This is a genomic window from Synechococcus sp. JA-3-3Ab (genome assembly GCF_000013205.1).
Lineage (GTDB): Bacteria > Cyanobacteriota > Cyanobacteriia > Thermostichales > Thermostichaceae > Thermostichus.
On record NC_007775.1, the window covers coordinates 397,362 to 453,648 of the forward strand.

Annotated in this window: 52 protein-coding genes (1 of these 52 running past the window's edge); 27 read left to right on the top strand and 25 right to left on the bottom strand. The window is 60.6% G+C overall.

What is annotated here, in order from left to right:
- Positions 1-91: 91 nt before the first annotated feature.
- Complete coding sequence (locus CYA_RS01800; RefSeq protein ID WP_011429290.1) at positions 92-919, top strand: DUF1350 family protein; 828 nt, start codon at positions 92-94, stop codon at positions 917-919.
- Here CYA_RS01800 and CYA_RS01805 read toward each other — a convergent pair.
- Complete coding sequence (locus CYA_RS01805) at positions 916-1,155, bottom strand: hypothetical protein (protein ID WP_011429291.1); 240 nt, start codon at positions 1,153-1,155, stop codon at positions 916-918. The two genes, CYA_RS01800 and CYA_RS01805, sit on opposite strands and share 4 nt — an antisense overlap.
- 403 nt (positions 1,156-1,558) lie before the next feature.
- Between CYA_RS01805 and CYA_RS01810 the strand changes: the two genes are divergently transcribed.
- Positions 1,559-1,792 carry a hypothetical protein gene (locus tag CYA_RS01810; RefSeq protein ID WP_011429292.1) on the top strand — a complete coding sequence of 78 codons (234 nt, stop codon included), beginning with the start codon at positions 1,559-1,561 and terminating at the stop codon, positions 1,790-1,792.
- Between the two features lie 202 nt (positions 1,793-1,994).
- Here CYA_RS01810 and CYA_RS01815 read toward each other — a convergent pair whose 3' ends face one another.
- Both CYA_RS01815 and ribD read right to left on the bottom strand, forming a co-directional pair.
- Positions 1,995-3,011: a hypothetical protein gene (locus tag CYA_RS01815; RefSeq protein ID WP_228375406.1), complete on the bottom strand. Its 1,017-nt coding sequence runs from the start codon at positions 3,009-3,011 to the stop codon at positions 1,995-1,997.
- A gap of 443 nt (positions 3,012-3,454) precedes the next feature.
- Positions 3,455-4,564, bottom strand: a complete 1,110-nt coding sequence (gene ribD, locus CYA_RS01820) for a bifunctional diaminohydroxyphosphoribosylaminopyrimidine deaminase/5-amino-6-(5-phosphoribosylamino)uracil reductase RibD (protein WP_148203223.1) — start codon at positions 4,562-4,564, stop codon at positions 3,455-3,457.
- 127 nt (positions 4,565-4,691) lie between these two features.
- On the opposite strand from ribD, the gene CYA_RS01825 reads away from it, so the two are divergent.
- Together CYA_RS01825 and CYA_RS01830 are read left to right on the top strand one after the other, a co-directional pair.
- A complete protein-coding gene (locus tag CYA_RS01825) occupies positions 4,692-6,290 on the top strand; it encodes a glucose-6-phosphate isomerase (protein ID WP_011429295.1) in 1,599 nt (532 codons plus the stop codon).
- Between the two features lie 119 nt (positions 6,291-6,409).
- Positions 6,410-7,561, top strand: a complete 1,152-nt coding sequence (locus CYA_RS01830; RefSeq protein ID WP_011429296.1) for a glucose-6-phosphate dehydrogenase assembly protein OpcA — start codon at positions 6,410-6,412, stop codon at positions 7,559-7,561.
- A 177-nt stretch (positions 7,562-7,738) separates the two neighbouring features.
- On the opposite strand, the gene psb35 is transcribed toward CYA_RS01830, so the two are convergent.
- Both psb35 and CYA_RS01840 read right to left on the bottom strand, forming a co-directional pair.
- Positions 7,739-8,047: a photosystem II assembly protein Psb35 gene (psb35, locus tag CYA_RS01835; RefSeq protein ID WP_011429297.1), complete on the bottom strand. Its 309-nt coding sequence runs from the start codon at positions 8,045-8,047 to the stop codon at positions 7,739-7,741.
- Between the two features lie 110 nt (positions 8,048-8,157).
- On the bottom strand, positions 8,158-8,376 hold the full coding sequence (locus CYA_RS01840; protein ID WP_011429298.1) for a hypothetical protein: 219 nt from the start codon (positions 8,374-8,376) through the stop codon (positions 8,158-8,160).
- A gap of 168 nt (positions 8,377-8,544) precedes the next feature.
- Between CYA_RS01840 and CYA_RS01845 the strand changes: the two genes are divergently transcribed.
- Together CYA_RS01845 and CYA_RS01850 are read left to right on the top strand one after the other, a co-directional pair.
- Positions 8,545-9,834 (top strand): cysteine desulfurase, encoded by a 1,290-nt coding sequence (locus tag CYA_RS01845; protein WP_011429299.1) that lies wholly within the window; start codon positions 8,545-8,547, stop codon positions 9,832-9,834.
- Entirely contained in the window at positions 9,835-10,950 is a 1,116-nt protein-coding gene (locus tag CYA_RS01850; RefSeq protein WP_011429300.1) for an aldo/keto reductase, read from the top strand.
- 92 nt (positions 10,951-11,042) lie between these two features.
- On the opposite strand, the gene CYA_RS01855 is transcribed toward CYA_RS01850, so the two are convergent.
- A complete protein-coding gene (locus CYA_RS01855) occupies positions 11,043-11,426 on the bottom strand; it encodes a hypothetical protein (protein ID WP_011429301.1) in 384 nt (127 codons plus the stop codon).
- Between the two features lie 123 nt (positions 11,427-11,549).
- On the opposite strand from CYA_RS01855, the gene CYA_RS01860 reads away from it, so the two are divergent.
- Positions 11,550-12,227, top strand: coding sequence for a hypothetical protein (locus CYA_RS01860; protein ID WP_011429302.1), 678 nt, complete (start codon positions 11,550-11,552; stop codon positions 12,225-12,227).
- 7 nt (positions 12,228-12,234) lie between these two features.
- On the top strand, positions 12,235-12,978 hold the full coding sequence (locus CYA_RS01865; RefSeq protein ID WP_011429303.1) for a hypothetical protein: 744 nt from the start codon (positions 12,235-12,237) through the stop codon (positions 12,976-12,978).
- On the opposite strand, the gene CYA_RS01870 is transcribed toward CYA_RS01865, so the two are convergent.
- A complete protein-coding gene (locus CYA_RS01870; RefSeq protein WP_148203174.1) occupies positions 12,932-14,179 on the bottom strand; it encodes an RNA-guided endonuclease InsQ/TnpB family protein in 1,248 nt (415 codons plus the stop codon). The two genes, CYA_RS01865 and CYA_RS01870, sit on opposite strands and share 47 nt — an antisense overlap.
- On the bottom strand, positions 14,067-14,660 hold the full coding sequence (locus CYA_RS13925) for an IS607 family transposase (RefSeq protein ID WP_011429305.1): 594 nt from the start codon (positions 14,658-14,660) through the stop codon (positions 14,067-14,069). The genes CYA_RS01870 and CYA_RS13925 overlap by 113 nt, the downstream gene beginning before the upstream one ends.
- A gap of 196 nt (positions 14,661-14,856) precedes the next feature.
- Here CYA_RS13925 and tpiA point away from each other — a divergent pair, with 196 nt between their 5' ends.
- Positions 14,857-15,624: a triose-phosphate isomerase gene (tpiA, locus tag CYA_RS01875; RefSeq protein WP_011429306.1), complete on the top strand. Its 768-nt coding sequence runs from the start codon at positions 14,857-14,859 to the stop codon at positions 15,622-15,624.
- 5 nt (positions 15,625-15,629) lie between these two features.
- Here tpiA and treY read toward each other — a convergent pair whose 3' ends face one another.
- Positions 15,630-18,431, bottom strand: a complete 2,802-nt coding sequence (treY, locus tag CYA_RS01880) for a malto-oligosyltrehalose synthase (RefSeq protein WP_011429307.1) — start codon at positions 18,429-18,431, stop codon at positions 15,630-15,632.
- A gap of 192 nt (positions 18,432-18,623) precedes the next feature.
- Here treY and CYA_RS01885 point away from each other — a divergent pair, with 192 nt between their 5' ends.
- From CYA_RS01885 to CYA_RS01895, 3 genes are all read left to right on the top strand, one after another.
- A complete protein-coding gene (locus CYA_RS01885; RefSeq protein ID WP_143596993.1) occupies positions 18,624-18,995 on the top strand; it encodes a hypothetical protein in 372 nt (123 codons plus the stop codon).
- Between the two features lie 198 nt (positions 18,996-19,193).
- On the top strand, positions 19,194-20,057 hold the full coding sequence (locus CYA_RS01890; protein WP_011429309.1) for a M48 family metallopeptidase: 864 nt from the start codon (positions 19,194-19,196) through the stop codon (positions 20,055-20,057).
- A gap of 9 nt (positions 20,058-20,066) precedes the next feature.
- A complete protein-coding gene (locus tag CYA_RS01895) occupies positions 20,067-20,978 on the top strand; it encodes a PfkB family carbohydrate kinase (protein ID WP_041438075.1) in 912 nt (303 codons plus the stop codon).
- A gap of 3 nt (positions 20,979-20,981) precedes the next feature.
- Here CYA_RS01895 and CYA_RS01900 read toward each other — a convergent pair whose 3' ends face one another.
- The 4 genes from CYA_RS01900 to pyrR form a co-directional block, all read right to left on the bottom strand.
- Positions 20,982-22,706 carry an ABC transporter ATP-binding protein gene (locus tag CYA_RS01900; protein ID WP_011429311.1) on the bottom strand — a complete coding sequence of 575 codons (1,725 nt, stop codon included), beginning with the start codon at positions 22,704-22,706 and terminating at the stop codon, positions 20,982-20,984.
- Positions 22,707-22,810: 104 nt separating this feature from the next.
- Positions 22,811-23,365: a metal-binding protein gene (locus CYA_RS01905; protein WP_011429312.1), complete on the bottom strand. Its 555-nt coding sequence runs from the start codon at positions 23,363-23,365 to the stop codon at positions 22,811-22,813.
- 62 nt (positions 23,366-23,427) lie between these two features.
- Complete coding sequence (locus CYA_RS01910; protein WP_011429313.1) at positions 23,428-24,387, bottom strand: putative 2-dehydropantoate 2-reductase; 960 nt, start codon at positions 24,385-24,387, stop codon at positions 23,428-23,430.
- 57 nt (positions 24,388-24,444) lie between these two features.
- Positions 24,445-24,999, bottom strand: coding sequence for a bifunctional pyr operon transcriptional regulator/uracil phosphoribosyltransferase PyrR (gene pyrR, locus CYA_RS01915; RefSeq protein WP_011429314.1), 555 nt, complete (start codon positions 24,997-24,999; stop codon positions 24,445-24,447).
- A 140-nt stretch (positions 25,000-25,139) separates the two neighbouring features.
- On the opposite strand from pyrR, the gene CYA_RS01920 reads away from it, so the two are divergent.
- On the top strand, positions 25,140-25,670 hold the full coding sequence (locus CYA_RS01920; RefSeq protein ID WP_011429315.1) for a pentapeptide repeat-containing protein: 531 nt from the start codon (positions 25,140-25,142) through the stop codon (positions 25,668-25,670).
- Between the two features lie 84 nt (positions 25,671-25,754).
- Here CYA_RS01920 and CYA_RS01925 read toward each other — a convergent pair whose 3' ends face one another.
- Positions 25,755-26,468, bottom strand: coding sequence for a heme oxygenase (biliverdin-producing) (locus CYA_RS01925; protein WP_011429316.1), 714 nt, complete (start codon positions 26,466-26,468; stop codon positions 25,755-25,757).
- A 593-nt stretch (positions 26,469-27,061) separates the two neighbouring features.
- Here CYA_RS01925 and rpoB point away from each other — a divergent pair.
- From rpoB to CYA_RS01945, 4 genes are all read left to right on the top strand, one after another.
- Positions 27,062-30,463, top strand: coding sequence for a DNA-directed RNA polymerase subunit beta (rpoB, locus tag CYA_RS01930; RefSeq protein WP_011429317.1), 3,402 nt, complete (start codon positions 27,062-27,064; stop codon positions 30,461-30,463).
- Positions 30,464-30,562: 99 nt separating this feature from the next.
- A complete protein-coding gene (locus tag CYA_RS01935; RefSeq protein WP_011429318.1) occupies positions 30,563-32,446 on the top strand; it encodes a DNA-directed RNA polymerase subunit gamma in 1,884 nt (627 codons plus the stop codon).
- A gap of 89 nt (positions 32,447-32,535) precedes the next feature.
- Positions 32,536-36,444 carry a DNA-directed RNA polymerase subunit beta' gene (locus tag CYA_RS01940; RefSeq protein ID WP_011429319.1) on the top strand — a complete coding sequence of 1,303 codons (3,909 nt, stop codon included), beginning with the start codon at positions 32,536-32,538 and terminating at the stop codon, positions 36,442-36,444.
- Positions 36,425-36,943 (top strand): uracil-DNA glycosylase, encoded by a 519-nt coding sequence (locus tag CYA_RS01945; RefSeq protein WP_011429320.1) that lies wholly within the window; start codon positions 36,425-36,427, stop codon positions 36,941-36,943. The genes CYA_RS01940 and CYA_RS01945 overlap by 20 nt, the downstream gene beginning before the upstream one ends.
- Positions 36,944-36,975: 32 nt before the next feature.
- Here CYA_RS01945 and tenA read toward each other — a convergent pair whose 3' ends face one another.
- The 3 genes from tenA to CYA_RS01960 form a co-directional block, all read right to left on the bottom strand.
- Complete coding sequence (tenA, locus tag CYA_RS01950) at positions 36,976-37,635, bottom strand: thiaminase II (protein WP_011429321.1); 660 nt, start codon at positions 37,633-37,635, stop codon at positions 36,976-36,978.
- A 207-nt stretch (positions 37,636-37,842) separates the two neighbouring features.
- Positions 37,843-38,868, bottom strand: a complete 1,026-nt coding sequence (locus CYA_RS01955; protein ID WP_011429322.1) for a long-chain acyl-[acyl-carrier-protein] reductase — start codon at positions 38,866-38,868, stop codon at positions 37,843-37,845.
- A gap of 133 nt (positions 38,869-39,001) precedes the next feature.
- Positions 39,002-39,733, bottom strand: a complete 732-nt coding sequence (locus CYA_RS01960; protein ID WP_011429323.1) for an aldehyde oxygenase (deformylating) — start codon at positions 39,731-39,733, stop codon at positions 39,002-39,004.
- Positions 39,734-39,928: 195 nt separating this feature from the next.
- Here CYA_RS01960 and CYA_RS01965 point away from each other — a divergent pair, with 195 nt between their 5' ends.
- Positions 39,929-40,240: a hypothetical protein gene (locus CYA_RS01965; protein WP_011429325.1), complete on the top strand. Its 312-nt coding sequence runs from the start codon at positions 39,929-39,931 to the stop codon at positions 40,238-40,240.
- A 7-nt stretch (positions 40,241-40,247) separates the two neighbouring features.
- On the opposite strand, the gene CYA_RS01970 is transcribed toward CYA_RS01965, so the two are convergent.
- Complete coding sequence (locus CYA_RS01970; protein ID WP_011429326.1) at positions 40,248-40,742, bottom strand: pentapeptide repeat-containing protein; 495 nt, start codon at positions 40,740-40,742, stop codon at positions 40,248-40,250.
- Positions 40,743-40,894: 152 nt separating this feature from the next.
- Here CYA_RS01970 and CYA_RS01975 point away from each other — a divergent pair, with 152 nt between their 5' ends.
- Both CYA_RS01975 and atpD read left to right on the top strand, forming a co-directional pair.
- Positions 40,895-41,245: a gas vesicle protein GvpV gene (locus CYA_RS01975; RefSeq protein ID WP_228375407.1), complete on the top strand. Its 351-nt coding sequence runs from the start codon at positions 40,895-40,897 to the stop codon at positions 41,243-41,245.
- Positions 41,246-41,619: 374 nt separating this feature from the next.
- The gene (gene atpD / locus CYA_RS01980) at positions 41,620-43,053 is read left to right on the top strand and encodes a F0F1 ATP synthase subunit beta (RefSeq protein ID WP_011429328.1); all 1,434 of its coding nucleotides are present in this window, start codon (positions 41,620-41,622) and stop codon (positions 43,051-43,053) included.
- A 10-nt stretch (positions 43,054-43,063) separates the two neighbouring features.
- Here the strand turns inward: atpD and rppA are convergent, their stop codons facing one another.
- Together rppA and rsmI are read right to left on the bottom strand one after the other, a co-directional pair.
- Positions 43,064-43,804 carry a two-component system response regulator RppA gene (gene rppA, locus CYA_RS01985; RefSeq protein WP_011429329.1) on the bottom strand — a complete coding sequence of 247 codons (741 nt, stop codon included), beginning with the start codon at positions 43,802-43,804 and terminating at the stop codon, positions 43,064-43,066.
- Between the two features lie 3 nt (positions 43,805-43,807).
- Positions 43,808-44,719 (bottom strand): 16S rRNA (cytidine(1402)-2'-O)-methyltransferase, encoded by a 912-nt coding sequence (gene rsmI / locus CYA_RS01990; RefSeq protein WP_011429330.1) that lies wholly within the window; start codon positions 44,717-44,719, stop codon positions 43,808-43,810.
- Positions 44,720-44,807: 88 nt separating this feature from the next.
- On the opposite strand from rsmI, the gene CYA_RS01995 reads away from it, so the two are divergent.
- Both CYA_RS01995 and cbiB read left to right on the top strand, forming a co-directional pair.
- Positions 44,808-45,260: an Rrf2 family transcriptional regulator gene (locus tag CYA_RS01995; protein ID WP_011429331.1), complete on the top strand. Its 453-nt coding sequence runs from the start codon at positions 44,808-44,810 to the stop codon at positions 45,258-45,260.
- Positions 45,261-45,282: 22 nt separating this feature from the next.
- Positions 45,283-46,272, top strand: coding sequence for an adenosylcobinamide-phosphate synthase CbiB (gene cbiB / locus CYA_RS02000; RefSeq protein WP_011429332.1), 990 nt, complete (start codon positions 45,283-45,285; stop codon positions 46,270-46,272).
- Between the two features lie 282 nt (positions 46,273-46,554).
- Here the strand turns inward: cbiB and CYA_RS02005 are convergent, their stop codons facing one another.
- From CYA_RS02005 to CYA_RS02015, 3 genes are all read right to left on the bottom strand, one after another.
- The gene (locus CYA_RS02005) at positions 46,555-46,839 is read right to left on the bottom strand and encodes a hypothetical protein (RefSeq protein ID WP_011429333.1); all 285 of its coding nucleotides are present in this window, start codon (positions 46,837-46,839) and stop codon (positions 46,555-46,557) included.
- Positions 46,836-47,351: a thylakoid membrane photosystem I accumulation factor gene (locus tag CYA_RS02010; RefSeq protein ID WP_228375408.1), complete on the bottom strand. Its 516-nt coding sequence runs from the start codon at positions 47,349-47,351 to the stop codon at positions 46,836-46,838. The genes CYA_RS02005 and CYA_RS02010 overlap by 4 nt, the downstream gene beginning before the upstream one ends.
- A gap of 126 nt (positions 47,352-47,477) precedes the next feature.
- Positions 47,478-48,701, bottom strand: coding sequence for a ribulose bisphosphate carboxylase small subunit (locus CYA_RS02015; RefSeq protein ID WP_011429335.1), 1,224 nt, complete (start codon positions 48,699-48,701; stop codon positions 47,478-47,480).
- Positions 48,702-49,032: 331 nt separating this feature from the next.
- Here CYA_RS02015 and CYA_RS02020 point away from each other — a divergent pair, with 331 nt between their 5' ends.
- Complete coding sequence (locus CYA_RS02020; RefSeq protein WP_228375494.1) at positions 49,033-50,487, top strand: cation:proton antiporter; 1,455 nt, start codon at positions 49,033-49,035, stop codon at positions 50,485-50,487.
- 1 nt (position 50,488) lies between these two features.
- Here CYA_RS02020 and CYA_RS02025 read toward each other — a convergent pair whose 3' ends face one another.
- Complete coding sequence (locus CYA_RS02025; RefSeq protein ID WP_011429337.1) at positions 50,489-51,079, bottom strand: FHA domain-containing protein; 591 nt, start codon at positions 51,077-51,079, stop codon at positions 50,489-50,491.
- A 105-nt stretch (positions 51,080-51,184) separates the two neighbouring features.
- On the opposite strand from CYA_RS02025, the gene CYA_RS02030 reads away from it, so the two are divergent.
- The 4 genes from CYA_RS02030 to CYA_RS02045 all read left to right on the top strand — a co-directional run bounded on the left by CYA_RS02030 (position 51,185) and on the right by CYA_RS02045 (position 53,497).
- Positions 51,185-51,403 carry an NAD(P)H dehydrogenase subunit NdhS gene (locus tag CYA_RS02030; RefSeq protein ID WP_011429338.1) on the top strand — a complete coding sequence of 73 codons (219 nt, stop codon included), beginning with the start codon at positions 51,185-51,187 and terminating at the stop codon, positions 51,401-51,403.
- A gap of 30 nt (positions 51,404-51,433) precedes the next feature.
- Entirely contained in the window at positions 51,434-52,168 is a 735-nt protein-coding gene (locus CYA_RS02035) for a low-complexity tail membrane protein (RefSeq protein WP_011429339.1), read from the top strand.
- Between the two features lie 121 nt (positions 52,169-52,289).
- Positions 52,290-53,090, top strand: coding sequence for a hypothetical protein (locus CYA_RS02040; protein ID WP_011429340.1), 801 nt, complete (start codon positions 52,290-52,292; stop codon positions 53,088-53,090).
- A 152-nt stretch (positions 53,091-53,242) separates the two neighbouring features.
- Entirely contained in the window at positions 53,243-53,497 is a 255-nt protein-coding gene (locus CYA_RS02045) for a DUF2949 domain-containing protein (protein WP_041438079.1), read from the top strand.
- A 340-nt stretch (positions 53,498-53,837) separates the two neighbouring features.
- Here the strand turns inward: CYA_RS02045 and CYA_RS02050 are convergent, their stop codons facing one another.
- Positions 53,838-56,287 carry the 3' portion of an efflux RND transporter permease subunit gene (locus CYA_RS02050; RefSeq protein WP_011429342.1) on the bottom strand. 751 nt of this gene lie beyond the right edge of the window, so only the last 2,450 of its 3,201 coding nucleotides appear in the window; its start codon lies off the right edge, out of view; the stop codon is at positions 53,838-53,840.

The window sequence follows — 56,287 nt, forward strand, 5'->3', positions numbered from 1 at the left end:
TGTTGGTACTCCATTAGGATGAAGTGGGATCCTGTCGGCTAGCGGGTTTTGTGGGAAATCCCAGTCAAATCGCAGGTGAGGTTGTAGCACCATGACATTGACTTGGCAAACGGATGGACAGACTTGGTTTCTTCTGCCTCCCCAACCCCGTGCCGTGATCCACTTTCTGGGCGGAGCTTTTGTGGGATCCGCCCCACAATTTTTCTACAGCCGCCTGCTGGAAGAATTGGCCCGTATGGGCATGGCCGTTGTGGCTACCCCCTACACCACCGATATCGATCACGCGCAACTGGCTTTTAAAGCAGCGCAATCTTTGCATAGAAGCCTGCAGAGCAAAGGTTTGATGGGGTTGCCCCTCTTTGGCTTGGGCCACAGCCTTGGCGGTAAGCTGCAGATCCTCTCCTGCCTAGCCCTTCCTTCTTTGGGATCCCAGCGGCGCGGCAATATTTTCTTGGCCTACAGCAATGCGGGACTGGAACGGGCGCTGCCGGTGCTGCAGGCCTTGGCCCAGGCGTGGCCGCAACAGCAACTGAGCACTCTGTGGCGGATGTGGATGGGATCCTCGTCACCGCCAGTGAATCTGTGGTTGGAGTTTGAGCCTTCTCCGGCAGAAACCAATCGCCTTATCGAGGAGCAGTATCCGGTTAGAAACAACCTGCTTGTAGAGTTTCAGCAGGATGATATTGACGATATTCCGCTGCTCTATCAACAGCTTCGCCGCAAGTACGGAGGCTACACCGAATGGCAACGCCTGGAGGGGGATCACTTAACCCCGCTGGGTTTCAGCTATCCTTTCCGGGTCGGGGGGGAGTTCAGTCCCATCGATGCTTTCGCGCAGTTTTTTTATCAAAACTTACTGGCTCCTAACCAACGAATGATCCGGAGTATTCAAGCCTGGCTGGCAGCACAACTGGCTTAGTCGAGCCAGCTTAGGTCGGAGAGGAGCTCCTGTGAGTGGGGAGACTGAGCCTGCAGAGGAAACAGCATCTGTAGAATATCGCTCATCAGGAAGTAACAGGTTAAAACACCACCGGCAGCTACGGCCACCAGCGTTCCCGCCAACATGCGCGAGAACTCCTGCCGCTGAAACGCCTGTTCCATTAAGCGCAGCGCCCAGAACCCCAGTAGGATCACAATGGCAAGGATAATCAACATATCGTAATCTAAGCTGTAATCTATTGTAACGAACCTGTCGCTCAACTGCTATTGACAAAACCTGGTTAAAGCGTAAAGAGTTCTCTGTCTTCTGCAGCCAGCAACTTGTCGGCGGGGTAGCGGCGGGCGCGGCCCCCTGGGGCCTTGCCGGCCTTGTCTAAGCTACAGGCCCCAAAGGGATCCCGCTGGCAAAGATTGCTGGGCGTTCAAGCGGCCTACACCTGTCGCCCTTCGGGGGAAGCGCCGGCAACTGTTGCAAGATCTGGCAAAGGAGAAAGCTTCCGGGCAGCTCCTAGCTCCTCAGGCCAATTGTCTGCAGGATACCAAAATACATCGACCCGCCAGCGGCTGCTCGTAGGGGGATCCCTTACACTTGAGCTAACTGCTGCTTGAGAGGTGGGGTATGGTACGGCGGAGGCTGGCCGGCGCGGCTGGATCCCTGGCACTTCAGCGTTCTCTGCAGGCTCCTTTGCAGCAGCGCAGCCGGGCGATCAACCGTCGCCGCAAACTGATCTACCGCAGAACTCGCCTACTCTACCAGCGCAACTTGCCCCTTTACCTGCGCAATTTGCTGTTGCAGTACCGCACCAGCTTTATCTACAACCTCAAAGCTAGAGCTGTGATCAGAACTCGCTAGAGAATGTCGAGCTATCTTTTCGCTCTCAGCACAACGGTCTTCACAGCGCGAAAAACAGGCAGATGGCGATGGACATTGCCCTGCCGGAAAGTCTGGATTTATAGTTAAAAATTGTTGTCTGTATTGTTGTCTGTAAGTCTTCTAAGAGAGAGGCCGGTCTCCCTCCGAGAGAAAAGAGTTGGAAGCGGGAGCCAAGCTAAGGCTACCGAATTGTAAAGCGGCCAACTCCTATCTTCTCGCCGTTGACATGAACCTCGACGCGGTAGCGCCCGGTGTAGGGTTGGCTGAAGCTGAGAAAGCCTCGCACCGTGTCGGCTAGGGGATCCCAGGGAAAATCAAACTTGCGGATCAGTTGCTCGCTCCCGGCTTCTCCGCCCTTGTAGTACCAGAGCATCTCCACCTGGGCGTTGGCAGGGAGGCTGCCCACCGGCAAGATGGCCCAGATCAAGGTGTCGGTGGTCTTAAACTCGGTTGTGGCCTCGCCAGGGCTGCCGTCTCCCCGACCTCGGTGCAGGCTGATCACCCTTGTCCCCGCCTCGTTTGGGGCTTTCTGGCTATAGGCGCGGGCATTGGCTTGCGCTTCCTGAGCGAGGCGATCCAGCTCGGCCAGCAAATCTTCCTGCCGCTTCAGGGCCTCGGTTGCTTCCTGTAGCCAGTGGGCGATCGGCTGCTCTGGAGCTGGGGAAGAAGGCTTTCGGGCGGCCCCGGTAAGGTTTTGGATGGGAAAGCCCCGAGCCGTCCCCACCTCGCTGCCCAGCAAGTTCAGCCAGCGGCTCCGCATTTCGGGTGTCATCTCTGGCTTGGCGGCGTAGGCAATGCGCACAGGGCCGTCTGGGCCTTGGGTGATGCGGCCAATTTCATGCTCTTGGATCCCGGCAACCTGCCCACGACAGCCGGCGCTACGGAACTCGTAGAGGACATCCTCTTCGCTTTCCCGGTGAAACTCCCACATTGTTTGGGGGCAGTACTCTAGGAGATTATTCCGCATATTGTTTGCCAGGAAGCGGGGCAATTTTGGTACCTGAACGTTCATGACCGAGAGCATTTCTCTCCAAGAGGCCAAGCTCGCCTCGGGCCGTATGAGAACAGTCAATGTAGCTGTCTCAGTAACTTGGCGATCGGCAAAAGCCCACTCCCCCACATCTCCTTCAATGAGGACATTTCCTGAAGGGCTGAGGTGAGCCGAAGCAAACAGCAGGCCGGCAAAAAGGTTCAACATGATGATCTTCCCTACCAAGATTTGTACTGGGAAATGAGAGGGGAAAGTTCTCAATCAGCTCGCCGGGCAGGCAACGAAAGGAGACTGGACAAGAAGGACAGCCCTTTGTTGTCGCTTTCTCAAGGCTCACCCCAGAGGAGCTCAATGATCCGGGTGGCTTTTGGCAAAATGGCAGTTACAGCCTGCTTGGGCAAAACCCGTATCGTCACACGAGCTGAAACCTTACTCAGGTAAGGTTTTTTCTGTGGGCTATATTCCTTTGAACCGCAAGCTCTAGAGGGCACCAGTAGCCTATCACAGGCTAGCTCAGTTTCGATCCCTGTTTTTCAGAAACGCCACATTCTTTCTGAGCAGTATACTCGTTTACCTTAAGCAGATATGATTTTGTTCGTTCAAAAACCTAAAACTCTCTCGGATGACAATTGAGAGTCATCGAGAACAAATCATTCACCGGAGTCGTCGGCGCCAGAAGGGAGGATCTTCCCGGTTATCAACCAGTTATCCCCCACAGTCTGCAGTTGCGGCTCCAACAGTTGCCAGCTTTGGTTCACATCCGGGATCCCTTCTCCTGCTACGGGGGTTGGCGCGTCGGCCCCGCCCAAGATCTTGGGAGCGATGAAGGCGGCCACCTTCTGGATGGCCCCATCTTTAAGGGCTGCCCAGGCCAAGGTGCCGCCGCATTCCCAGAGGGCACTCAGACAGCCTCGCTCAAAGAGAACCTGCGCCGCTTGAGCCGGGGTTACTTGATCCAGGTGCAGCAGCTCCACCCCTTGCTTGGCCAGGGATCCCCAGAGGGGATGGGCTTCAGTGGCCTCGGTAATCACCAAAGTTGGCGCCTCCTCCGCTCGCCACAGGTGGGCCAGCGGGGGCAGATTCAGAGAGCGGCTGAGAACCACTCGCAGGGGCTGGGATCCGTGAAAATCCGGCAGGCGGCAGGTAAGGTGGGGGTTATCGTGCCAGACGGTGCCGGAGCCCACGATGACTGCATCGTGCCAGGCCCGCTGGCGGTGAACCCACTCTCGCGCCAGCGGATTGCTGATCCAGCGGCTGTGGCCGGTGGCGGCGGCGCTCTTGCCGTCTAGGGTCATGGCGTATTTGAGCAGGCCAAAACACCGTTTCTGCACAATGGCGAAGGCAAAGCCTTCGTTGAGCTCCTGACATTCCTGCTCCAGCACCCCCACCGTCACCTCAACCCCTGCCTCCTGCAGGCGGCGGATCCCTTTGCCGGCCACCAGGGGATTGGGATCCTGCATTCCCACCACCACCCTCCGGATCCCGGCAGCCAGGATGGCCTCGGTACAGGGAGGGGTGCGCCCGTAGTGGTTGCAGGGCTCGAGGTTGACGTAGAGGGTAGCGCCCTTGGCCAGGGATCCCGCCTGCTGCAGAGCCAAGACCTCAGCGTGGGGCTGGCCGGCTCCCAGATGAACACCTTCCCCCACCACCTGATCCCCCCGGACAATAACGCAGGCTACCCGCGGGTTAGGGGAGGGGCGCTGTGGTGTCGAGCGGGCCAAGGAGAGGCAGCGTTCCATCCACTGCCGGTCGGCGTCCAGGTTCATGGGAGGCGCTTTCGGGGAGCACTTTAGCAGGCGGTGTTTTGGATCCTAGCTGCTTCTTGGCAGGGAGCCGGCTGCGGCGCGGCTTTGGTAAGCTGGTTACGGCCTTGGCAGAAGGGATCCCATGGACAGCCTTCAACTTTGGCAGCGCTACTGCGATTGGCTCTACTACCATCCCGAGCTGGAAATTTTTGTGGATATCAGCCGCATCCGTTTTACCCCTGCCCAAGTGGAGGCCCTGCGGCCTCTCTTTGCCCGGGCTTTTGCTGAAATGCAGGCCTTAGAAGCCGGGGCCATTGCCAACCCGGACGAAGGTCGCCAGGTGGGCCACTATTGGCTGCGGGCGCCGGAGCTGGCTCCCACTGCCGAAATCCGGCAGGCAATTCAAGACTGCGTTGAACAGGTGGAGAGCTTTGCCAAGAAGATCCACTGCGGCACGATCCCAGCCAGTGGGGGAGGGCGTTTCACCGAGCTGCTCTGGATTGGCATTGGCGGCTCGGCTCTGGGGCCACAATTTGTGGCGGAGGCCCTGGCTCCGCTGCAGCCGCCCTTGAACATTCACTTCATCGACAACACGGATCCGGACGGGTTTGACCGGGTGCTGGGACGGCTGGCCGGCAAACTGGGACAAACCCTGGTGGTTGTCACCTCCAAATCCGGCAACACGCCCGAGCCGCGCAACGCCTTGGTGGAAGTGGAGCTGGCTTACCGGAAGGCAGGGATCCCCTTTTCTGCCCATGCAGTGGCCATCACCGGCCCCGGCAGCCAATTGGAGCAGCAGGCGCGGCAGGAGGGGTGGCTAGCCGTTTTTCCCATCTTCGACTGGGTGGGGGGGCGCACCTCGGAAACTTCCGCGGTGGGCCTGCTGCCGGCAGCGTTGCAGGGGATCGACATCCGGGCTTTGCTGGCCGGAGCTGCCACCATGGACAAAGCCACCCGCGTACCCCACCTAGAGCGTAATCCTGCCGCCCTCTTGGCCATGGCCTGGTACATCGTCGGCGAGGGGCGAGGGCGCAAGGATATGGTGGTTTTACCCTACAAAGACCGCCTGGCGCTGTTTAGCCGCTACCTGCAGCAGTTGGTGATGGAATCTCTAGGCAAGTCCCACGACCTGCAGGGCAACCGCGTGGAGCAGGGCCTAACCGTCTACGGCAACAAGGGCACCACCGATCAGCACGCCTACGTGCAGCAGTTGCGGGACGGCCTCAACAACTTCTTCGTCACCTTCATCGAGGTGCTCCAGGATCGCGAGCCGGGGATCCCTTCCCCCTTCGTAGAGCCCGAGGTAACCAGCGGCGACTATCTGGATGGCCTGCTGCAGGGCACCCGCCAAGCCCTCTACGAAAACGGGCGCGACTCCGTCACCATAACGCTGCCGCGGGTGGACGCCCGCTCCGTGGGGGCCCTGATTGCCCTCTACGAACGGGCAGTGGGCCTCTACGCCTCTTTAATCCAGGTCAACGCCTACCACCAGCCGGGGGTGGAAGCAGGCAAGAAAGCGGCCAGCGCCGTCCTGCAGCTCCAGCGCCAGGTGCTGGAGGTGATGCGAGAGCAAAAGGGATCCCTGACCTTGCCCCAGTTGGCGGAAAAACTGAGCTGCCCAGAGCGCATCGAGACCCTGTACTGGATTGTGCGGCATCTGCAAGCCAATGGCCGCAGTCTAGTGCTTGTGGGGGATCCTGGCCGACCCTTGGAGCTAAGCATCCAGCCGCGCCCGGCCTGAGAGTATAGAAGAGGCAACCTGAAGAGAGGTTTGACCAATCTGTACCTTACCTTAAACCCCTCCTGTGCAGCCGGCCTGTCTGCCTAGAATCGAGCAAGAGGCTACTCCAGGAGGAGACTATGGACCAACCTGCCGCCGTCCTGCCTTTACAAACCCCAAAAGATGTCTCCATCGAGGACATTGAGCAGGAGCTGAACAAGATCTGGTCCTCCAAGGGAGAGAGCGTTGCCGCCCGGGCTGCCACCTTTACCCTGGTGGTGTATGAGTCGCTAGACGATGCCCTGCTGCTGCCTTCCCCCACCGTCGAAGCCATTGCCACCCAGAACCCCTGCCGCGTCATCGACCTAAGGGCCAAACGGGAGGGAGCCACAGACGACGCCATCGAGGCCCAGGTGGCGGCCTATTGCCCGGTGACCCGCGAGCAGCGCAGCTCGCTGGTGTGTTGTGAGTACATCACCCTGAAAGCGCCGGAATCGGCTTTTGTGCGCGCTTGCAGCACTGTCGCCTCGCTGTTGATCCCCAACCTGCCCACGTTCCTGTGGTGGCAAGGGAACTTAGACTTGAATAGCTTGTTGTTTCAAAAGCTGGTAGCCCTGAGCAACCGCGTCATCGTCGACTCGCGGGGCTTTGTCAACTCAGAAGAAGACCTGCAGGAAATTCATCTCCTCATCAGCGAGGGGCACCACTGCGGGGATCTCAACTGGCGACGGCTGCTGCCCTGGCAGGAACTCACCGCCCAAGCCTTCGACCCCCCAGATCGGCGAGAGTCTCTGTCCTGGATAGATCAAGTAACCATTGACTACAGAGCTGGCAACCCCTGCCAGGCCCTCCTTTTCTTGGGCTGGCTGGCCAGCCGGCTGGGGTGGACGCCCACCGAGCGGGCCCAGACTTGGGAACACGACTACGAGATCGACCGCATCCGCTTCCAAACCCAAGCGGGAGGCGAGGTGAGGGCAGAATTGGCTGCCGTGCCCCTGGTCTCGGAGATGAGCCAGGCGGGAGATCTCATCGGCTTGCGCCTCACCTCCAGCAACCAGGAAGCCGACGCCTGCACCGTGCTCTGTTCAGAAACCACAGGGTGCATGCGCATGGAAGCCAGGGGAGGTGCCCAGAGGTGCGTGGTTCGCCAGGTGGCTCCCCTGGAGCAGGAGTCCTTGGAAACGCTGCTAGCTGCCGAGTTGCAGCGGCCTGGCCCCGACTATCTTTACGAAGAGACCTTAGAGGTGGTGGCCCAGATCCTCAAATTAAAGAAAAGCGGAGCGCTGGGGTAGAATCTCGATTTCGTTGTTGGCAATCTTGGGGAGACGGATACTGTCTCGCGTTCAAATGCAGGGAAGCGAAGACCCCAACCCAGCGCTTGACAGACGAGAACCTAGGCTTCTCGGGATATCCCGACAAATCGGCCCAAGAAAGCTAGCCAGATCCGCCTATCCACTGTCGAAGCCAGCTCAGCGCAGCCCCAGGACGGAGGCCAGCACGCTGTGACCTACCAGGGCTTCCACCGCAATGCTCATGGCAAACCCCAGCATGGCCAATCGCCCGTTCCAGCGCTCGGCCTTTTCCGTCCACCCAATTTCCCACTCGGGCGGAGCCTCGCCCTCTTGCCCATACTGAGGCACGTATCGCGGACGAGCAGCACCCTCCCAGCCCGCAGGACGCTTGGAGTTGAAGAAAGCCATCGAACCGAGGGCAACAGCAGCCACCAGCCCGCTCACCATAACGGCAATGTAAGGAAAGAAAGGGTTGTCGAGGATCATCGGCCTGTTGGGTTCAGTGAAACAGTCAATAGCCTGGGTAGCGAGCCGATCGGGCAGCCCCCAGACAAAACGCCCGACCTGATGCTTGCGTAAAACTCAGATGTTCTCAACTATCGCAGTCCCAGCCACTGAGCGAGAGTGGTGGCAAAAACACTGTGACCCACCAGCGCCTCTGTGGCAACGCTGATCACCAAACCCACCATAGCCAGGCGGCCATTCCAACGCTCCGCCTGCTCCGTCCAGCCCGGGATCCAGTCGTTGGTGGTGTCGTAGTATTGGGCCACAGAAGCGGAGTCCAGGCGAGAAGGGATCCTAGGAGAGGATTGCATAGGTAATGCCTCATAACTGTACGTAAACAAACTTAACATAAAATTACAGTTCTTGACAACTTTTCCGACTGGCGAGGGGAGGTAGGGATCCCTGGCGAGAGGGAAGGAGTTTGCCGAGGGGTGCCCAGAGCGATGCCATACTGAGGGAGGTAGGCTTCTGCGCAGACTATGGCGGTATCCTCTCTTTCTTCCCCCAAGCTGGACCAGGCTTTTGACGCTGCTGCCGACTTAGCTGCCCAGGTGCGGTCGGATTTTCCAATTTTGCAGCGCCAAGTCAACGGCCAGCCGCTCATCTATTTTGACAATGCGGCCACTTCCCAGAAGCCGCTGGCGGTTTTGCAGGCAATGGATTTCTACTATCGGCACAGCAACGCCAACGTGCACCGGGGAGTGCATACCTTGGGCAACGAAGCCACGGAGGCCTACGAGGGGGCGCGGGAGAAGATTGCCCGCTTTATCAACGCGCCTTCCCCGCAAGAGATCATCTACACCCGCAACGCCAGCGAGGCCATTAACCTGGTGGCCTACAGTTGGGGCATGAGCACCCTAGAGCGGGGGGATGAGATTATTCTGTCGGTGATGGAGCACCACAGCAATTTGATCCCGTGGCAATTCGTGGCTCAGAAGACGGGGGCCTGCCTCAAGTTTATCCAGATCACGCCCGAGGGCGAGCTGGATTTGGAGCACTACCGCTCTTTGCTGGGCGACCGCACCCGCCTAGTGGCTGTAACTCACGTCTCCAACATGCTGGGATCCATCAACCCTGTCCGGGAGGTGGTTGAGTTAGCCCATCGCTGTGGGGCCAAGGTGTTGCTGGATGCCTGTCAGAGCGTGCCCCACATGCCGGTGGATGTGCAGGCCCTAGACTGCGATTGGCTGGCCTTTTCTGGGCACAAGATGGGCGGCCCCACGGGGATCGGGGTGCTCTACGGCAAGCGGGAGCTGCTGCGGGCCATGCCGCCCTTTTTGGGCGGGGGCGAGATGATTGCCGAGGTGTACTGGGATCACGCCACCTACGCCGATATCCCCCACAAGTTTGAGGCGGGCACGCCGGCCATTGCCCAAGCGGTGGGTCTGGGGGCAGCCGTCGATTACCTAAGCCAGATCGGTCTGGAGCGCGTGCATGCCCATGAGCAAAAGTTAACCGCTCGCCTCCTAGAAGGGCTTCAGCGCATTCCAGGCATTACAATCTATGGCCCCAAGGACCCGACGCGCCGGGCAGGACTGGTCAGCTTTTCGGCGGAGGGCATCCACCCCCACGACCTGTCCACCCTGCTGGATGAGCAGGGGATCGCCATCCGGGCTGGCCACCACTGCACCCAGCCGCTGCACCGCCACTTGCAGGTGCAGTCAACAGCGCGGGCCAGCGTTTACCTCTACAACACCCTGGCCGAGGTGGATCGCTTCCTCGAGGTGCTGGCAGAGGCAGTGGCGTTTTTCAGGGAGGCCTTGGGCTAGATGCTCTACCGCCGCTTCGGACGCACCCAGCAGCTTATGTCGGCTTTTTCCCTGGGCAGCATGCGGCTGGTCAACGTGCCGCCGGAGCAGGCCCAGGCCACGGTGGCAGCGGCGCTGGAGGCAGGGATCAACCACCTGGAAACGGCCCAGGCCTACGGCCATGCAGAGGTGCTCTTGGGGGAGATCCTGCGTAAGCTAGCAGTGCCGCGGCAGCGCCTGATCCTGACCACCAAGCTTACGCCCGGCGAGAGGCTGCGGGAACGACTGGAGGGATCCCTGCGGCGGCTGCAGGTGGAGTATCTGGATCAGTTTGCCTTCCATGGCATCAACCTGCCCGAACACCTGGAGTGGGTACTGCGGGAAGGGTTGCCGCTGCTGCGGCAGGCGCAGCAGGAGGGCTTGGTGCGCTACATCGGCTTTTCCACTCATGGATCCCTGGAGCTAATCCTGCAGGCCATCCAGAGGGGCCAGTTTGACTTTGTGAATTTGCACTACCACTTTTTCCAGCAGCGCAATGCCGCGGCCCTGGAGGCGGCAGCCCAGCAGGATATGGGGGTGTTCATCATCTCCCCTGCCGACAAAGGGGGGATGCTCTATCGCCCGCCCCAGCGTCTCCGGGAGAGCTGTGCGCCCTTTAGCCCCCTGGAGTTTGCCTATCGATTTTTGCTGGCGGATCCCCGCATCCACACCCTCAGCCTGGGCATTACCCATCCCGACGAGCTGCAGACGGCCCTGGCGGCCCTGCAGGATCCCGAGCGCTGGTGGACGGAGGGCCTGCAGGTACAGGAGCGGCTGCATCAAGCGGAGCAGGAACGCCTGGGCTCCAGCCGCTGTGCCCAGTGCTACGCCTGCCTGCCCTGTCCCGAAGGGATCCACATCCCAGAGGTGCTGCGGCTGCGCAACTTGGCTCTTGCCCACGAGATGACCGAGTTTGCCCAATATCGCTACAACATGTTCGGCCAGGCAGGGCACTGGTTCCCAGGGGTGCCTGCCGACCGCTGCAGCGAGTGCGGCGACTGCCTGCCCCGTTGTCCGCAGCACCTGCCGATCCCGGAGTTGTTGGCCGAAACCCACCGCCTTTTGCACCGCTCTCCCATCCGGCGGCTGTGGGAGTAAGGGCCCCTTCTCCCAGGGGGTGAGGGGGGTGAAAATCCTGGCCAGGAGAGCCAGCTAGGGGGAAGCCTCTTGTTGCTCCGGAGTTCAAGGCTCTAGCGCCGCTTGCTGCGCAGGGTTTTGGCACGGTTGTGTACCTGTCTAACAAACAGAGGCAGGAGCTGTTCCTGAATGTAGGCAAAGGCTGCCGGGAGGCCTTCTCTTTCGTAGATAAGGCCGATTTCTGCCTCCACCTGGGTGGGATCCCGCAGAGCCGACAAAAATTGGTTGGAGGTGAGCCAGGTGAAGAGTTCCGCGCGGCTAAGATCGCAGCCGGGAGGGGAAGGCACCTGCCAGTCGGGTGGCGGGCCGAGCAGCCACTGGCGGGCAAAGAGGCTCAGCACCGCATCTCCTAGCCACGCCTTGTCCCGTCGGGATCCCTCGTCCAACTGGGCCACCTGCTGTCTGACGGTCGAAGCAAACTGGGATCCGGGCACCATGGGCAGCACTTAGAAGGAGCAGCAAGGGTAGCAGAGCTTCCCTGCCTCATTCTACTAAGATGGGGTCTGGCCCACCCTCAGCGGGTAAAGGGGCGGAGTTGGCTGTTTTGAGGATCTCAGTGCATGTTGTTGGAGCTTACCCCAGAAGAGTGCGAGGCGGTGATCCCGCTGGTGCCGACGCGGCTCCAGTACGCAGCTTACTGGAGCGATGCCCTCAAGAGCGTAGGCCGGATCATTACAGCTATTTTGGTGGGCGTAGCGCTGCTGGTGCTGTCTCGCGCTTTTGGCGAGGGATCCTTCTTGGGGGCAGTCTCCTTTCTGGCGGGGTTTCTCTCGTTGCTCTACCCTTTCCTCTGGGGGCCCCTCTACACCATCTCCCGCCGGCAGCTAGCCTTTCGCGAGATCCCTTACGGAGGGCTCTTTTTTGGCCAGGTGTTGAGCACCCGCCGCTACGAGGTGGTGGTGGAAGAGCGGGAAAAGGTGGATGAAGAGGGGCAACTCTATATTGAAGAAGTGCGCGAGCGCCAGTTTGAGATGGAAATTGGCGATGAAACAGGAGTTCTCTACCGAGTGCGGGCCAGGGACGATCCCCGCTACCGGCGAATTGTTAAAAAGCAATCGGTGCTGGCGCTGGTGAAGGCCTATTCCCGCGATCTGCGGCGCCGACCGACCTTGAGCGAAGTCTACGTGGTCAAGCTAGGGGAGTGGGTGGGAGATGTTTCCTATCTGGATCGGGAGGCGTTTTTGGAGTTGGCCGACGAGCTGCTGGCGCTCGAGCTAGGACCGGAGGCGAAGGCATAGAAACCTTATGTCAGAGGCTGGAATCACCCGCGCAGCTTGGATCGTGGCGGCCTTGGTGGTGTCGGCAGCCCTGGGGCCGCGGTTGGCTCTGCCTTTGGCTGGGATGGTGGGCTTGGTGATTGTCGAGCAGGTGGCCTTTGGGGGGCGGCTCTCGGGGTTGCTGGGCGCGCTGCTGGATTGGGCTTCTCCAGCCTATCGGCGGCGGGTCATCTGCCACGAGGCAGGACACATTGTGGTGGCCCACCTGCTAGGGATCCCCTTGCGCGGCTACGTGCTGGGCCCCTGGCAGGCTTTCCGACACGGGATCCCCGGCTACGGGGGAGTGCAGCTGGATCAAGCCCCCATGCGCACCTGGGAAGCCCAGGGGGGCATCCCCTGGGCAGATCTAGAGCGCTACAGCCTGTTTTGGATGGCAGGGGCTGCCGCGGAGTCTCTCCAATATGGCCAAGTGGTGGGAGATGAGGAGGATAGACAACAGTTGGCCAAGCTGCTGGCAGGGATCTCAGCAGCCCAGCCCTTGACCTCTGCGGCTCAAATGAGGGCCTACATCAACCGCTTTCTGCGCCAGAGCCGGGCCTTGTTGCAAGCCCACCCCGAAGCCTATGCCGTTGCCGTCCGGCACCTAGAGCAGGGATCCCCCCTCCAAGACTGCCTAGCTGCCCTTGCGGCCAGCTTGGAGGAGCGGTGTCAACAACCTGATACATTTACGCTGAACACTGCTGAGCATTACTGCTCAGCGGTGAAGCGATAGCATTCTGTCCGTTTCCGTTGTCACTACGCGATGCTGACGCGACCGCGCTACTCGGACGGAGTCCAAACAGAAAGGCGGTATCCCGCAAAGCCCTGAGCATAACACCCAGAGCGCCTTGCCAATCTCGTGGTAGCCTATGGTTGCACTTTGGGCATCTAAACACCTTTGCGCCACCCAACTTAGTGTGGATGTGCCCGCACTTGGTACAGGTTTTGCTGGTGTACGCTTCCGATACTTCCACGACAACCACGTTTTTCTTCTTGGCTTGAAACTTCAGGAACTGCTTGAACCGATAGTGCGCCCAGGTGAGCATCGCCCTTGCTGTCTTGCTACCAAACTTCCTCCCTGCCTTGGCAACCATCTTGGCTGACTCGAAAGTGGGGAGGAATATCAATCGGTAGTTATCCGTTAGGAACGCCGCTACCTTGCGATGGCACTCGTCCACCAAGTTCCTGATTCTCTCCCGCAGACGAAACGCCGCTTGCCGCATTCGCCTACGCTTGGGTCGCGGTGCTTTACTCAGCCTAGATTGCAGATCGTCTAGGTGGTAGCACAGCCGAACGATCCTGCCAAAGTCTCCCTTGGCGATATCTACAAAGCCCGCCCCATCAAACCCTGTAAGGAAGCTTCTTACTCCAGGGTCAAGTGCGATCACCCCCTTTGCTAACGAACACTGCTCGTTCACGGGCTCAGGAAAGATGGCATACCATCTGTCTTTCACCCGCATTAGCTCAGTTCCGCGTGCCCATTCTCTGGGCATCTCCTCGGATGCACGGAACGCCAAACCTCGGGTGAGTTTCGGATACCACGTCCCATTGCGAAAGTTGCCGGCGTTGAATTGCAGCGTATGCGACCTGTCTCGCACACTGCGAAACCTCGCGTCTTTGCTTCGGCGAAACGCCAACCACGCCTCGACGACCGCGTTCTGCTTGATGTGGCAAGGGGCGTCCTTCACCCACCCAGGCAGGTCGGAGCGCAGGATGATGTCCCGCAGCTTTCTGGCCGTTCTTGGAGCACCATGCTGACGCTGATAGGCAATCGCTTGGTTGTAGCAGTACCGGCACGCCGCTTGCCACCGCTTCCAGACCTTAGCCAGCGCCGGCTCCGGATAAATCCGTATCTTTCTCGATTGCAGCCCGATATTTCCTGAGTCCGTAGAGCCGACTGCTGAAGCAGTGCAGGATGGTGAGGATATCCTCAACCAGTTCCTGTTGGGGAGAAAGGTGATCGTCATCGAGAACCAAGATTTCGCACCCGTATTGACGGCAGTACCACTCAACGAACTCAAATCCAAACCGGCAGAGTCGATCCCGGTGAGCGACCACAATCGTTCCGACATCTCCCGCACGAACTCGTTCCAATAAGGCAAGGAACTTTGGTCTTTTGAAGTCGAGACCGCCGCCAACCTCTCCGACCACTTCGGCTCCAGGATAGAGGTTAACCAGTCTTGCAATCTGTCTCTCCAAGTCTGGTTTCTGCCCTCGACTGCTGACTCGGGCGTACAAAACGACTCGTTTGGCTTTCTTTGGCGTTCTGATGTAGCTGTCGAGGTCATACCTTCTTGCCCTACCAGATGGAGTACGTATTGCTTTGATCCAGCCTTTCTGTTCCCATCGCCTCAAGGTGTGGAGACACACCCCAAAATAATCCGCCGCTTCTCTCGGTTTTACATACCTAGCCATACCAAGCAGCCATACTGAACATATTGTACATTATTTTCAGTATAGTCCAGCATATCATTGACTAGAGTCATGCTCCCTCGCCCTCTTCTGAAACCTCTTGCTGATACACTGTGACATACGAAAAAAGCTCGGGATCCCCCAGGCTCGGGATCCCAGCGGTTGACTACATCGTTGTGTCGCTTAGGGAGGATCCATCTTGCGCCCCATCCTCATTGCCGGCAACTGGAAAATGCACAAGACTCAGGCTGAGGCTCGCCAGTTTCTGCGCGAGTTTCGTCCAGCCCTGCAAGCCTCGTCTGCAGGGGTGAGGCCGCAGCGGCAGATCATTCTCTGCGTGCCCTTCACAGACCTGGCCGTGGTGGTAGAAGAAACGCGGGGATCCGGCATGGCTGTGGGAGCCCAGAACCTGCACTGGGAGGATCAAGGGGCGTTTACGGGAGAGATCTCCGGCCCCATGCTGGCAGAGCTGGGGGTGCGCTACGTTATCGTCGGCCACAGCGAACGGCGGCAGTACTTTGGCGAAACCGATGAAACCGTCAACCGGCGCTTGGCCGCGGCCCAGCGGCACGGGCTCACCCCCATCCTCTGTGTGGGGGAAAGCTTGCAACAGCGGGAGCAAGGCCTGACCGAGTCTTGGATTGTGGGACAGTTGGATCGCGCCTTGCCGGGGATCGATCTGCGCAACCTCGTGATTGCCTACGAGCCAATCTGGGCCATTGGCACGGGGAAAACCTGTGCAGCCGCCGAGGCCAACCGCGTCATCGGCCTTATCCGCCAGCATCTGGGCGCCGACCACCTGCCCATCCTCTACGGTGGCTCGGTCAAAGCCAGCAACATCGACGAGCTGATGGCCCAGCCGCAGATTGACGGTGTACTGGTGGGAGGGGCCAGCCTCGATCCCCAAGAGTTTGCCCGCATTGTCAACTTCCAGGCCCTGACTCCTGCCGCAGCAGCGGCTCCCTAGGTTCCTCAGCGAGATTGCCCCCACAGTAGAGCCACGGGAAAAGACTTGAGGATGGCGCCCACCGACAAGGTGTCGCCGGCAGGGATCCCTTCTTGGGTGAGGCCATTGACCCACTCCAGCCGCTTCCAGCGCGGCAGCTGAATTTCTGTGTCTTTCCAAACAGCGTCCCCCAAGGGATCCTGCGTCTGGTAAATTAGGGAGGTTAGGAAGCGGGGCGCCACCACCAGGACGACTTGTTTGTCGTGCTGACGGGCAAAAGCAATGACATGGTTGGCATAGGAGCCGCTCACCTGCAGGGGAATATAACTGCCTTCCAGAAATAGCTGCGGCTGTTCCTGACGGGCCTTTAGCACCTGATGGATGAGAAACAGCTTAATGCGGCCGTCGTGGCGGTGAAGCAGAAGATCTTGGATAAGTTGCAGGGGATCCTGCTTGATTCGCCGTTGAATTTCTTCGAGGTAAGCCAGGCGGCGGGAAAAGTCCACAGGCCGACGATTGTCGGGATCGACCATGCTGAGATCCCACAGCTCCGTGCCCTGGTAGATATCCGGGATCCCAGGGCTGGTGAGCTTCAGCAGAGTTTGAGAGAGAGAGTTAAAGATGCCAAAGTGGGCAATTTTGCGCTGAAAGGGCAGGAAAGACTCCAAGAAGGGGCTTGAGGGCCGCAGGATCTGATCGATGAAAGCAAGGGTAGCTTCTTCGTATTCGGTATCGGGGCGAAGCCAAGCAGTATGAACCTTAGCTTCCCGAACTGCTTTAATGGCGTAGTCTTTAACTCGCTGGATAAAGGTAGGAACTTCCTCTGGTTGAAAAGGATAGGAGCCGATCAAAGTCTGATAAAGAAAATACTCGTCGTTGCGATCGGGCAGCTCCGAACGCTTCGCTTGCTTGCTGCGAACTTTGTAGCCAAGATTCAACTCATGCCAGAGTTTAATGTGCTTCTCCCATTCAGCGGGGAGTTCCGAGAGCACATTCAGGCGGGCCCGCACATCCTCGCCGCGTTTGGTGTCATGGGTGGAGGAAGCATTCATTGAGAAGGGCCACTGGGCTGCTCGTTCTTGGTTAAAGCGATGGAACTCTTGGACAGAAATGCCAAAACGATATAGATCCCCACCTACTTCGTTCAGGGATAGCAGCCTGTTGTAAACGTAGAAGGCCGTATCCTCTACCCCTTTGGCCATGAGAGGGCCAGCCAACTGTTGCAGCCGCATGGCAAAGTAGATTTGCTCGTTTTTCTCTTCCTCTGAGACGTTTTCGGGGAACTCAAGGCAGAGAAAGCGCTGCAGGAAATTCAGCTCGTTAACCAAAATGGGCAGGTTCTCCTTAGCTTTCTCTACAGCTTGGCGGACGGCCTGTTGACCTTCTGAGCTGAGGATCCCTTCGTGGATGTAGACTCGGTAAACTGGGAAACACACCAAAACCTCTGCCAAGGCTCGGCGCAAGCTGTAGAGGGTGAAGTCATTGGCATAGCGGTGATGGCTGGTAATCTGCTTGAGCAAAAAAGCAAGGTTGTCCATGTCCCCTGCCAGGTTGCGCTCGATAATCAGCCGTTTTTTATCTTCGATAACCTGTTCTGGTGACTGTTGCAGGTTGGTGAAATCTTGATAAAGAGCACTGAAGGCTTCTGCATTCTCTGATTGGCAAAAGATGCCATTAAGCTTAGCTAAAAAGTCGTAACCCGTTGTGCCTTGAACTGGCCATTGCTGAGGTAGCTTCTCATTAGCTTCTAGTATTTTTTCTACCACAATGTAGAGATCTGGACAGCGTTCTCGCAGACGGTGGAGATACTCCTCTGGGTTAAATAGGCCATCGATGTGGTCGATGCGTAAACCTGTGAAGCGCCCCTGTTCTGCGAGCTTGAGAATGAGCTGATGCGTTTTGCGAAATACTTCGCGATCTTCCATCCGCAGCGAGATCAGATCGTTGATGGTAAAAAAACGACGATAATTAATCTCCTCAGCACCCACCTTCCAAAAGGAGAGGCGAAAGTTTTGCCGTGCCAAAAGGCTGTCCAACAAGTCAAAGCTGGAGGGATCCCCGGGCTTGCCGTTGAAGATGGCGATGTTCTCGTCAAAGAAGCTTTGAATATGCGGGCTAGAGGTGTAGAGCTCCCAGAGGGAGTGCTTGGCAAAGCTAATTTGATCCGTGCGCTCTAGGAGATCCTCTTTGCTAGGAATAAACTTGAGGCTGAAGAGGATCCCGAGTAGTTTGACATAGTCGGGGTGGCTGCGCCCTAGTTTCCGCCGCAACTTGCCCAGGTTATAGGTAAAAACATCGGCATAGGTGTCAATATTGAGAGGAAATCTTAAGTTGTAGTAGTTAATGCTCAGGCCGTCGGCATCATAGCGTAGCTGAATCTGGCCTGACTCCAGGCACTTGTTGTAGAAGTCGCCCAGGAAGGGAGCAAGGATTCTGCCCTTGATCCCCAGATAGGAGTGATCCCAATTCACGTCAAAGTAGTCGATAAAGTCTGAGTTAGGCCCGCTTTCCAAAACATCCATCAGCATTTGGTTTTGGCCGTCGTAGGCCATGTGGTTGGGCACGATGTCTTGGATCCAGCCGATTCCCTGCTGGTTGAGGGTTTCCCACAAGAGTTCAAACTTTTCACTCCCCCCTAACTCCACGTTGATCTGCCTGGGATCCACGACGTCGTAGCCATGGGTGCTGCCCTTGCGGGCCTGAAAGATGGGGGAAGCATATAGATCGCTGATGCCCAGCAACTTCAGGTAGGGGACAATTTGCCGCGCTGCCTCGAAGTCAAATCCAGCGTGAAACTGAATGCGATAGGTGGAAGTCGGGATCCGCATGACGACCTCAAAACGACGACAAGGTGGCTCAGCCCATGACCAGAAGGGATGTTTCCAGGGTAGCGGCTAAGATCGGGAGGTCCCGCATAAAGATCGGCAAAACCCTAGATAGGTGTTCACGGGCACAAGAGCGCCAAAGGGCAAGCAACGATGCTAAACCAGGCGGCGGCGAGATGGGCAACGATTTTTCTCTTGAGCGGCACTTCTGGGAGCGATCTGAGCTTTGCCCAAGGGGAGTTGCGGGTGGGGGACGAACCGGTTTTCACCCTGCCCACTCCCGCTACCTCTGCCCATCTGCGTCTGGTGCAGCAACGTCTGGAGGAGATTTTGCTGCAGGCCAGCAGCTCCCAGCCCCAGGTCGGTTTGGAGATCCCTGCTCCTCCCACTCCGGATCCCTTGGTGGCTCCTCTGCCAGCCCATACTCTTCTCAATGGGCAACTGCCGTCGACAGTGACGCCGGTGGATGCAGAGGCCTACGCCACTTCTCAACCGGCGGATTTGGCGCGACGGCTACAGAAGACCCTAGACTCGGCGGAGAGCCAGCAGCGGCTCTATCGCCGATAATGGGCGGCTGGTTACCGGTGGACCGTGCATCGGGAATCATGTCGTTTATTGGCAGATCCCTTTTGGGGAGGATCCCCTGGGGTTTTCCTATCAGCCGGTGCTGCCGGATCCCCCGCCGGAGCGGCTATTTTTGTTAAACCGCCTGCCTCAGTTTGTGCCCTACGAGTTGCGACCCTAAGCGTTTTTCTACGGCCTCCTATGTCCTCTACACCATCCACGCCAACCCTTCCCCGCCAGCCCCGCATCCTGTTGGGCCTGCGGGCTGACCATTTTCGCCATCCTGTGGATCTGCAGGCAACCCGCTCTCTGCAGCAGGTGCCGGGGCTGGGCCTGCTGATTCAGAATTTGCTCGGCTCGACGGCAGGGGAGATTTTTTATCTGGATAACATCGCCTCGAGCATTCAAATCAACGAGCACCAGTTGCCGGAAATTCACCAGCTTCTGGTGCAGGCCTGTCGCATTCTAGATCTGGAAGTGCCCCAGCTCTACGTGCGCCAAAATCCCGTGCCCAACGCTTACACTTTTGCCATGCAGGGGAAAAAGCCCTTTATCGTCCTGCACAGCTCCCTGCTGGACTTGCTGGAGCCGCCGGAAATTCAAGCCGTGATCGCCCACGAGCTGGGCCACCTCAAGTGCAACCACGGCGTCTACTTGACGATGGCCAACCTTCTCATGCTTTCGACCAGTTTGCTCCCCTTCGGTGGGCTCTTCTATCAAGCGCTGCAAGATCAACTGCTGCACTGGCTGCGCTGTGCCGAGTTTACCTGCGACCGGGCGGCGCTGCTGGTTACCCAGGACGCAAGAACGGTGATCTCGGTGCTAATGAAGCTGTGCGGCGGCTCGCCGCAGTTGGCCGCCAAGCTCAATGTGGATGCTTTTCTGGAGCAGGCCCGCACCTACGAGGAGCTGGACGACGATCTCTGGCAGCTTGAGCTGAAGCAGATGCAGACCATTGGGCGCACCCACCCGCTGCCGGTGCTGCGAGCTCGGGAAATTGAGCGCTGGTTCCGCAGCAACACTTACCGGCAAATTTTGGAGCAGCACGGCTCGACTGCTGCCTGAGAGGCCAGGATGGCTTCCCTCGGAGTGACCTCTGGCCTCCCCCTGATTGTGGGGGAGACCCTTTTCGATTGTTTCCCAGACAAGGTGGTGCTGGGCGGTGCGGCTTTGAATGTGGCTTGGAACCTCAAAGGGCTAGGATCCGATCCCGTCTTGCTCAGCCGCGTCGGCCAAGATGAGGCGGCAGAACAGTTGTTGGCGGCGCTGCGGCGGCAGGGGCTGCGTCTGGAAGGGCTGCAGCGGGATCCGCTTCACCCCACCGGCCAAGTCCGGGTCACGCTGGATGGGGAGGGGATTCCGACCTTCGCCATCTTGCCCGACCAAGCCTACGACTACATCCAGTTGGACAGGGCAGCTCTGCAAGCCCTCCGCCCCAGCCTGATCTACCGGGGCAGCTTGGCGGCGCGTCGAGAAGCAGCCCATCGCCATTTTCAGGAGACCCTTCCCACTTTGGGCTGTCCGGTGTTTTTGGACCTCAATCTGCGGGATCCCTGGTGGCGCCCAGGCCCCGTCCGGGAAATGCTGCGCACCTGCGCTTGGCTGAAGCTGAACCAAGAGGAGCTGGAGCAGGTGGTGCAGTTAGAAAGCATCCCCGCCGGCAAGGTGGAGGAACAGGGGCAGGCCTTGCGGGCGCGGTTGAACCTGAGGGGCTTGTTCCTAACGCTGGGGGCGGCAGGTGCATTCCTGTTCACCGGTAGGGGGGTGTATCGGGGGGAGCCGGTGCCGGTGCCGCGGCTGGTGGATACGGTGGGGGCAGGGGATGGGTTTAGCGCGGTGGCCATCCTGGGCCTGCTGCAAGGATGGCCGGAGGCGGTGTTGCTGCAACGGGCGGTGGAGTTTGCGGCGGCCATCTGTGGAGTTGCGGGGGGCGCCCCCCCAGATCCGGCGTTCTATCGCCCCTTCCGGCAAGCGTGGGGGCTGTAGAAGCTACTGGAACTGGCGCCAGTGGAACTGGGCGTAGCGCCCCCCCTTGCTCAGCAACTCGCGATGATTGCCCTCCTCCAACAGTTGCCCCTGCTCGAGGACGAAAATGCGATGGGCGCTGCGCACCGTAGAAAGGCGGTGGGCGATCACAAAAACCGTGCAGCGCTGCATCAACCGCTGCAGAGCTTCCTGCACCAAGGCCTCAGACTCGTTATCCAAAGCAGAGGTGGCCTCGTCCAGGATCAAGATCTTGGGGTTGAGCAACACGGCGCGGGCAATGGCCAACCGCTGCCGCTGGCCGCCGGAGAGGGTAACTCCGCGTTCTCCAACACGGGTGGCGTAGCCATCGGGCAGGCTCTCGATGAAACTGTCGATGTTGGCCACGCGGGCCGCCTGCCGCACTGCTTCCAGGTCAAAGTCCTCTTGGCCGTAGGCGATGTTGCTGGCGATGGTGCCGGAAAACAGGGTAATCTCCTGGGGCACGATGCCGATCTGGCGGCGCAAGCTCTTGAGGGTGACGGTGCGGATGTCGATGCCGTCGATGCGGATGCAGCCTTCCTGGGGATCGTAGAAGCGCGGGATCAGGTTGACCAGGGTGGATTTGCCGGCGCCGGAGGATCCCACCAGGGCGACAATCTCGCCGGGGGCCACCTGGAAGCTGATCTGTTTGAGCACCGGCTGATCTGGTTTGTAGGCAAAGGAAACCTGCTCGAACTCCACCCAGCCTTCAATGGGCGGCATGGGGCGGGCGCCGGGCAGCTCCCGCACGCGGGAGCGGGTATCCAAGAGCTCGAAGATCCGCTCCACCGAGGCTTCCCCCTGTTTCAGCTCGCTGTAGTTGTTGGTGATGTGGACAATGGGGTCGATCAGCATGGCGACCCCGGCAATAAAGCCAAGAAACTGGCTGCCGGTCAGGTTGCCCTTGCTAATCTGCCAGCCCCCCACCCAAAACACCCCCAACACGCTCATGGCGTACAGAAAGCCCACCACCGGGTCTTGGATAGCTTTAACCTGTTCGGTTTGGAAGCGGGCCAGGCGGTTGTTCTCGGCCATGGCGCTGAAGCGGCGGATCTCGTAGTCCTCGGCAGCAAAGGCGCGGGTGAGGCTGATGCCGGCAAAGGCTTCCGTCAGAAGGGAGGACAGGTCGGCCATGCTCTCCTGGTTAAGGCGGGAGCGCAGCAGCAGCCGCTCCCCAAACCAACTGATCAAGGCGCCCATCAGGGGGGCAATCACCAGGGTGGTCAAGGTGAGGATGCCGTTGAGGTAGAACAGGTAGGCCACTACCGCCAAGATGGTGAGCACGCTGGGGATGAAGCGGTGGAAAAAGCGCTGCACCACTTCGCCCACCCGATCCAGATCGCCGGTGAGGCGGTAGACCAGGTCGCCGGTGCGGCTGCCGGAAAAGTAGTCCACATCCAACCCCTGCAAATGGGCGTAGAGCCGTTGCCGCAATTCCAATACCATTTGCAAAGAGGCCTTGGCCATAAGGGTGTCCTGGCCGTACTGGAAGGCGCCGCGCACCAGAAAAAACACCACCCCGATCAAGGCCAAGATCCGCAGTTGCCCCAGATCCCCCGCGCCGATGGAGCGGGCCACCCACTCGATCAAGTAGGCGAGGGCAGGCATAGTGAGGACAAAGCCAAGGGTACAGGCCAGCCCCAGCAGCAACATCCACAGGTGGGGCCGAATGAAGGGAAAAAGGCGGCGATAGCTACGACCCGGATGCACAGATCTCAGAAGAAAGGGCTTCTGCCCCACTCAGCTTACCGGATCGGGCCACAAGCTGCTGCCGGGATCCCTGGCCAGCGGGGTTGTCTCTTAGACGGCTCTGGCTAGCCTAACTTTTGCCCATACCTGGCAAGGGGGGATCCCCTTCTTCGACGGCGTCTGCGCCAACGTCGCCAGCGGGAGACCAGGCAATCGCTGAGGCTGTGGTTCAGCGAACCCAGCTCCAGCCCCATGCCCACCCAAAGCAGCGTCTCTGCGTGCGCATGCAACCCTTGCCAGAGGTGGTTGCGCCAGGCCCAGGGCCGCCACTGCCACCAGCCCAGGCGGGATCCCAGCCAAGCCCCCGGCAGGCCCACCCCCGCCACCCACAGGCCCAGGTAGAGCACGCGCAGGGCAGTGCCGACGATCGGCCCGTGGGACCAGAAGGAGCGGTGTTGCAGGCAGCGGCGGTAGGGGAGCCAAATCCAGCGCAGGAACAGCCAGCGGCGATACTGGCGAGAGTCAGTGTCCAGATCCCCGGAAAACATCAGGCCGCTGAAGAGATAGGCGGATCCCACGGCCAGAGCTACGGCAGCGCTGTTGCCCAACAGGCCGGCTGCCAAAGTGACGCCGGGAGCTGTCCAGAGGGTGATGCGATCGTGGGTGGATCCTAGAGGCATGAAGCCAGCGCAGCGCTCCGCTGCGGCTGAGTCTAGCCGCAGGAGAAGGAAAAAGCTTGCCCTCAGGCCGGGATCCCTCGATTGAGGCGATCCAACACCTGCAACTGCCGGTAGAGCATCTCCACCCGCGGCATCTGAATCCCGCCTTGCTGGGCATAGCGGAGCGGGTTGGCAAAAATAGCCTCCAGTTCCAGGGGACGCTTGCGCTCGTAGTCGATCTTCATGCTGGTTCGGTAGGGGGCCATCTTCTCGGTGCTGGCCAGCATCTCGGAGATCAGGGTCTGCGGGAGGTGGCGGCCACAGGCGGCAGCCCCCTGGATCACCTCGTGCATCAGCGTTTCCGCCAAAGCGCGGGCCTCAGGGTCGCGGATCATTTGCTGGGTATCGGCGTTGAAGATCACCGAGAGGCCGTTGAAGGGAATGTTCCAGACCAACTTCTGCCAGCGGGCCAACATCAGATCCGGAGAAAGAGAGGTCGGGATCCCGGCCCGCTGAAAATCTGCTTGAACTTGTTGAAGGCGAGGCGTGATCCCCTGGGGCGCATAGCCGGGGCCGTATTCCGCCAGCAGCACCGAGCCATAATCCAGATGACAGATGTGGCCGGGGCCGACTTTGTTGGAGCTGATAAAGCACAGCCCGCCGATCACCCGCTCAGGGCCAACCCAGTTGGCAATCTCCGGCTCCGCCCCCAGGCCGTTTTGCAGCAGGATCACCACGCCGTTGTCCGCCAGCACAGGCGGCAGCAACCGTGGCAGGAGGTGATTTTGGGTAGCTTTCAGGGCCACGATCACCCCTTCGCAGACGGGCATCTCCTCCACGGCGGCGTAGGCATTTACCTGGGGTAAGTGAAAGTCGCCCCAGCAGGACTCTACCCACAGCCCTTTCTGGCGCACGTGGTCGTAGTCGCTGTGCAAGAGAAAATGCACCGTGAAGCCAGCCTGTTGCAGTTTTGCCCCGTAAAACCCTCCCAGGGCGCCTGTGCCCAAGACAGCGTAGCGACGGGTTTCCGGCAAGACAGCCATAGCGGCAAAAGTCGGCAGATTATCCCCACCATACCGCACCCCAGGGGCGTCTCAGGCTCACTCTCTGCTGTTTTCCTCAAGTTTGGCGTCGATCAACAACACCCGCTCCTCGCCGTCGGTTTCCCGCAGGTGCACTTTGACGATCTGCTCAGGGGCCGTGGTTAGCTTGTGACCGCAGTAGTCTGGTTGAATGGGAAACTGGCGGTGGCCGCGGTCGATCAACACGGCCAGGCGCACTTGCTCCGGTCGCCCAAAGTGGTTGAGAGCCTCCAGAGCCGCACGGACGGTGCGACCCCGGAAGAGCACATCGTCCACCAACACCACTTCTTGGCCGGTCAGATCCCGCGGCAGCTCGCTGCGATTGGGAGTGCGCAGGCCGCCGGAGCCCAGGTCGTCTCGGAAGAAGGTGATGTCCAGCTCTCCTACCTGCGGTGGGCTCCCGAAGCCGGTGGCGATGCGATCCCGCAGGCGGTAGGCCAAGGGGACGCCGCGAGTGCGAATGCCGATCAACACCAGCCTGTCCAGGTGGGGGTGATCCCTGGCAATTGCTGTAGCCAGAGCGTCGATCAGCTCCGCTATCTGCTGCGCATTGAAGACCTCGACTGTGGACATGGATCCCTGTCCCCCCCTCGCCAGTTGGGACTCAGCTTATAAAAGCCCAAATTAGCCCAATCTACCGGCGGGATCCCCATCCAGTAGGATAAAAGTAAGAGCAATCCCAAAGCCGTGGAGGTTTCCTGGAGGGATCTGCGATGTCTGTTGCTTGGCCGGCTTCTGGTTTGGTGAGACTGTCCTGGCTGACCCCTTTCCTGCGGGGTGCGGTGTTTTGCGGGCTGATCCTGTGCCTGGGTGTCGCCCTCTTGGGATCCCCGTCCTGGGCAGAAGACTACAGCAAGCGGGATCTGCAGGGGGCGAACTTTGCCGGACAAGACCTGAGCGGCTGGAAATTTCTCAAGGCCAACCTGCGACAAAGCGATCTCAGCCATGTCAAAGCGGCAGGGGCGAACCTGTTCGGGGCCAATCTCAGCAAAGCCAACTTGCGCGGAGCCGACTTGCGCGGGGCCACTTTGGACATGGCCAACCTACAGGGTGCGGATCTGCGAGAAGCGCAACTGCAGGACAGCATGATGTGGCTGGCCCGAGTCGAAGGGATCCAAATTGATGGGGCGGATTTCACCAATGCGTTGATACGGCAAGACGCCCTCTCCATCCTTTGCGAACGGGCCACCGGCGTTAACCCTGTAACCGGTCGGGCCACCCGCGACACTCTTGAATGTGACTGATCCTCACCCCCGGCTCTTCTCCCAGAGGGAGAGGGGAGATAGGCAGCAGAACCCATCGCCTCACTGCCCTCTGGAATCCGGATTTTAGGAGCTGGAAGCGGCTGCCTCAGAACGGGCGGGCTTGCGTTGAAACTGGCTGAGCAGCGAGTTCCAGGCCAAGCGGGCCATGGATAGCAGCCAATTGCCCTCCAATTCCTTGAACAAGTCCATGTTGAGCTTGAAGGCGTAGTTGGCTTCCGCCACAATGCGCTCGATGGTGGCCTGATCCAGCTCCAGCGCGTCCAACTGGGCGCGGTAGCGCTGCTTAAACTTGCCCTCGTGGGGGATCTGCTCGAAATCGTAAAAGGCCGTTCCTTCCCCCGGCGGCAGGCCCATGGCCCGGCGGGCGATGTTTTTCAGGATCTGGCCGCCCGAGAGGTCGCCGATGTAGCGGGTGTAGGCGTGGGCAATCAGCAGAACCGGGTCTTTTTCCACCACTTCTCGAATGCGGTTGACATAGACCTGGCAAGCGGGAGAGGGCTTGACCACGGCACGCCAATTGGGGCCGACAAAATAATTTAAATCCTTCTCCAGGCTGGCCCTGCGCCACAATTCGGGATAGTAAAGCCGGCCCACCAGCGGGTGCTCTCGCAATTGGGCAAAGCCCTCTTCCAGAGCGCTGTAGACAAAGTAAAAGTTGCCCACATAGCGGCTGTAGGCTTTTTTATCCACCACTCCCTTGAGGAAACACTTGATAAAGGCCATGTTCTCGGCCATGGTGTGGGACTGCTTGGTGCCCTCTCGCAACTGGGCCGACAAGCTGTGGTCCCGGTTATACAGATCACTTTTTTTATTCTGATTGTTCTGGCTTTGACTCACAAAACCCTCCTCGCCAACAAACTGTGCTTCATTAGATCACCCGCAGATCACCCGCAAGCCATCCCGAGGTTCCCCCAGCCTGAGAAGCTTTGTAAACCCATTCCCGATCCTTTCTCATGATTGATGGCTCCGCGTCTTGCCCCCTAGCCTGCATCAACAGCGTGCATCTCAAAAGCGACAAAGACCGGCGCCGCGTCCACCCTGGCGACCGGCTGAGCCTGTCAGAACCACCCCTCCGATCCCCACGGTCGACCGGAAATCCGAGCTGGAGCAGCGGATGATCCGTAAAAACGGTCAAAGATTAGAATAATCTGCCTGAGTGTGAATGGATGTGAACAATCCTTAAGGCACGGTGGGAATCGTCCCTGCTCCGGCAGCCAAAAGGGGATCCCAAGCGGTTTTGCCGAGATTTTCCAGGTGCGCCCCCACGGGATCCGGACAGTCCCTCGGCCTTTGTAACGTTCGTTGACGATCGTTGGCAGGGTTTCTATAATTAGAGGCCTGACTGCAGCGCAACCCCTGCCGAGCAACGCATGACACAATTAGCAGTGCCATCCCCTGCCGCTCCTACCTTGCCTGACCTGGTAGAGATTCAGCGGGAGAGTTTTTTGTGGTTTTTGCGAGAAGGGTTTGAAGAGGAGCTCCTCAGCTTTTCCCCTATCGTCGATTACACAGGCAAGCTGGAGCTGCACTTTCTGCCGGAGTACCGCCCTGGGGATCCCTCCAAAGGGTACAAGATCAACAAGCCGCGCTACGACCCTGAGGAAGCTAAGCGACGGGATGCTACCTACCAAGCGCAAATCCGGGTGCCCACTCGCCTGATTAACAAAGAGACGGGCGAGATCAAGGACATGGACGTCTTCATCGGCGAGCTGCCTTTGATGACGGATCGGGGTACCTTCATCATCAACGGCGCCGAGCGGGTGATCGTCAACCAAATCGTGCGCAGCCCCGGCGTCTACTACAAGTCGGAGCTGGACAAAAACGGTCGGCGCACCTACAGCGCCAGCCTCATCCCCAACCGGGGCGCCTGGCTGAAGTTTGAGACCGACAAAAACGGCCTGGTGTGGGTGCGCATCGACAAAACCCGCAAGCTCTCGGCGGCGGTGCTGCTGAAGGCCTTGGGCCTGAGCGACTCGGAGATCTACGACAGCCTGCGCCACCCCGAATTTTTCCAAAAAACCATGGAAAAAGAGGGGCACTACAGCGAAGAAGAGGCCCTGATGGAGCTGTACCGCAAGCTGCGGCCTGGCGAGCCTCCCACCGTCTCCGGCGGCCAGCAGTTGTTGGAATCCCGCTTCTTCGATCCCAAGCGCTACGACCTGGGCCGAGTAGGGCGCTACAAGCTCAACAAAAAGCTCAATCTCAACGTGGCGGAAAATGTGCGGGTGCTCACCGTCACGGACATCTTGGCCGTCATCGACTACCTGATTAACTTGGAGTACGACATCGGCCATGTGGACGACATCGATCACCTGGGCAACCGCCGCGTGCGCTCGGTGGGCGAGCTCTTGCAAAACCAAGTACGGGTGGGCCTCAACCGCCTGGAGCGGATCATCCGCGAGCGCATGACGGTCTCCGAGTCAGAGAACCTCACCCCGGCCTCGCTGGTTAACCCCAAGCCCTTGGTGGCGGCCATCAAGGAGTTCTTCGGCTCCAGCCAGCTCTCCCAGTTCATGGATCAGACCAACCCGCTGGCGGAGCTGACCCACAAGCGGCGGCTGTCGGCCTTGGGCCCCGGTGGCCTGAGCCGGGAGCGGGCCGGCTTTGCCGTGCGGGATATCCACCCCAGCCACTACGGGCGCATCTGCCCCATCGAAACTCCGGAAGGCCCCAACGCCGGGCTGATCGGATCCCTGGCCACCCACGCCCGCGTCAACCAGTACGGCTTCATCGAAAGCCCTTACTACCGGGTCGAAAACGGCGTGGTGCGCAAGGATCTGGGGATGGTCTACCTCACCGCCGACGAGGAGGACGAGTATCGCGTGGCGCCGGGGGATGTGCCGGTGGATGCCGAAGGCCGCATCACCGCCGACTTGGTGCCGGTGCGCTACCGCCAGGAATTTACCACCGCCCACCCCAGCGAGGTGCACTACGTGCAGGTGTCGCCGGTGCAACTGATCTCGGTGGCCACCTCCTTGATCCCCTTTTTGGAGCACGACGACGCCAACCGCGCCCTGATGGGGGCGAACATGCAGCGGCAGGCGGTGCCCCTGCTCAAGCCGGATCGGCCTTATGTGGGCACGGGTTTGGAAGCCCAGGCGGCGCGGGACTCTGGCATGGTGGTGGTGTCGCGCACCAGTGGCGTGGTGACCTATGTTTCCGCCGACGAAATCGTGGTGCGGCCAGACGACGGCGGGGATCCGATTGTTTACCGCTTGCAGAAGTACCAGCGCTCCAACCAAGATACCTGTCTCAACCAGCGCCCTCTTGTCTACGCGGGGGATCGGGTGGTGCCCGGGCAGGTGCTGGCGGACGGCCCGGCGACCGAGGGAGGCGAGCTGGCCTTGGGCCAAAACGTCTTGGTGGCCTACATGCCCTGGGAGGGCTACAACTACGAAGATGCCATCTTGATCAGCGAGCGGCTGGTCTACGATGATGTCTTCACCTCGGTACACATCGAGAAGTACGAGATCGAAGCCCGGCAGACCAAGCTAGGGCCGGAAGAGATCACCCGCGAGATTCCCAACGTGGGGGAAGATGCCCTGCGCAACCTGGACGAAAACGGCATTGTGCGCATTGGGGCTTGGGTGGAAGCCGGCGATATTTTGGTGGGCAAGGTCACTCCCAAAGGGGAGTCGGATCAACCGCCAGAGGAGCGGCTGTTGCGGGCCATTTTCGGCGAGAAAGCTCGCGACGTGCGCGACAACTCGCTGCGGGTGCCCAACGGCGAGCGCGGACGGGTGGTGGATGTACGCATCTTTACCCGCGAGCAGGGGGATGAGCTGCCTCCGGGCGCCAACATGGTGGTGCGGGTTTACATCGCCCTCAAGCGCAAAATTCAAGTGGGGGACAAGATCGCGGGCCGTCACGGCAACAAGGGCATCATCTCCCGCATCTTGCCGATCGAGGACATGCCCTACCTGGCGGATGGCACGCCGGTGGATGTGGTGCTCAACCCCTTGGGGGTTCCCTCCCGCATGAATGTGGGCCAGGTGTATGAGTGCCTCCTGGGCTGGGCGGCAGAACACTTGGGGGTGCGCTTTAAGCTGATGCCCTTCGACGAGATGCACGGCCTGGAAGCCTCGCGGTTGACGGTGGAGGCCAAGTTGCGGGAGGCCCGTGAAAAAACCGGCAAAGACTGGATCTTCAACCCAGAAGGCAAGTACTGCGGCAAGATCCAGGTGTTCGATGGTCGCACTGGCGAGCCTTTCGACCAGCCGGTTACGGTGGGCCGCGCCTACATGCTGAAGCTGGTGCATTTGGTGGACGACAAGATCCACGCCCGCTCTACCGGTCCCTACTCGCTGGTAACCCAGCAGCCCCTGGGGGGTAAGGCGCAGCAGGGTGGCCAGCGCTTTGGCGAGATGGAGGTGTGGGCTTTGGAGGCGTTTGGAGCGGCCTACATCTTGCAGGAGCTGCTCACCGTCAAGTCGGACGATATGGTGGGGCGCAACGAGGCCCTCAACGCCATCGTCAAGGGCAAGCCCATCCCTCGACCCGGCACGCCGGAATCTTTCAAGGTGTTGGTGCGGGAGCTGCAGTCCCTCTGCCTGGACGTGTCTGTCCATAAGGTGGAGGTGGACAGCGACGGCCAGACCCGCGATGTGGAGGTGGATCTGATGGCCGATGTCTCCAGCCGCCACACCCCCTCGCGGCCCACTTATGAATCCGTTACATCCGAGGATCTTTCTCCAGCGGCAGGAGGAACCTTTACCTTAGCCAGGCGCAGCCGCGAGGAAGACGAAGACAGGGAGGAAGAGGACGATTTTTGATTGATGCCAGGGATCCCATTCGGCTCAGGAGAGGAGGGGTGGGGTTCCTCTCCCCTTCCTTTGTAGTTGCTAGGGCAGCAAGTCAGGAGAACAACGGCAATGGCCAAAACGGAGCAACGCTTTGACTATGTCAAGATTGGGCTGGCTTCTCCGGAGCGGATTATAGAGTGGGGCCAGCGCACCCTGCCCAACGGCCAAGTGGTGGGAGAAGTCACCAAGCCGGAGACCATCAACTACCGAACCCTCAAGCCGGAGATGGATGGTCTCTTCTGTGAGCGCATCTTCGGGCCGGTTAAGGACTGGGAGTGTCACTGCGGCAAGTACAAGCGAGTGCGGCATCGCGGCATTGTCTGCGAGCGCTGTGGGGTGGAGGTGACCGAGTCGCGGGTGCGCCGCCATCGTATGGGCTACATCAAACTGGCCGCCCCGGTCACCCACGTTTGGTACCTGAAAGGGATCCCCAGCCACATCGCCACGCTGTTGGACATGCCGCTGCGGGACGTGGAGCAGGTGGTGTACTTCAACGCCTACGTGGTGGTGGATCCGGGCAACGCTCCCAACCTCTCCTACAAGCAGTTGCTGACCGAGGATCAATACCTGGAGATCGAGGATCAGATGTACGAGGAGGGATCCGAGCTGCAACTGCCGGAGAACTGGGCCATGATCGGGGCGGAGGCCATCGAACGCCTGCTCAAGGATATCGACCTGGAAAAAGAGGCGGAGCAGTTGCGGGAGGAGATCGCCAGCGCCCGCGGCCAGAAGCGGGCGCGCCTAATCAAGCGGCTGCGCGTGATCGACAACTTCATCGCCACGGGAGCCCGGCCAGAGTGGATGGTGCTGCGGGTGCTGCCGGTGATCCCGCCCGATCTGCGCCCGATGGTGCAGTTGGATGGGGGGCGCTTTGCCACCAGCGACCTCAACGATCTCTACCGTCGGGTGATCAACCGCAACAACCGCCTGGCGCGGCTGCAGGAGATCATGGCGCCGGAGATCATCGTGCGCAACGAGAAGCGTATGCTGCAGGAGGCGGTGGACGCCCTGATCGACAACGGTCGGCGGGGGCGCATGGTGGTGGGGGCCAACAACCGTCCCCTCAAGTCCCTCTCCGATATCATTGAGGGCAAGCAGGGGCGTTTCCGGCAAAACCTGCTCGGCAAGCGGGTGGACTACTCTGGGCGTTCGGTGATCGTGGTGGGGCCCAACCTGCGCATGCACCAGTGTGGCTTGCCCAAAGAGATGGCCATCGAGCTGTTCCAGCCCTTTGTGATCCACAAGTTGATCAAGCGGGGCATCGTCAACAACATCAAAGCCGCCAAAAAGCTGATCCAGAGCAATGACCCGCAGGTTTGGGACGTGCTGGAGGACGTAATCGACGGCCACCCAGTTTTGCTCAACCGTGCCCCAACGTTGCACCGCCTCGGGATCCAGGCTTTTGAGCCGATCCTGGTGGAGGGGAGGGCGATTCAGCTCCACCCCTTGGTCTGCCCGGCTTTCAACGCCGACTTCGACGGCGACCAGATGGCGGTGCATGTGCCTCTCTCCTTGGAAGCCCAGGCGGAGGCACGCTTGCTGATGTTGGCCACCAACAACATCCTCTCCCCGGCCACAGGCGCTCCGATTATTACTCCCAGCCAAGACATGGTGTTGGGGTGCTACTATCTGACGGCGGACAATCCCCACGCCCCCGACCTTGGCGATCGTTATTTTGCCAGCCTGGAGGACGCCCTCATCGCCTACGACCGCGGCGTCATCGGCCTGCACAGCAAAATCTGGGTGCGCTACAGCGGCCCGATGGAGTTGGGCAAAGAGGAAAAAGAGTCGGAGCCTCAGATTATCGAGGAGCCGGGCGGCACCCGCCTCAAGATCACCAACTACCGCCGCATCCGCGAGGATCGGGACGGCAACGTGATCAGCCAATACATTCGCACCACGGCGGGCCGGATCATCTTCAACAAAACGGTGCAAGATATTTTGTCTGCTTGAGGCTGCCCCTGTGGACGTTGCCCTTGTCGATGGGTAGCTGGGATCCCTGCCCCCTTGTCCAGAACTGTCAGAGTTATCACCGAGGCATTATGAGCGAAAAAGGACGCTTTTCCGCCGGTCTAGTCCGGCAGGCCGCCGATGGCGCCAAGGCCAAGACCCCGCCGCCCCCTGTACCCTTTCGCAACTATCAAATCGGCAAAAAAGAGCTGCGCAATCTGATTGCCTGGTCGTTTGCTCGCTACGGCACCGCCCGCACCGCTCAGATGGCGGATGCTCTGAAGGCCCTGGGCTTCAAATACGCCACCCAGGCTGCCGTTTCCATCAGCATCGAGGATCTGCGCATTCCACCCAGCAAGCGGCAGTTGTTGGCCCAGGCAGAAGCGGAGATCGAGGCGGCCACGGAGCGCTACACCCGCGGCGAGATCACCGAGGTGGAGCGCTATCAAAAGGTGATCGATACCTGGAACCAGACCAACGACCAGATTAAGGAGGAGATGCTCAGCAACTTCCGCCAGAACGATCCCCTCAACTCCGTGTACATGATGGCCAACTCGGGGGCGAGGGGGAACGTCTCGCAGGTGCGGCAGTTGGTGGGCATGCGCGGCCTGATGGCCAACCCGCAGGGGGAGATCATCGACTTGCCGATTAAAACCAATTTCCGCGAGGGCCTGACGGTTACCGAATACATCATCTCTTCCTACGGGGCGCGCAAGGGCTTGGTGGACACGGCTTTGCGCACTGCCGACTCTGGCTACCTGACCCGCCGTTTGGTGGACGTGTCTCAGGATGTGATCGTGCGGGAATCCGACTGCGGCACCGACCAAGGGATCCTGCTGGAACCCCTGATGGATGCGGACAAGGTGGTGGTGTCGCTGGAGGAGCGCCTGGTGGGCCGGGTGCTGGCGCGGGATGTGGTGCACCCGCAAACCCAGGAGATTCTTGCCCGCCGCAACCAAGAGGTGGATCACGACTTGGCCAAGGCCATTGTGGAGGCCGGCATCCGGCAGGTGATGGTGCGTTCTCCCCTCACCTGCGAGGCCAACCGATCGGTGTGCCGGATGTGCTATGGCTGGAGCCTGGCCCACTCCCGGCTGGTGGATCTGGGGGAGGCGGTCGGGATCATCGCCGCTCAATCGATTGGGGAGCCGGGCACCCAGTTAACCATGCGCACCTTCCACACGGGAGGTGTGTTTACCGGGGAGGTGGCCCGCCAAATTCGCGCCCCCTTTGCTGGCGTGGTGCGGTTCCCGAAAAATCTGCGCACCCGCCCCTTCCGCACCCGCCACGGCGACGATGCCCTGCAGCTAGAAGCGAACAACCAAATTGTCCTGGAAGGGCCAGACGGACAACGGGAAGTCTTCGACATGACGCAGGGATCCACTCTGCTGGTGCGGGACGGGGCCCAGGTGCAGCGGGATCAGTTGATTGCGGAAGTGACTGTAGCCAAGGCCGTGCGCAAGAGCACCGAGAAAGCCCAGAAGGAGGTGGTGGCCGACTTGGCGGGGGAAATCCGCTTTGCCGATCTGCCCATCGAGGAGAAAACCGACCGCCAGGGCAACACCACCTGCACCGCGCAGCGGCAAGGGTTGATCTGGGTGATGTCCGGCCAGGTATACAACCTGCCGCCGGGGGCCGAGCCGGTGGTGAAAAACGGGGATCGGGTGCAGGCGGGGGATGTGATCGCTGAGACCTCGCTGGTAACCGAGCACGGCGGCATCGTGCGGCTGCCGGAGCGCAGCGACACCAAAAGTGGGCGCGAAGTGGAGATCATCAACGCCGCGGTGGTGTTGCACGAGGCGCGGGTGCGGGTGGAATCCCACCAGGGCCGGGAGCAATTTTTGCTGGATACGGCCAGCGGCCAGACCTTTGTCCTCAAGGCCACGCCGGGCACCAAAGTGGGCAACGACGAGGTAGTGGCGGAGCTGATCGAGAACAATTTCCGCACCCAGACGGGCGGCCTGGTGAAGTTTGCCGGTGTCGAGGTGGCCCGGCGGGGCAAGGCGAAGCAGGGCTATGAGGTCATCCGGGGCGGCACCTTGCTGTGGATCCCGGAGGAGACCCACGAGGTGAACAAGGACATCTCCCTGTTGAACGTGGAGGATGGCCAGTACGTAGAAGCCGGCACCGAGGTGGTGAAGGACATCTTCTGCCAAAATGCTGGCGTCGTCGAGGTTATCCAGAAAAACGACATCCTGCGGGAGATCGTCATCAAGCCCGGATCCCTGCATCTGGTGGACGACCCCGCCGACCTGGAAATACCCACCGGCACGCTAATCCAGCCGGGCCAGAAGCTGCTCAGCAGCATCGTCCCTGACCGATTGGTCTATCTGGAGCAGGTGGAGACGCCTGAAGGGCCAGGCCTGCTGCTGCGCCCGGTGTACGAGTACGAGATCCCCGACCGGCCGGTGGTGCCCAGCCAAGAGTCTACCAGCGAGTCTGGCCGCTCCATTCGCCTGCGGGCGGTGCAGCGCGTTCCCTTCAAGGATGGGGAGCGGGTGAAGTCGGTGGGGCCGGTAGAACTGCTGCGCACACAACTGGTGCTGGAGATCGATACCGACGCCCCGCAACTGAAGGCCGATATTGAACTGATCCAAGATGAGAAGGATCCCAGTATCCGTCGCCTGCAACTGGTGATCTTGGAAACCCTGCTGCTGCGCCGAGACGTGGAGGCGGATCTAACCCAGGGGAGTACCCACACGCGGCTGTTGGTGAGCGAAGGAGACAGTATCGGCAGGGGGGGTGTTATCGCCCGCACCGAGATTCAGGCCAAAAAAGCCGGGATCGTGCAGGGGATCCGCCAGGGCGCGGAGGTGGTGCGACGGGTTCTGGTGGTTACCGACGACGACCTGCTGACGGTGCCTCTGACGGGCCAAGCCAGCGTCGAGGTGGGAGCGCTGGTGCGGGCCGGCGACGAGCTGGCGCCGGGGATCCCTGCCCCCGAGTCGGGGCAAGTGATGCAGATTGCCGATGGCCAAGTGGTGTTGCGGTTGGCGCGGCCTTATTTGGTGTCGGCGGGTGCCATTCTGCAGGTGCGGGATGGGGATCTGGTGCAGCGGGGGGATTCTTTGGCCCTCCTGGTGTTTGAGCGGGCCAAGACGGGGGACATCATCCAGGGTCTGCCGCGGATCGAGGAGCTGTTGGAGGCCCGCAAGCCCAAGGAAATGTGTGTTCTGGCCAAGCGGCCCGGCACGGTGCAACTGAGCTGGCGAGGAGAAGAGCCGGATCTGCGGGTCATCGAAGCCGATGGTACGGTTACCGAGTATTCGGTGATGCCGGGGCAAAACCTGATCGTGGTCGATGGCCAGCCGGTACAGGTGGGGGATCCGCTGACCGACGGCCCGGCCAACCCCCACGACCTCTTGGAGATCTACTTTGAGTACCATCGCCAAACCTTGGGCGACGACCAAGCGGCACGGCTAGCCTTGCGGGAGGTGCAGCGCTTCCTGGTCAACGAGGTGCAGAACGTCTATCGCTCGCAAGGGGTGGAGATTGCCGACAAGCACATCGAGATTGTGGTGCGCCAGATGACCTCCAAGGTGCGGGTGGACGACAGCGGCGACACCGTCCTGTTGCCCGGCGAGCTGGTGGAGCTGCGGGAAATCCAGCAGACCAACGCTACCATGGCCATCACCGGCGGGGCGCCGGCTAAGTACACGCCCGTTCTGCTGGGGATCACCAAGGCCAGCTTGAACACCGACAGCTTCATCTCGGCGGCCAGCTTCCAGGAGACCACGCGGGTGCTGACGGAGGCGGCCATCGAAGGCAAGTCCGACTGGCTGCGGGGCCTGAAGGAGAACGTGATCATCGGGCGCTTGATCCCGGCGGGCACGGGCTTCAGCACCTACGAGGAGATGGCGCCAGAACCGGAGCCGGAGGAAGAGGAGGAGCCTGTTGTGCTGCCAGAGCTGCCGCCTCGCCTGATCTTGGATGACGACCAGCTCATCGACGACTCCACCCCCGTTGACGAGCCGACGGAGGATGAGGGAGAAGAAGAGTGAGGCGTTGGCGGATCACCAGCCCTGGGCGGCGCTACAGGCTGAGATCGTCGCTTGCCGCCGCTGTCCCCGCCTGGTGGCTTGGCGAGAGGCGGTTGCCCAGCAAAAGGTGGCCCGTTTTTGTGACCAGCTCTACTGGGGCCGACCGGTGCCGGGGTTTGGGGATGTGCAGGCGCGGCTGTGGGTGATCGGCTTGGCGCCGGCAGCCCATGGGGGCAACCGCACCGGGCGGGTGTTTACGGGGGATCCCAGCGGGGATTGGCTATTTCGCGCTCTGCGCCGGGCCAGGTTTGCCAATCAACCCATCTCTCTGCACCGGGAAGATGGCCTGCAATTGCGGGATTGCTACATCTCAGCCGTGATGCGCTGCGCGCCGCCGCAGAACCGCCCCACCGCCGCAGAAGCCAAGACCTGCCTGGGCTATCTGAGACAAGAGCTGGAGCTGTTGACCCAGGTGCGGGTCATCTTGGCGTTGGACCATAACCACATGCCATGGCCATGACGACCTTGCTGAGCCGCCAGGCCCGGCGGGGATCAGGCGGGCTGCCAGGTTTCCAGGCGGTAGGCGCTGTCCCAGAACAGCCATTCCAGGCGAGAGGCGGTGACAAAAGCAGCCGTCATCTTCTCCCGCGTCGCCGCTGTGGTCTGCGTAGCCAAGGAGTCGGTGATGTCCAGGGCCTGTTGCACCACCTGGGCAAATTCTTCCCCGGCATAGGTGTCGATCCATTGTTGATAAGGATTGTTGGGCTTGGCGGTGCGGTAAATGGCGGATCCCACCTCACGGTAAATCCAGAAGCAGGGCAGCACAGCGGCCATGGCCACCTCGTAGGGATCCAAGGCAGCCGCAGCCAATAGAAAACGGGTGTAGGCGAAGCAGGCAGGAGCGTAGGTTGTCTCCGGCTGGATGTCGTAGAGGCGAAAGTAACTCTCGTGCAGGCTGCGCTCGGCCACAATGGCCCCCAGGGCAAAGTTCAAGAAACTCACCACCCGCTCAGCCCCCTCGGAACGGGCCCCGATCAAGGCAAGGGCGCGGGCAAAATCGGTGAGATAAAGAGCATCCTGCTGCAGATAGAACTGAAAGCGCTGCCGCGAGAGGCTGCCTGCGGCCAGCTCTTGGTTAAAGGGGTGATCCAAGATCTGTTGGTAGATGGGCTCGATCGTCTGCCAGAGGTGGGCGGTAAAAGATTGAGACATGGTGGCTCTCTCGCGGCGTTTCTGGGGTTCTTTTCAACTGATTGAGATCTCTGGGTGTGGGGGAAACTCTTTGGGTGCCCTGTGGCCGGAAAGTTGGACGTGAGTATCTCGATTCCAGATCCCTACCCCCGCTAGGGCGGGGATCTCCTTGTCTCAGATTGCCCCTCCTCTCAGTTACCGCTTTTCAGGGGGTCAGCCCAGCTAAACCTAGGCTTCGGGCATAAGGGGACGGAAGCCGTGCTTGCGGGACAGTTGCCCGATTAAATCCAGCTTTTCTAGGGTGATCAAGTTGCGGCCCCAACTAAAATTGGTGTACAGGCCCTCGAACTCCAGGAGCATCGCCTCGGCAAAGCAGGCGAAGAGCTGGCGGGCCGGGTTGGCCACATTCAAAAATTGCATAATATTCCACTCGATATCGAGAGAGTGTTCCACCATGCCGCCGTCGATCACGTACAGCCCCTTGCGCTGCAACTTGGAGGCGATGTTTTTCGGGTAGCCACCGTCGATGATCACGCAGGGATCCGGAAGCACCTGAGGATCGAGGGTCACTCCTTGGCTCATGCTGGCCACCCAGACGATGAAATCGGCGCGGGGCAAGGCCTCTTCCAAGGAACAGACCTCCCCTTTTTTAAGTTTGGCCTGCAGCTCTTCCAGGCGTCGCCGCTCGCGGGCTATCAACAGCAATTTGGCCGGGGAAGTGTGGGCTACCAACCACTGGCAGATGGCACTACCGATATCGCCGGTGGCCCCCACCACGGCAACTGTGGCAGCTGCCAAATCCATGGCGTAGCGCTGGGCCGCCGCCTGCAATTGCTGACAGATGATATAGGCCGTGTGGGTGTTGCCGGTGGTAAAACGCCGAATTTCCAGGTCGATGTTGCGCACCCGCCTGAGGGTGTCGAGGCGAAAATTCTCGAAAATAATGCTGCTAAATCCTCCCAGGGTGGTGATGTTCAAGCCGCGCCGCTGCGCCAAGGCCATCGCATTCAAAATCTTGCGACAGGCCGCCTTCACCCGTCCCCCCGCCAGCATTTCCGGCAGGAAACAGGATTCGACGTACTGGCCATAGATTTTTTGGCCCGTGATGCTGGTCACCACGATCTCGTCCACCACCTGAGGCGGAGCCATGCACCAAAATTCCAGGTCGCTCTCCGCATATTCGGAATACCCCAGCTTATCTGCCACCCGTTTTGCGTGGGCCAGGCTGGTCAGGTGCCCGATCAGGCCGAACATAGATGCTCACTCACTTCGATACTTAACTTTATGAGCTCCATCCGGATCCCATCAAAACATGTCCGCACCCAGAGAGGGTAGGGAGCGTTCCAGCCAGGCCGGAAAACCAATCGGCAGGCAGAGTTGAGTTGCGTCAGGCGGCCCGCAGACCCTGGGCCGAGAGGCGCATTACCTCGCGGGTGTTGAAGCCGATGCTGGCCAGGGCCTCGCCGTAGGCGATCATGAAGTCTTCTACAATGGCCTCGCGATCCATGTAAATGGCTTCCACATCCGCCTCTACCTGCTGCAGCATCTGCCGAACTAGAGGCAGATTTTGGGCGTTGGCTGCTTCGATCTGGGCTTTAACCTCGGCAAAGTGCTCGCCCAGCCAGCGCTCCCCAAAATTGAGGTGCAGATACTCGTCCTTAACTACCCCCTCGGTGATCTTGCGGGCAAAGTCATCGGCAACCGGGATGTAGATGTTGTAGGCGGCAATGGCAAAGCACTCGATGATCAAAGACTGAATGACAAAACAGGAGACCAGATCCCCTGCCGCTGCGGCGCTTTGGAAATTGTCCCGCAAGGGCGCGAAAAAGGCGCGGGCAAACTCCACATCGGGTTCCACCTGCAGGTTTTTGCCGCAGGCCTGGAAGCCTTTCATGTGGCGCAATTCCATCTTGGCCAGCTTGCGCAGCTCCTCTGCAGCTTCCGGCAGCATTTCGGCCAGCTTGAGGTAGTTGTCGTGGGCTTCTTGTTCGCCTTCGATAACAATACCGTTGATGCGGGAGTAGGCCTGCCGATACCTTGGGCTGCTGTAGTCTAGGGCAGTGCCGCCCCCATCAGTGGGGGACGGGGGGGTGTTGGGCAGGACGTTCGCTGGGGCCATACTCGTGCATCTCCTTTTGTAGTTGTAGATTGTTGTGAACCGCTTCGCCGGCCCTTCAACAATCCTGGCGCTTGCCACTAAATTGTTCCTCTACTCAGAATAGCCTCAGGTGGTGCGGAATTCATCGGATCCCTTTTGCCCAGGGAGGCAAGCCTGTTAGGGTGAGTGCTCAGGTGCCGTTGAGGAGCCGGGGGTATGTCTGCTCTTGGGGAGGGCCTGAATCAGCTGCGCCAGTTGCTGGTGGATCTGGAGGAACAATCCCTCGATCAGCCGATTGGCAGCGCCGAGGAGGTGTTGCAGGCAATCGAGATGGCGACGGCTTTTGAGCTGTTCGAGGCGGAAAGCAGCCGTTTGCTGCTGCAGATTGTGGCCAATCTCTGGGATCGGGTACGCCAGCACGATCTGTCGGCGCAGGAGATCGAGGCGGTGGCAGAGAAGCTGCGGGCGGTGGGCTATACCGATGCCGAGATCCAGGAGATCTTGGATCTGGAGCCTCAGGACAACTAGCCGCAGGCTAGGCGGAAACCATGCCCAACTCGGCGGGAACGACATCTGCTTCTAGGTGAGTGGCCGTGTCGTAACAGGCTCCCCGCAGGTTGGCAAGCTTGAGTTTACAGCCGCTGAGGTTGGCCCCTTTCAGGTTGGCGCCGCTGAGGTTGGCCCCCGCCAGGTCTGCCTGGCTGAGATCGGCACCACTCAGGTCGGCTGCGGTCAGGTTGGCGCCGCGCAGGTTGGCCCCTTGCAATCGAGATCCCTGCAATTTGGCCTTTTCTAGATTGGCCAGGCGCAGGTTGGATCCCTGCAGATCGGCTTGGCTGAGGTCGGCGCCGCTCAAGTAGGCCCGCTCCAGGTTGGCAGCGGCCAGTTTGGCCTGCTGGAGGGTTGCTCCGCCCAGGTCGATCCCGGCCAAGTCGGCACCGGCCAGGTCAGCTTCGGCCAATTGGCTGTTGCTGAAGTCCCGCTCGCCGCTGCCATAGCGCTGCAACAGTTCCGCTGCGGTTTCGACCATTGCTTTTCCCCATCCTAGACAAGTCGGATCCTACCGAGGAACAGGGTTGCCGCCAAGGGCGCACATCCTCCAGGCGGCGCCTATCAGCCATGCCTCCAGATCCGAACATCTGCCAAGGCCATCAGCCCTCTTGCCTGCGAGAGCGCGCTAGGATGGGCGCAACGCCCTTTTCTCTGGATCCCATTTGTTCTGTTATGAGCTTGCCCCGCGTGCCCCGCTCCCGGCCCCGCCCAAAGTTACGCTCGATCCCTCGCCGCAAAACCGAATCGGCTCTCTATGCCGAGATGCAGCAGCTCACTGTGGAAAAGCAGCGGCTCAACCAGGAATTGGAGTTCATTCAGGAACGGCAAGGGCAAATTCAAGCAAGGCTCCGGGAAATCGAACAAGCGCTACAGCGTTTTCAGCAGGAGGCAGAGAGCTTTCGGGATCCCGCCGCTGCTCGAGAACCGGGCACTGGCCGCTTCTCCTCCTCCCGTTTCCCGCCGATGACCTTTGAGTACTGAGCCAGTTCCCTGCCGAGTGGGGAAGCCAAAGCCATTGCCAAAGGAGCAAAAAACTGGGTTTAGAGCCCCGTTCTGTCCTTTGGGACGGCCTTGTGGTACCTTTTGTATGGCGGCATGGGTAGTCAACCGCTTCAAAAACCCAGTAGTCTAACCCCTAAGACATTAGCTAGGGTTTTGTATTGGCCTTGAAGCGGTACCCTTGGGCAGAAGAGAACCGAGCCGCGAGACCGAAGTCCAGGGGTAGACCTGTTGGCTTTTGCTACCGGGATCCAGCCGCCCAGTCCGAGATCTTCTCATGGCCCATTCTGAAACTCCCATCCGGCATCGCTGAGTCCATAACTGCAACTGAGTACACAAGGAGCTGAGCCTCGACCATGGTTACTGCCACCGCTACTGCGACCAACGTTGGCTACATCACTCAGGTCATTGGACCTGTGATCGACGCCGAGTTTCCCAGCGGCAAGCTGCCTGAAATCTACAACGCTCTCAAGGTGGAGGCGACGACCGAAAGCGGATTGAAGGTCAAAGTCACCTTTGAGGTGCAGCAGCTTTTGGGGGATAACCGCGTGCGGGCCGTGGCCATGTCTTCTACCGATGGCTTGGTGCGGGGCATGCCAGTGGTGGATACAGGTGCCCCGATTACCGTGCCGGTGGGCGAGGCTACCCTGGGTCGCATTTTCAACGTGCTGGGGGAGCCAGTGGATCAAGGAGAGCCGGTGCAAGCCAAGGAGTTTGCCCCCATCCACCGCAGCGCGCCGCCCTTTGTGGAGCTGACCGTCAAACCGGAGCCCTTTGAAACCGGCATTAAGGTGATCGACCTGCTGGCCCCCTTCAAGAGAGGTGGCAAGGTGGGCCTGTTTGGCGGCGCCGGCGTCGGCAAGACGGTGCTCATCCAGGAGCTGATCCACAACATTGCCGAGGAGCACTCCGGCCTATCGGTGTTTGCCGGCGTGGGAGAGCGCACCCGCGAGGGGAACGACCTCTACAACGAGATGAAAGAATCGGGGGTGCTGGACAAAGTAGCGCTGGTGTACGGCCAGATGAACGAGCCGCCGGGCGCTCGTATGCGGGTGGGCCTGACCGCCTTGACGATGGCGGAGTACTTCCGCGACGTCAACAAGCAGGATGTGCTGCTGTTTATCGATAACATCTTTCGCTTTGTGCAAGCTGGCTCGGAAGTGTCGGCGCTGTTGGGCCGCATGCCCTCGGCGGTAGGCTACCAGCCCACCTTGGCCACGGAAATGGGCAACCTGCAGGAGCGGATCACCTCCACCAAGCAGGGATCCATCACGTCGGTGCAAGCGGTGTACGTGCCCGCCGACGACCTGACGGACCCGGCGCCGGCGACGACGTTTGCCCACCTGGATTCGACGGTGGTGCTGTCGCGCAGCCTGGCGGCCAAGGGCATCTACCCGGCGGTGGATCCCCTGGATTCTTCGTCCACCATCTTGCAGGCAGACATTGTGGGCGAGGAGCACTACAACACCGCTCAGGCGGTGAAGCAAACGCTGCAGCGCTACAAAGAGTTGCAGGATATTATCGCCATTCTGGGGTTGGACGAGCTGTCGGAAGAGGACAAGCTGGTGGTGGCCCGCGCCCGCCGCATCGAGCGCTTCCTGTCGCAGCCGTTCTTTGTGGCCGAGGTCTTCACTGGCTCGCCTGGCAAGTACGTGAAGTTGGAGGACACCATCAAAGGCTTCCAGCGCATTCTCTCCGGAGAACTGGATCATCTGCCGGAGCAGGCTTTCTATCTGGTGGGCACCATCGAGGAGGCCATCGAGAAGGCGGAGAAGCTCAAGTCCAAGTAATCCCTCACCCTCAGCCCCTCTCCCAGGGGGAGAGGGGGGTTGGCGGCTGCTGAGGATCCTCGGCCACAGGCCCGAAGCGGTAGCCTTTGCCATAGACGGCGTGGATCAACTCGGGGGAGCCGGGCAGACGGAGGCGGCGCCGCAGCAGGCGCACCTGAGCAGCCAGGACGTTGCTGCTGGGGGGATCCTCGCCGGCCCACACCCGCTCGTAGATCTGCTCGTGGGTGAGCAACTGGCCGGGGTGGGCCATGAAGTACTCCAGCAGGCGGAACTCTTTTTGGGAGAGGTGGATCATCCGTCCTTGGCGGTAGGCCACTTGGTTCTCCCGATCCAGCTCTAGGTCTCCAATTTGCAGGCGAGGGATCCCTTCGCCGGGGCCGGCAGCCCGCCGCAAGAGGGCTCGCACCCGCGCCAGCAGCTCCCGCAGCTCGAAGGGCTTGACCAGGTAGTCGTCGGCGCCGGCGTCCAGCCCTTCCACCCGGTCGTCGAGAGTATCTTTGGCGGTCAGGAAGAGGATGGGGGTGGCGCGATCTACCTGTCGCACCTGTTGGCAGAGGGAGAGGCCGGACAGGCCCGGCAACATCCAGTCCAGTACCAGCAAGTCGTAGGGTGGGGCTGGGGGCTTCTGCAGCAGCTCCCAGGCGCTGTTTCCCTCGTAGGCCACGTCCACGCTGTGGCCCTCTCGCCGCAGGTGCTGGGCCAGGGAATCGGCCAGCTCCACTTCGTCGTCCACCAACAAGATGCGCGCCATGCTCTAGGATTCTGTCTCGTCGTCGCTTGCCGGAGGGGCCAGGGAGGGAGGGGGCTCCAGTTGTAAGCAGAGATCGTAAAGGCGGCGCCGCGTCCACAGGGGGGATCCCTGGAAGCGCCGGGCCAGTTGGCGGCTGGCAGCGGAGCGGGGAAGGCCCTCGGCCAGCAGGCGGGCCAGCTCCTGGCGAACTTCCGCTTCCGAGGGGGAGGTTTCTTCGCCCTTTTCGGAGGCAGGCCGCCCCTCTAGAACAAGGGTGAACTCCCCCCGCAGCGGCTGGGCGGCGCAGTGCTCCAGAGCGGCGGCCAGGGATCCCCGCCAGAAGGACTCGTGCAGCTTGGTCAGCTCGCGGGCCAGCACGATCTGCCGCCGGGGGCCGCAGTGAGCCAGGAGATCTTGCAGGGTTTGCTGCAGGCGATGGGGGGCTTCGTAGAGAACGACGGTGCGCTCTTCTTGGGCCAGTTGTTGCAGACGGGCTTGTCGTTGGCTGGCTTTGAGCGGCAAAAACCCCTCGAAGACAAACCGCCCTGTGGCCAGCCCAGAAGCAGCCAAAGCGGCCACTGCCGCTACCGGGCCAGGCACCGGGATCACCGGGATCCCAGCTTGGATACAGGCGCGCACCAGTTCCTCTCCTGGATCGGAGATGGCGGGTGTGCCGGCATCGCTGATTAGGGCCACCGACTGCCCTGCCGCCAGATACTTGAGGATTTGCGGGATGCGCTGGGCGGCGTTGTGCTCGTGGTAGCTGATGAGGCGGGCGGAGATCTGAAAGTGTTTAAGAAGCTGGCCGGAGTGGCGGGTGTCTTCTGCCGCCACCCAGTCCACTTCCCGTAGGACTCGCAGCGCCCGCAGGGTAATGTCTTCGCGGTTGCCGATAGGGGTGGCCACCAAGTAGAGGCTGGCGGTGGGGCGCTCCATCTCGACAAGGCCAGAGCTAAGCGGGTACTGCTTTCCAGGTTAAGGGATCCCTGTGGCAGGATCGGGGAAGATTGGCGGGAGAAAGCAGGTGCGCCTGACCACGCGAGCTACCTATAGCATCCGGGCTTTGCTGGATCTGGCGATGCTTGGCCAGGTGGCCTCGGTGCGGGCCATTGCCGAGCGACAGCAGATCCCGGCCCCCTATCTGGAAAAGCTGTTGATCGAGCTGCGCCAGGCTGGCTTGGTCTGTTCGCAGCGCGGGGCGCAGGGGGGCTACCGGCTGGCACGGGCACCGCGGCGGATCCCAATTAGCGCCATTTTGGCGGCGGTGGGAGAATCTCTGGATCCTCTCCCGGCTGAGAGGGCAGGGGCTCAGCAGGAAGGCTCTGCGGATGGGCTGGACTGGGTAACGGAGGCCCTCTGGCGGCGGATCGCCCAGCGGGTGGAGCAGGTGTTGGAGGAAACAACTCTGGAAGATCTCTACTTCGACGCCCGCAGTTGGCAGGCAGCCCAAAGTCAGGGGGGAGGGTTTGTGGTCTGATCGCGCCTGCGGGAGGGAGACCTTGCTGTTTTTTCCGAGTCAGCCAGCCGCTCCCCTGGTGCTGGCGACGGCTTTGGGTCTGGATTACTGGTTGGCAGATCCCTGGGGGTGGCCCCATCCGGTGCGGGTGATGGGGGCGGTCATCGCCTGGGGCCAGAGTTGCATTCTCAGGCGCTGCCCAACGCCGGCGGCCCAGCGCTGGGGCGGGGCAGCTCTCACCCTGGCGCTGCTGGCGGGATCCTACGCGGCAGGCTGGGGGCTGATCGCCGTTGCCCAGGCTCTCCATCCCTGGGCAGGGATCCTGATGCAGATCATCCTGATGGCCAGTTGCCTAGGGGGGCGCAGCCTGCGCTTTGCCGCCTTGGAGGTGTTGGATCCCTTGGAAAAGGGGGATCTGCCGCAGGCCCGCCAGCGCCTAAGCCGCTACGTGGGCCGGGATACGGAGCACCTGACGGAGGCGGAGATCTTGCGAGCGGTGGTCGAGACGGTAGCCGAGAATACCCCCGACGGGGCGACGGCCCCTTTGTTCTATGCCTTTTTGGGAGGGGCGCCCTTGGCTTTGGCCTACAAGGCCAGCAGCACGCTTGATTCGATGGTGGGCTACCGCCATGCCCCCTTCACCTACCTGGGCACGGTGCCGGCCCGCTGTGAGGATGGGCTGACCTGGCTGCCCTGTCGCCTGACGGTGCTGACCCTGGCCCTGCTCAGCGGGGATCCCTGGGGATTTTGGCAGCGCTGTCGCCGCGACGGGCGGGCGGATCCCAGCCCCAATTCGGGGTGGAGCGAGGCGGCCTTTGCCTGGCGGCTGCAGATCCAGTTGGGAGGCACCAATTTCTATCGCGGCATCCCCAAAGAGAAGCCCAAGGTGGGGATCCCGGCTCGTCCCTTGAGCCCCCAGGTGGTGCGGGAGAGTCTGGGGCTGCTGAGGCAGGTTCTGGGGGTGTGGGGAAGTTGGATGGTGGGAGTAACTCTAGTTCTCAACTCTCCTCTCCCTCTAGGAGAGGGGTTGTAAACTACTCCAGACTAAAGTCAGGAGCTTTTAGTAGCCCTGCAGTCGGCAAACCGACCGCGGACCTCTGGGCTGGTTTACAGCAGCCCCAATCGACCGTTCCCAGTGCCTTAAAAGCCGTTTCTGGTGCCCGCAACACTAGGATAATTCAGAAGCAGCTAAAGCTGCCTAAGCCGAACAGAGGCAGAAAAGGCGAGGTCTTGCAGTCAAAACTGAACGGTCTGGAGCGTCGCATGCGCATGGGAAGGAGCTCCGGGATCCAAGGGCTTTTAATCTTAACGGGTGCTAGCTCAGCGCCCAGCGCTGCAGGGCAATGCCGAGGAGCAGGCCCAGGCCGCCAAAACGCAGCACCTGCCAAAAGGTGGCAGGAACGGGGTTAAACACTTCCAACAGGTAGGCTTGCAGACGTTGTTCCAATTGGCTGACTTCCGCCTGGATTTCAGCCCAGTGTTCGGGGGAGAGCTGGGATAGGCGCTCCAGCTCGCGCAGGTCGGCCAGCCGCGCTTGCAAGATCTCGAGCTTGGCTTGCAGAGCCTCAAGGGAATCGGGGGAATCGGGAGGAGCGGTCACGGCTGCGCCTCGGCTGGGGGGGCGGGGGAACGGGATCCGGCAAACCCGGTTTGGATCTCGTTGAAGGGTTTGGCTTGGATCACCCCTGGGGGGACGGGATCCAACTGGAAGAGGGCGCGAATGGCGTTTTCCACTTCGGTGATGGGGCGGTTGCCAATGGATTGGTAGACGAGGTTGCCCTGGGAGTCAAAAAGCAGGGTCTGGGGGACTTGGCCGCTGTAGTATTGGCCACGCTCATCCCCAGGCAGGAGGGAATCGACAGAATAAGGAATGAAATAGACTCCCCAGCCATAGCGAACTTGCAGGTTGGCCAGGGTGGCTGCGTATTTTTTGCAGTCGCTGCTGTCGTCGATGTAGTACACCAGCAGGGCCGGGATCCCTTGTTCTTTGGCCTGTTTCAGGGAGACACGAGGGGGGATCATGCCGCCGTTGGAGCCATAGAGGGCAAAGATGTTGCCGTCGTAGCGGTCGTCGTTGAGGAGAGCATGGGCAGGCGGAGACAACCAGCCCATTAACACGACCCACAAAGCTACCAGGAGAAGACGCAGCCACAGCATGATTCAAAACAGCATGATCCAGGGAGGATTGTCGGGCAGAGGGGAGGCTCTCTCATTGTGCCATTTTGCCCCGGTTCAGTCTCAGGGGCGGTGGATGATGGCCTCGACCCGCCGTTGTTTTTTCACCGGATCTACGCCCACCAGCCGGATGTAGTCCTTGGGAAAACGGCTGAGGCACTGCTCGACAGCCTGACAGGCAGCGGCCCATTCTCTCAGGTGGGCAACTCCACACTCCTGCCAGGAATGAACGCGGTAGCGGCGCGGATCCGCATGCTCCACCAGGATCTCATAGCCTTGGGCCAGGATCTGGCGAAGCTGGGCCTGCACGTCTGGGTTGAGGGAGACTGGGGCAGGATCGGCCGAGTTGGCAGCCACAGGAGGAGGGGATGGCGGGGAAGCGGGGGGCGGCTCTTGAGGAGCGGAGCGCCGGAGGCCAAGGTATTCCTCGGAGAGGCGACGGGCTTCTACTTGGTGTTGCTCGGCTTTGAGCTGGTGGCCGGCCTGGATCAACTGCTCCAGAGAAAATCGCGGTGGCGGAAACTGGGGGGCGCCCTCTTTGCTTTTGAGCAGGCGAAAGGCAATCCCTTCCAGGCCGACTTCTTGGATAAATTGCCATACCTGCTCGTCGTAGAGCTGGGCGCGCAGGGCGCCGAAAAAGTCGATGGCCTGCTCGGGAAAGGCGTCCACCAGGCGCTCAATCTCCTCAAGAGACAGCCCGTCGGCTTGAAAAATGCCGTGAACGATGTGGATGCGGTCGGTGCGGCTGGGCTCCCAGTAGAACTTGCGCATGCGCCCATCGCGGATGAGGGGGGCATAGAGGGTGGAAAAGTCGTTGCCGGTGGCGATGATGGGCACCCGCGGCAGGGGCTTGGGATCGTAGCTGCCGGGAAGCTGCACGTTGGTGGGGTTGTCGGCGATGTTCATCAGGGTGGCGCTCACCAGTTGGGTGTTGACGGTGTACTGGGTCATGCTGTTCAGGCGACCGGCGCCGGCATCCAGGTCGTTGATCATCAGCACGGCCATCTGGCCAAATTTGCGGATGTGCTCGGCAGCTTCACGGTAGCGCAGGCGAATCATACGGGCGGGATCCCCGGCGTCGGGACTTTCCAGCTCGCCCCCCGAGATGTGGACGGCATAGACCTTCATGCGCTCAAAGATGAGGTTGCATTGGAAGGTCTTGCCCTCCCCCTTGCGCCCGTGGATGCCCAAGATGAGCGGAACGGGCACGTCGGGCAGAGGAAGATGATTTTTGGTCAGGTGCAGGGCGACAACTTTAAGAAAGGTGGGGGGGATGTAGTAGCTCATCGGTGAGCTTGGTTGCGAGAGTTTCTATTTCCTCCATTGTCGTTCTGGGAAGTTGGCCCCTGCCCCTCCTCGGCCCAATTCTCGGCGGGCAGCAGGGACAATACTCCAGATAAGTGCTAAATTATCTGGACTATCGGCAAGGGGAAAGAGTGCCCACATGGGCGTTGCCATGGGATTACGCGGGAGGTTAGTTTTTGTAACAGTCTTCCGGCAGGGCGACCCCAGAGATGGCAACACAAGCTTTTCTGGCGCTCTGGTCAGGCCGGCTTAGACGAAAAGCTGTCCATCTAAGGGTGAGATCTTGCTGTTGAATTGCCTAAGCTCTGTGTTGCTGGCTGTCGAAGCCGCCGCTCCCGTCGAGGCGCCAGGGGGAGACAACCTCTCTCCCTTGATCTTGGTGGCGGTGCTGCTGGCCTTGGTGGTCATCTACTTGGCCAGCCGCGTTGGCGGAGAAATGGCCGTTCGCCTGAGTTTTCCCCCCGTGCTGGGAGAGTTGCTGGGAGGGGTGTTGGTGGGCGGTTCTGGCCTGGGGTTACTGGTTTTTCCCGAAGGGCCGCTTTCTGCCGAGGCGTTGCCTACCTTGGCCCAGTCCTCAGCTCTGATGCAGATTCTGCAGGCCACCGCGGGTCTTGACAAGGGATCCCTGGTGCAGGTGTTCTCCTCCCAAAGCCAGATCATCGACATCCTCTCGGAGATGGGGGTGGTTATCCTTCTCTTTGAAATTGGTCTTGAGTCGGATCTGGGGGAACTGTTGCGGGTTGGCCCGCAGGCGGCGGCCGTGGCCGTTATTGGGGTTGCTGTGCCCTTTGCGGCGGGAACACTGGGCCTGCTCTACCTCTTTCACGTGCCTGTCATCCCTGCCATCTTCGCCGGGGCGGCTCTGACGGCAACCAGCATTGGCATCACCGCCCGCGTCTTGGCCGAGCTGCAAAAACTCACCTCCCTCGAAGGGCAGGTGATCATCGGCGCCGCCGTCCTGGACGACGTGTTGGGCATCATCATCTTGGCGGTGGTGGCCAGCTTGGCCAAAACCGGAGAGGTTGACGTCGCCGATGTTGGCCTCATCGTCGTCAGCGCTGTCGTCTTTCTCGTCGGCTCTATCGTCTTGGGGCGACTCCTCAGCCCCTACTTTGTGGCTCTCCTCAACAACCTGAAAGCCCGCGGCAACCCCCTTTTGCCCGCTCTGGTCTTGGCTTTCTTGTTGGCCTACGTAGGGCAGGTGATCCACCTGGAGGCGATTTTGGGCGCTTTTGCCGCCGGCCTAATTCTAGGGGAAACCGACAAGCGCCAGGAGCTAGAAGAACAGATCAAGCCCGTTTCCGACCTGCTGGTGCCCATCTTCTTCGTCTGCGTCGGGGCCAAAACCAACCTCGCCGTGCTCAACCCCACCCTCCCCGCCAACCGCGAGGGGCTGATCATTGCCGTCTTCTTGGTTAGCGTTGCGATTGTGGGCAAGCTGGCCGCCGGCCTGGGGGCGTTCGGCAAGCCGGGCATCAACCGCTATGCCATCGGCGTGGGCATGATCCCGCGCGGCGAGGTGGGCCTGGTGTTTGCCGGCGTGGGAGCGGCCAGCGGGGTTCTCTCCGAGGCTCTCGACGTCAGCATCATCGTCATGGTGATCGCCACCACCTTTATCGCCCCCCTCTGGCTGCGGGGAGTATTGATCGGGGAAGTAGACTCTCCTCCTTCTCTCCTGGATCTGCAGGCAGAAGCATCAGAGCAAGACCGCGTCGAAACCCCATCAGCTCGCTCAGACTCAGAGCAGGTGGGCATTCCTGAGAGTTGAATCACCTCGACTTTCTCCCCAAACGTCCCCAGAGCGTCTGGAACAGCAGCCACAGCGGGTTGCGACGGCGGGATCCCACGTCTTCAACCTTCTCCGCCCTCTCCTGTTGGGGCAAAATCACCCGCATCGAGGGCGGGTCAAACCGCTGCATCGTTGTGGAGCGCCGATCCACCACCTCCGCCTTTAGGCTGCGAAAGCTGACAGACTGGAGATACCGCTGAAACTCTTCGTTCGACAACTGGCGAATGCAATACTGCATCCGCACCTGATCCCCCAACTGGATCTGATCCCCATCCTTGAGATCCCAGCTCAGACATTTCTGCCCGTTTACTGAGATGCCATTGGTGCTGCGCTTGCCTTCGATATTGCCGTCCAACAGCCGGTAGGTGTAGCCACCGCCCTTTTGCGGCAGCCGCAAGAGCAGCGCGTGCTGCCGAGAAACCGCCGCCGAATGGACGACAATGGCGTTGCTGGGATCCCTGCCGATGGAATAGGTGGCGGCACTGAGGGCCACAGCCCGCCGTCCCTGCTCGTCATCGATCACCAGCACATGCCAAGTCTGGGAGGGGGAAGACGCTGGGTCAGCAGGCATCGTTTGGGGTTGGCTTTGCCAGAGAAAGGTTCGGCAGAAGAAGGGCCTTCCTTCATAATGATAGGATAGGGCTTAGCCACCCGCGAGGAATCGTAAACAGCCGCCATGACTGCAACTCCCTCCCTTCTTCAGGAACTTCCCCCCATCTACCCTGGCGTGGCCGTGCGGGTCATCAATCCCAACGATACCTACTACCTCTTTGAAGGACAAGTACAGCGGGTTACCGACGACCATGCCGCTGTCCTCTTCGAGGGGGGCAACTGGGATAAATTGGTTACCTTCCGCCTTTCGGAATTGGAAGTGGTGGACAAGTCCCGCCGCTAGCTCCGCTCCGCTTTCCTCTAGAACTTCCCCATGCGCAGCCATTGGCAGGAACCTTTCCTTTGGATCCATGCCGCCGGGATCCTCCTCTTCCCCTTGTGGATTGGGCTAACCGTCATTGGGTTGGCCACCGGGGATCCTCTCCTGTCGGTGGGAGTAGAGCAGGCCGCAGTGGCTGTGGCGGGCATTGGGCCAGTCTTTGCCATGCAGTGGCGCAAGCCCTTCGATGTCTTCAGCCTGTGGGTGGCCGCCGTTCCTCCCGAGGAACTCACCCCCGACCAACGCCGCATCTTGGCTGCCTTCCTCAGCCCCGAACACAAGATCTTGACGCTATTGGCGGCACTCCTGCTGCTGGAAGTCTTTGAGCGCCTCTACGACTTCGCCCCCCTCTTTGCCCCCCTCACCCCTGGCAACGGCACCCGTCTGGCCGGCCTGGCCATAGCCGCCTTCGGGTTTTGGGGGGCCAACCTGTTCTTGCAGATCCCCCTTGCTGCAATACGGGTACTTCTCCTCAGCGAGCCGGAGCTGGCCCAACTGGATCCCATCCCTGCTGAGGAGATCGAGAGCCGCTTCTCCGTTGTTGGCGATCGCCACACCCCGCTGTTGCAACGGCTGCTGCGCCGGATTGCCGCAGTCCCATCGCAGGCACAAAAAGATGGAAATCAGAGACTCGACTGTAAAGTAGAAGTAGCCGAAGCTGCCGGCTCAGATGCCGAATCCGAAGGACGGGAGGCTGCCACACCGGAAACGACCCCTGACTTCACTTAGACAGGTTGCTGGGACGGATTTCTACCCCAAAGAAACTGCAGCTCGATGCTAGAGTGGACGGGATCCAGACTGTTGTCTGACCATCGGCGTTCTCCTGATCTTCGAGGCTACCGCACCGGCAATGGCGAGCAACTTTTCCTTCCGCTTTAAACAGTTCACCCAACGCCTCAGAGAAACCACCCAGCTTCCCCAGTTTTTCACCGAGCAAGCCACCAGCGAAACCCAAAACCTCGCGCGGGAGTTGGCATTGGTTGGGGAATACGCCACCCAGCTCAGCCAGGTGGTGATGGAGGTGGACTTCCTCAACCAGCTCTACACCCGTCTTTTGAACGAGCGGGAAGTGCTGCAGCAGGAAAAAGACAACTTAGAAGCGCGGGTCTTCGAGTTGCAGCAGGAGCGCAACGAGACTGAACCCCAAGTGATGTACCTACGTGAACAACTGAGCCAGGCCGCCTTTCAACTGGAGCAAACGCAAAACCGCGAGCGCAGCCTCAGCGAGCGGGAACGGCAACTGTCGGAGATCGTGGCCCAACTGGAGCGCCGGCGGGCTGTGCTCAACCAGGCCATCGAAAACCTCACCAACCAAGAGGCCGATTACACCGTTCGCAACAAAGAGCTAGAGGCCGTCATCAAAGATAACGAGCGCAAAGCCAAGCAATACCTAGAAGCCGCCAACCACTACCGGGCGTACTTGGAAGAGCTGAACGCCCAGATACAGGAAGCTCAGGCCAAGCTGAGGAGCCTCGGTGTTGAGCCCAAACCCGCCGACCTGCCGCGGCTTGAGGATATGGAAAAGCCAACTCCCATCCCCACGCCGCCGCCCTCTACTCCCATCGGCTACCCACCACCCCAACAGCCTCCTCCACCCCAGTCGGGCGGCTACTGGTCGGACAGCCCCTTCGATGACGATCCCTGGAGCTAGGGGCTATCCCAACAGCGCTTGTAAGTCAGCTCTGCGGCAAAGCTCAGTGCCCTCTGCCCTGAGCCGCCTTGGGAGAGCTGAGGGAGACGCGTACCCTAAAGAAGAGATCCACAGTAGGGGATCCAGCGTCCAGTTACACCCAAGCCAGACCTATGGAACTGACTGTGCCGGATTTGCAAGCCCTCAGCCAATGGGATCGGCAGTTCTGCCGCTTTGCCGAGCAGCAACAGCTCCTCAAGCCCAAACAACTGGCCTTGGCCCTGAAGATCCAGCGGCAGCAGCACGGCCCCCTGGCCTTGATCCTCTGGCAGTTGGGGTTTGTGGGCCTGCAGCACTTGGCGCAGTTTTGGGAGAGAGTATCTGGCGACGCTGACCCGGAGCTGCTCCAAGACAAGGCCTTCGGCTGACAAAAAGGGTGACTGCTGCCGTCTGTTTTCCTGGCCGAGGAGCGAGACTGCAGTATGGCCTTTTCGGACTCCACCGTCACTCATCCTGAAAGTCCTGTAGCGGTGAGCTGCGGCTCCCTTCCTGCAGCGCCGCCCGCCCCCCAGCCACCATCGGGTGAATCTTCTGGTTAGCTGACCTGTTGTACTTGGCCGACTGCCGCTTGCGTAAGCAGAAGAGGGAAAGACAGCACTCTGCACCGCTCCTGCAAGAGGGTGGCTGGGCGCTCTTTCAGCGTGGTTGGCCTACCAACCCTGTCGCTGGAAAAAGCTGGAATCCACAGCCATAGGTTTTGCCCTGCAATCAAGTCGATTCTTCCGGCAACAGACCCTTGGGATCCTCCGGCGGCGGCAGATGGGCCAGATCCCCACGGGATTCGCTCCCCAAAACTCGCGCCTGGATTCTCTTGATCACGACATAGAGCACCGGCACCACCAGCAGGCTGAGCAGGGTCGAGACGAACATACCGCCGATAACAGCCGTGCCCACAGACTGGCGGCTGGCAGCCCCGGCGCCACTGGCCACGGCCAGCGGGAAAATCCCCAGGATCGTGCTTAGGGCCGTCATGAGGATGGCGCGGAAACGGGTCTCCGCCGCCTGGATCGCGGCCTTGACCAGCGGGATCCCCTGGGCAACCAGTTGGTTGGCAAACTCCACGATCAAGATCGAGTTCTTGCTGGCCAGACCGATCAACATCACCAGCCCCACCTGGCAAAAGATGTCGTTGGCCAGGCCCCGCAGCAGTTGGGCCGAGAGCGCCCCCAGAACCGCCAGCGGCACCGCCAGCAGAATGATCAAGGGATCCACATAGCTCTCAAATTGGGCCGCCAGCACCAGGAAGACGAACACCGACCCCAAAGCGAAGATCAGCGGCGCCTGTCCCCCCGACTCGATCTCTTCCAAGGACAGGCCCGACCACTCGAAGCCAAACCCCTGCGGCAGCAAGCGGGCAGCCAGACTTTCCATAGCCCGAATGGCTTGCCCTGAGCTGAAGCCCGGCAGCGGGCTGCCCTGGATCTCCGCCGAGCGGAAGAGGTTGAAGTGGTTGATGATTGCAGGGCCGGTGGTCTCCTCCACCTGAACCAGGGTGCTCAAGGGCAAAAGCTGCCCCTGCCCACTGCGCACGTAGAACTGGCCGATACGTTCGGGGCTGCCCCGGAAAGCCTGATCCGCCTGCACATAGACCCGGTAGTTGCGGTTGAACAGGTCGAAATCGTTGACATAGGTGCCCCCCAACAGGGTCTGCAGCGTGCCGAAGACCTCGGCCAGCGGGATCCCCAGCACCTGGGCCATGTCCCGATCCACCTTGACCTGCAACCGGGGGGAGTTGGCGTTGAAGGTGGGCGGGTTAATCCGCACGCCCAGGGGGGGTTGGCCCGGCGGGGGCGGCGCGTTGCCCACGAAGAAAAGCGTGTTGGCCGTCTGCTGCAGCAGGTTGAAATCGTTCACCCCCCGATCCTGGAGCTGGAAGGTGAACCCGCCCGTAACCCCCAAATCGGGAATGGCTGGCGGCAAAATCGGGATCACCAACGAGCGGCTGATCCCGCCCAAAAAGGGCCCGAACAGCCGGTTGACAATCGCCTGCGCCGATTGTTCCGGTCGCCGCCGCTCGTCCCAGGGCTTGAGGGTGGCGAAGATTAACCCGTTCCCCGGCGAGGGCCCGGTAAAGCTGAACCCCCCCACGATCACCTGGTTTTCGATTTCCGGGATCCCGTCCAAAATGGCGCTGGCCTGCCGGATGACCCGGTCGGTGTAATTGAGAGAAACCCCCGGCGGCCCCTGGATGATGGTGATGAAAAAGCCCTGATCCTCATCCGGCACAAACCCGGTCGGCACGACCTGGAACAGCCAGTAGGTGAGGCCCAGACAGGCGACAAACCCCGCCACCACCAGCAGCCGCAGCTTCACCACCAGCTCCAGGAACCGACGATAGGCGGCGCGGATCCCTTCCACGGCCCGGTCAAACCAGCGCAACAGCCAAAACATCTGCTCCGAACGGGGGCGGATCAGCAGCGCCGACAACGCCGGAGCCAGGGTAATGGCATTGAAGGTAGACAGCGAAACCGATACGGCAATGGTGACGGCAAACTGCCGGTAGATGCGGCCACTGGTGCCGGGAAAGAACGCGATTGGCACAAACAGGCCCAACAGCACCAGCGTCGTGGCGATCACCGCCCCCAGGACCTCGTTCATCCCCGCCGAGGCCCCCTGCAGAGGCCGCATGCCGCGGTCGCGGATGTAGCGGGAGATGTTCTCCACCACCACGATGGTGTCGTCCACCACCAGGCCGGTGGCCAAGGTGAGGCCGAACATGGTCAGGGTGTTGATGGAAAAGCCGAACAGGCGCACAAACGCAAACGTCCCCAGCAGCGCCACCGGGATCGTGACAGTGGGGATGAGAGTGATGCGCCAATCCTGCAAAAAGATAAACAGCACCAGCACCACCAGGACAATAGCCTGCAGCAGGGTGAAGATCACCTCCTGCACCGACTCCGTAATAAACAGCGTGGCGTCGAAGGCGATCTCGTAGATCAAGCCGGGCGGGAAGCTACGGGAGAGCTCCGCCAACGTCTGCCGCACCTGCCGCGACACCTCCAAGGCGTTGGCATCCGGCTGCTTGGTGATGGCGATCCCCACCGCCTCCTGGCCGCCGATGCGGAAGAACGTATCGTAACTTTGGGCCCCCAGCTCCACCCGACCCACGTCGGCAATGCGCACCAAGCTGCCGTCGGGGCTGGCTTTGAGCACAATTT

Bases quoted from the DNA above. Each gene is read 5' to 3' on its own strand.
- CYA_RS01970 (WP_011429326.1), bottom strand. From the start codon at position 40,742: ATGGTCGAAACCGCAGCGGAACTGTTGCAGCGCTATGGCAGCGGCGAG.
- CYA_RS01895 (WP_041438075.1), top strand. From the start codon at position 20,067: ATGGCTTCCCTCGGAGTGACCTCTGGCCTCCCCCTGATTGTGGGGGAG.
- CYA_RS02040 (WP_011429340.1), top strand. From the start codon at position 52,290: ATGGCGAGCAACTTTTCCTTCCGCTTTAAACAGTTCACCCAACGCCTC.
- CYA_RS01945 (WP_011429320.1), top strand. From the start codon at position 36,425: ATGAGGGAGAAGAAGAGTGAGGCGTTGGCGGATCACCAGCCCTGGGCG.
- CYA_RS01805 (WP_011429291.1), bottom strand. From the start codon at position 1,155: ATGTTGATTATCCTTGCCATTGTGATCCTACTGGGGTTCTGGGCGCTG.
- CYA_RS02045 (WP_041438079.1), top strand. From the start codon at position 53,243: ATGGAACTGACTGTGCCGGATTTGCAAGCCCTCAGCCAATGGGATCGG.
- CYA_RS02030 (WP_011429338.1), top strand. From the start codon at position 51,185: ATGACTGCAACTCCCTCCCTTCTTCAGGAACTTCCCCCCATCTACCCT.
- CYA_RS01830 (WP_011429296.1), top strand. From the start codon at position 6,410: ATGGACCAACCTGCCGCCGTCCTGCCTTTACAAACCCCAAAAGATGTC.
- CYA_RS01840 (WP_011429298.1), bottom strand. From the start codon at position 8,376: ATGCAATCCTCTCCTAGGATCCCTTCTCGCCTGGACTCCGCTTCTGTG.
- CYA_RS01860 (WP_011429302.1), top strand. From the start codon at position 11,550: ATGTTGTTGGAGCTTACCCCAGAAGAGTGCGAGGCGGTGATCCCGCTG.
- CYA_RS02015 (WP_011429335.1), bottom strand. From the start codon at position 48,701: ATGAGCTACTACATCCCCCCCACCTTTCTTAAAGTTGTCGCCCTGCAC.
- CYA_RS01815 (WP_228375406.1), bottom strand. From the start codon at position 3,011: ATGTTGAACCTTTTTGCCGGCCTGCTGTTTGCTTCGGCTCACCTCAGC.
- CYA_RS02035 (WP_011429339.1), top strand. From the start codon at position 51,434: ATGCGCAGCCATTGGCAGGAACCTTTCCTTTGGATCCATGCCGCCGGG.
- CYA_RS01910 (WP_011429313.1), bottom strand. From the start codon at position 24,387: ATGGCTGTCTTGCCGGAAACCCGTCGCTACGCTGTCTTGGGCACAGGC.
- CYA_RS01825 (WP_011429295.1), top strand. From the start codon at position 4,692: ATGGACAGCCTTCAACTTTGGCAGCGCTACTGCGATTGGCTCTACTAC.
- CYA_RS01920 (WP_011429315.1), top strand. From the start codon at position 25,140: ATGTCTGTTGCTTGGCCGGCTTCTGGTTTGGTGAGACTGTCCTGGCTG.
- tenA (WP_011429321.1), bottom strand. From the start codon at position 37,635: ATGTCTCAATCTTTTACCGCCCACCTCTGGCAGACGATCGAGCCCATC.
- CYA_RS13925 (WP_011429305.1), bottom strand. From the start codon at position 14,660: ATGGCTAGGTATGTAAAACCGAGAGAAGCGGCGGATTATTTTGGGGTG.
- CYA_RS01960 (WP_011429323.1), bottom strand. From the start codon at position 39,733: ATGGCCCCAGCGAACGTCCTGCCCAACACCCCCCCGTCCCCCACTGAT.
- CYA_RS02010 (WP_228375408.1), bottom strand. From the start codon at position 47,351: ATGGGCTGGTTGTCTCCGCCTGCCCATGCTCTCCTCAACGACGACCGC.
- CYA_RS01845 (WP_011429299.1), top strand. From the start codon at position 8,545: ATGGCGGTATCCTCTCTTTCTTCCCCCAAGCTGGACCAGGCTTTTGAC.
- CYA_RS01865 (WP_011429303.1), top strand. From the start codon at position 12,235: ATGTCAGAGGCTGGAATCACCCGCGCAGCTTGGATCGTGGCGGCCTTG.
- rpoB (WP_011429317.1), top strand. From the start codon at position 27,062: ATGACACAATTAGCAGTGCCATCCCCTGCCGCTCCTACCTTGCCTGAC.
- CYA_RS02025 (WP_011429337.1), bottom strand. From the start codon at position 51,079: ATGCCTGCTGACCCAGCGTCTTCCCCCTCCCAGACTTGGCATGTGCTG.
- CYA_RS01965 (WP_011429325.1), top strand. From the start codon at position 39,929: ATGTCTGCTCTTGGGGAGGGCCTGAATCAGCTGCGCCAGTTGCTGGTG.
- CYA_RS01800 (WP_011429290.1), top strand. From the start codon at position 92: ATGACATTGACTTGGCAAACGGATGGACAGACTTGGTTTCTTCTGCCT.
- rsmI (WP_011429330.1), bottom strand. From the start codon at position 44,719: ATGGAGCGCCCCACCGCCAGCCTCTACTTGGTGGCCACCCCTATCGGC.
- rppA (WP_011429329.1), bottom strand. From the start codon at position 43,804: ATGGCGCGCATCTTGTTGGTGGACGACGAAGTGGAGCTGGCCGATTCC.
- pyrR (WP_011429314.1), bottom strand. From the start codon at position 24,999: ATGTCCACAGTCGAGGTCTTCAATGCGCAGCAGATAGCGGAGCTGATC.
- CYA_RS01905 (WP_011429312.1), bottom strand. From the start codon at position 23,365: ATGCCTCTAGGATCCACCCACGATCGCATCACCCTCTGGACAGCTCCC.
- CYA_RS01850 (WP_011429300.1), top strand. From the start codon at position 9,835: ATGCTCTACCGCCGCTTCGGACGCACCCAGCAGCTTATGTCGGCTTTT.
- atpD (WP_011429328.1), top strand. From the start codon at position 41,620: ATGGTTACTGCCACCGCTACTGCGACCAACGTTGGCTACATCACTCAG.
- CYA_RS01940 (WP_011429319.1), top strand. From the start codon at position 32,536: ATGAGCGAAAAAGGACGCTTTTCCGCCGGTCTAGTCCGGCAGGCCGCC.
- CYA_RS01955 (WP_011429322.1), bottom strand. From the start codon at position 38,868: ATGTTCGGCCTGATCGGGCACCTGACCAGCCTGGCCCACGCAAAACGG.
- CYA_RS01935 (WP_011429318.1), top strand. From the start codon at position 30,563: ATGGCCAAAACGGAGCAACGCTTTGACTATGTCAAGATTGGGCTGGCT.
- CYA_RS01890 (WP_011429309.1), top strand. From the start codon at position 19,194: ATGTCCTCTACACCATCCACGCCAACCCTTCCCCGCCAGCCCCGCATC.
- CYA_RS01810 (WP_011429292.1), top strand. From the start codon at position 1,559: ATGGTACGGCGGAGGCTGGCCGGCGCGGCTGGATCCCTGGCACTTCAG.
- psb35 (WP_011429297.1), bottom strand. From the start codon at position 8,047: ATGATCCTCGACAACCCTTTCTTTCCTTACATTGCCGTTATGGTGAGC.
- treY (WP_011429307.1), bottom strand. From the start codon at position 18,431: ATGCGGATCCCGACTTCCACCTATCGCATTCAGTTTCACGCTGGATTT.
- CYA_RS01855 (WP_011429301.1), bottom strand. From the start codon at position 11,426: ATGGTGCCCGGATCCCAGTTTGCTTCGACCGTCAGACAGCAGGTGGCC.
- CYA_RS01975 (WP_228375407.1), top strand. From the start codon at position 40,895: ATGGGCGCAACGCCCTTTTCTCTGGATCCCATTTGTTCTGTTATGAGC.